The organism is Streptomyces sp. NPDC048636 (genome assembly GCF_040650655.1).
Taxonomy (GTDB): Bacteria; Actinomycetota; Actinomycetes; order Streptomycetales; family Streptomycetaceae; genus Streptomyces.
In genome coordinates, this window is sequence record NZ_JBEZHR010000009.1 from 57672 (window position 1) to 114424 (window position 56753).

49 protein-coding genes (2 of these 49 cut by a window edge) are annotated in these 56753 nt (G+C 73.4%); 23 read left to right on the plus strand and 26 right to left on the minus strand.

Features of this window, described 5'->3' with window-relative positions; genetic code table 11:
• A protein-coding gene (locus AB0C66_RS23765; protein WP_362442008.1) for a hypothetical protein crosses the window boundary here: on the plus strand, positions 1-112 show its 3' portion. 941 nt of this gene lie to the left of the window's left edge; 112 of the gene's 1053 nt are visible here — the last part of the coding sequence; its start codon lies beyond the left edge, outside the window; its stop codon occupies positions 110-112.
• 119 nt (positions 113-231) lie between these two features.
• Here AB0C66_RS23765 and AB0C66_RS23770 read toward each other — a convergent pair whose 3' ends face one another.
• From AB0C66_RS23770 to AB0C66_RS23790, 5 genes are all read right to left on the minus strand, one after another.
• On the minus strand, positions 232-2361 hold the full coding sequence (locus AB0C66_RS23770; RefSeq protein ID WP_362442011.1) for a 3-hydroxyacyl-CoA dehydrogenase NAD-binding domain-containing protein: 2130 nt from the start codon (positions 2359-2361) through the stop codon (positions 232-234).
• A complete protein-coding gene (locus tag AB0C66_RS23775) occupies positions 2358-3575 on the minus strand; it encodes an acetyl-CoA C-acyltransferase (RefSeq protein WP_362442014.1) in 1218 nt (405 codons plus the stop codon). The genes AB0C66_RS23770 and AB0C66_RS23775 overlap by 4 nt, the downstream gene beginning before the upstream one ends.
• Before the next feature lie 173 nt (positions 3576-3748).
• The gene (locus AB0C66_RS23780; protein ID WP_362442016.1) at positions 3749-5026 is read right to left on the minus strand and encodes a ribonuclease D; all 1278 of its coding nucleotides are present in this window, start codon (positions 5024-5026) and stop codon (positions 3749-3751) included.
• Positions 5027-5137: 111 nt separating this feature from the next.
• Positions 5138-5797, minus strand: a complete 660-nt coding sequence (locus tag AB0C66_RS23785; protein WP_020867870.1) for a response regulator transcription factor — start codon at positions 5795-5797, stop codon at positions 5138-5140.
• Between the two features lie 233 nt (positions 5798-6030).
• Positions 6031-6765: a DUF3000 domain-containing protein gene (locus tag AB0C66_RS23790; protein ID WP_362442019.1), complete on the minus strand. Its 735-nt coding sequence runs from the start codon at positions 6763-6765 to the stop codon at positions 6031-6033.
• 91 nt (positions 6766-6856) lie between these two features.
• Here AB0C66_RS23790 and hemE point away from each other — a divergent pair, with 91 nt between their 5' ends.
• Together hemE and AB0C66_RS23800 are read left to right on the plus strand one after the other, a co-directional pair.
• On the plus strand, positions 6857-7948 hold the full coding sequence (gene hemE, locus AB0C66_RS23795; RefSeq protein WP_362442021.1) for a uroporphyrinogen decarboxylase: 1092 nt from the start codon (positions 6857-6859) through the stop codon (positions 7946-7948).
• A 40-nt stretch (positions 7949-7988) separates the two neighbouring features.
• Positions 7989-9455, plus strand: coding sequence for a hypothetical protein (locus AB0C66_RS23800; protein WP_362442024.1), 1467 nt, complete (start codon positions 7989-7991; stop codon positions 9453-9455).
• Here AB0C66_RS23800 and AB0C66_RS23805 read toward each other — a convergent pair.
• Positions 9452-10840: an FAD-dependent oxidoreductase gene (locus AB0C66_RS23805; protein ID WP_362442027.1), complete on the minus strand. Its 1389-nt coding sequence runs from the start codon at positions 10838-10840 to the stop codon at positions 9452-9454. The two genes, AB0C66_RS23800 and AB0C66_RS23805, sit on opposite strands and share 4 nt — an antisense overlap.
• A gap of 223 nt (positions 10841-11063) precedes the next feature.
• On the minus strand, positions 11064-12260 hold the full coding sequence (locus AB0C66_RS23810; protein WP_362442030.1) for a 4-hydroxybenzoate 3-monooxygenase: 1197 nt from the start codon (positions 12258-12260) through the stop codon (positions 11064-11066).
• Positions 12261-12355: 95 nt separating this feature from the next.
• Between AB0C66_RS23810 and AB0C66_RS23815 the strand changes: the two genes are divergently transcribed.
• Genes AB0C66_RS23815 through hemQ form a run of 3 tightly spaced genes read left to right on the plus strand, consistent with a single transcriptional unit; the run spans position 12356 to position 16266 of the window.
• Positions 12356-14080, plus strand: a complete 1725-nt coding sequence (locus tag AB0C66_RS23815) for an IclR family transcriptional regulator C-terminal domain-containing protein (RefSeq protein ID WP_362442033.1) — start codon at positions 12356-12358, stop codon at positions 14078-14080.
• Positions 14081-14092: 12 nt separating this feature from the next.
• On the plus strand, positions 14093-15544 hold the full coding sequence (hemG, locus tag AB0C66_RS23820; RefSeq protein WP_362442036.1) for a protoporphyrinogen oxidase: 1452 nt from the start codon (positions 14093-14095) through the stop codon (positions 15542-15544).
• A gap of 5 nt (positions 15545-15549) precedes the next feature.
• The gene (gene hemQ / locus AB0C66_RS23825) at positions 15550-16266 is read left to right on the plus strand and encodes a hydrogen peroxide-dependent heme synthase (RefSeq protein WP_362442038.1); all 717 of its coding nucleotides are present in this window, start codon (positions 15550-15552) and stop codon (positions 16264-16266) included.
• A gap of 60 nt (positions 16267-16326) precedes the next feature.
• Here the strand turns inward: hemQ and AB0C66_RS23830 are convergent, their stop codons facing one another.
• The 4 genes from AB0C66_RS23830 to AB0C66_RS23845 form a co-directional block, all read right to left on the minus strand.
• A complete protein-coding gene (locus AB0C66_RS23830) occupies positions 16327-18159 on the minus strand; it encodes an alpha/beta hydrolase (protein ID WP_362442041.1) in 1833 nt (610 codons plus the stop codon).
• 100 nt (positions 18160-18259) lie between these two features.
• A complete protein-coding gene (locus AB0C66_RS23835; protein ID WP_362442044.1) occupies positions 18260-19072 on the minus strand; it encodes a TIGR04222 domain-containing membrane protein in 813 nt (270 codons plus the stop codon).
• Between the two features lie 114 nt (positions 19073-19186).
• Positions 19187-20242 (minus strand): TIGR04222 domain-containing membrane protein, encoded by a 1056-nt coding sequence (locus AB0C66_RS23840; RefSeq protein WP_362442046.1) that lies wholly within the window; start codon positions 20240-20242, stop codon positions 19187-19189.
• Between the two features lie 5 nt (positions 20243-20247).
• Positions 20248-21558: a DUF692 domain-containing protein gene (locus AB0C66_RS23845; RefSeq protein ID WP_362442048.1), complete on the minus strand. Its 1311-nt coding sequence runs from the start codon at positions 21556-21558 to the stop codon at positions 20248-20250.
• Positions 21559-22077: 519 nt separating this feature from the next.
• On the opposite strand from AB0C66_RS23845, the gene AB0C66_RS23850 reads away from it, so the two are divergent.
• Positions 22078-24057: a transglycosylase domain-containing protein gene (locus tag AB0C66_RS23850; RefSeq protein WP_362442050.1), complete on the plus strand. Its 1980-nt coding sequence runs from the start codon at positions 22078-22080 to the stop codon at positions 24055-24057.
• A gap of 137 nt (positions 24058-24194) precedes the next feature.
• Here the strand turns inward: AB0C66_RS23850 and AB0C66_RS23855 are convergent, their stop codons facing one another.
• On the minus strand, positions 24195-25493 hold the full coding sequence (locus tag AB0C66_RS23855; protein ID WP_362442052.1) for a hypothetical protein: 1299 nt from the start codon (positions 25491-25493) through the stop codon (positions 24195-24197).
• Between the two features lie 99 nt (positions 25494-25592).
• Positions 25593-26951 carry a hypothetical protein gene (locus AB0C66_RS23860; RefSeq protein WP_362442621.1) on the minus strand — a complete coding sequence of 453 codons (1359 nt, stop codon included), beginning with the start codon at positions 26949-26951 and terminating at the stop codon, positions 25593-25595.
• 248 nt (positions 26952-27199) lie between these two features.
• Here AB0C66_RS23860 and AB0C66_RS23865 point away from each other — a divergent pair, with 248 nt between their 5' ends.
• Together AB0C66_RS23865 and AB0C66_RS23870 are read left to right on the plus strand one after the other, a co-directional pair.
• The gene (locus AB0C66_RS23865; RefSeq protein WP_362442054.1) at positions 27200-28480 is read left to right on the plus strand and encodes a molybdopterin-dependent oxidoreductase; all 1281 of its coding nucleotides are present in this window, start codon (positions 27200-27202) and stop codon (positions 28478-28480) included.
• A complete protein-coding gene (locus AB0C66_RS23870; protein ID WP_362442057.1) occupies positions 28477-28935 on the plus strand; it encodes a hypothetical protein in 459 nt (152 codons plus the stop codon). The genes AB0C66_RS23865 and AB0C66_RS23870 overlap by 4 nt, the downstream gene beginning before the upstream one ends.
• Before the next feature lie 163 nt (positions 28936-29098).
• Here AB0C66_RS23870 and AB0C66_RS23875 read toward each other — a convergent pair whose 3' ends face one another.
• From AB0C66_RS23875 to AB0C66_RS23885, 3 genes are read right to left on the minus strand one after another with little or no spacing between them, the layout of a single operon-like run.
• Entirely contained in the window at positions 29099-29842 is a 744-nt protein-coding gene (locus AB0C66_RS23875; RefSeq protein WP_362442060.1) for a class I SAM-dependent methyltransferase, read from the minus strand.
• Positions 29839-30507, minus strand: coding sequence for a DUF2064 domain-containing protein (locus tag AB0C66_RS23880; RefSeq protein ID WP_362442063.1), 669 nt, complete (start codon positions 30505-30507; stop codon positions 29839-29841). Before AB0C66_RS23880 ends, AB0C66_RS23875 begins: the two co-directional genes overlap by 4 nt.
• Positions 30508-30512: 5 nt before the next feature.
• The gene (locus tag AB0C66_RS23885) at positions 30513-31247 is read right to left on the minus strand and encodes a glycosyltransferase family 2 protein (protein ID WP_362442067.1); all 735 of its coding nucleotides are present in this window, start codon (positions 31245-31247) and stop codon (positions 30513-30515) included.
• Between the two features lie 124 nt (positions 31248-31371).
• Between AB0C66_RS23885 and AB0C66_RS23890 the strand changes: the two genes are divergently transcribed.
• Both AB0C66_RS23890 and AB0C66_RS23895 read left to right on the plus strand, forming a co-directional pair.
• Complete coding sequence (locus tag AB0C66_RS23890) at positions 31372-32142, plus strand: response regulator transcription factor (RefSeq protein WP_362442070.1); 771 nt, start codon at positions 31372-31374, stop codon at positions 32140-32142.
• A gap of 5 nt (positions 32143-32147) precedes the next feature.
• Complete coding sequence (locus tag AB0C66_RS23895; protein ID WP_362442073.1) at positions 32148-33260, plus strand: HAMP domain-containing sensor histidine kinase; 1113 nt, start codon at positions 32148-32150, stop codon at positions 33258-33260.
• A gap of 498 nt (positions 33261-33758) precedes the next feature.
• On the opposite strand, the gene AB0C66_RS23900 is transcribed toward AB0C66_RS23895, so the two are convergent.
• Complete coding sequence (locus tag AB0C66_RS23900; protein WP_362442076.1) at positions 33759-34844, minus strand: NAD-dependent epimerase/dehydratase family protein; 1086 nt, start codon at positions 34842-34844, stop codon at positions 33759-33761.
• A gap of 160 nt (positions 34845-35004) precedes the next feature.
• Here AB0C66_RS23900 and AB0C66_RS23905 point away from each other — a divergent pair, with 160 nt between their 5' ends.
• On the plus strand, positions 35005-36129 hold the full coding sequence (locus AB0C66_RS23905; RefSeq protein WP_362442079.1) for a chemotaxis protein: 1125 nt from the start codon (positions 35005-35007) through the stop codon (positions 36127-36129).
• Between the two features lie 260 nt (positions 36130-36389).
• Positions 36390-37304, plus strand: coding sequence for a class I SAM-dependent methyltransferase (locus AB0C66_RS23910; RefSeq protein WP_362442082.1), 915 nt, complete (start codon positions 36390-36392; stop codon positions 37302-37304).
• A gap of 98 nt (positions 37305-37402) precedes the next feature.
• Here AB0C66_RS23910 and AB0C66_RS23915 read toward each other — a convergent pair whose 3' ends face one another.
• Positions 37403-38146, minus strand: a complete 744-nt coding sequence (locus AB0C66_RS23915; protein WP_362442085.1) for a peptidyl-tRNA hydrolase — start codon at positions 38144-38146, stop codon at positions 37403-37405.
• Positions 38147-38228: 82 nt separating this feature from the next.
• Between AB0C66_RS23915 and AB0C66_RS23920 the strand changes: the two genes are divergently transcribed.
• Genes AB0C66_RS23920 through AB0C66_RS23930 form a run of 3 tightly spaced genes read left to right on the plus strand, consistent with a single transcriptional unit; the run spans position 38229 to position 40617 of the window.
• Positions 38229-38909, plus strand: a complete 681-nt coding sequence (locus AB0C66_RS23920) for an AIM24 family protein (RefSeq protein ID WP_362442087.1) — start codon at positions 38229-38231, stop codon at positions 38907-38909.
• Positions 38910-38953: 44 nt separating this feature from the next.
• Positions 38954-39952, plus strand: a complete 999-nt coding sequence (locus AB0C66_RS23925; protein ID WP_362442089.1) for an ABC transporter ATP-binding protein — start codon at positions 38954-38956, stop codon at positions 39950-39952.
• Positions 39949-40617: an ABC transporter gene (locus AB0C66_RS23930; RefSeq protein ID WP_362442092.1), complete on the plus strand. Its 669-nt coding sequence runs from the start codon at positions 39949-39951 to the stop codon at positions 40615-40617. Before AB0C66_RS23925 ends, AB0C66_RS23930 begins: the two co-directional genes overlap by 4 nt.
• A gap of 60 nt (positions 40618-40677) precedes the next feature.
• On the opposite strand, the gene AB0C66_RS23935 is transcribed toward AB0C66_RS23930, so the two are convergent.
• Together AB0C66_RS23935 and zapE are read right to left on the minus strand one after the other, a co-directional pair.
• Positions 40678-42084: an alkaline phosphatase PhoX gene (locus tag AB0C66_RS23935; protein WP_362442095.1), complete on the minus strand. Its 1407-nt coding sequence runs from the start codon at positions 42082-42084 to the stop codon at positions 40678-40680.
• Between the two features lie 156 nt (positions 42085-42240).
• Positions 42241-43365 (minus strand): cell division protein ZapE, encoded by a 1125-nt coding sequence (gene zapE, locus AB0C66_RS23940; protein ID WP_362442099.1) that lies wholly within the window; start codon positions 43363-43365, stop codon positions 42241-42243.
• Between the two features lie 67 nt (positions 43366-43432).
• Here zapE and AB0C66_RS23945 point away from each other — a divergent pair, with 67 nt between their 5' ends.
• From AB0C66_RS23945 to AB0C66_RS23965, 5 genes are all read left to right on the plus strand, one after another.
• Positions 43433-44242 carry a pyrimidine reductase family protein gene (locus tag AB0C66_RS23945; RefSeq protein WP_362442102.1) on the plus strand — a complete coding sequence of 270 codons (810 nt, stop codon included), beginning with the start codon at positions 43433-43435 and terminating at the stop codon, positions 44240-44242.
• A 101-nt stretch (positions 44243-44343) separates the two neighbouring features.
• Positions 44344-44817, plus strand: a complete 474-nt coding sequence (locus AB0C66_RS23950) for an indole-3-glycerol phosphate synthase (protein ID WP_362442105.1) — start codon at positions 44344-44346, stop codon at positions 44815-44817.
• Positions 44818-44910: 93 nt separating this feature from the next.
• Positions 44911-46338 carry a UDP-N-acetylmuramate--L-alanine ligase gene (gene murC / locus AB0C66_RS23955; RefSeq protein ID WP_362442108.1) on the plus strand — a complete coding sequence of 476 codons (1428 nt, stop codon included), beginning with the start codon at positions 44911-44913 and terminating at the stop codon, positions 46336-46338.
• Between the two features lie 12 nt (positions 46339-46350).
• The gene (gene msrB, locus AB0C66_RS23960; RefSeq protein WP_362442111.1) at positions 46351-46758 is read left to right on the plus strand and encodes a peptide-methionine (R)-S-oxide reductase MsrB; all 408 of its coding nucleotides are present in this window, start codon (positions 46351-46353) and stop codon (positions 46756-46758) included.
• A 98-nt stretch (positions 46759-46856) separates the two neighbouring features.
• The gene (locus AB0C66_RS23965; RefSeq protein WP_362442114.1) at positions 46857-47525 is read left to right on the plus strand and encodes a LysE family translocator; all 669 of its coding nucleotides are present in this window, start codon (positions 46857-46859) and stop codon (positions 47523-47525) included.
• A gap of 84 nt (positions 47526-47609) precedes the next feature.
• Here AB0C66_RS23965 and treZ read toward each other — a convergent pair whose 3' ends face one another.
• The 4 genes from treZ to AB0C66_RS23985 all read right to left on the minus strand — a co-directional run bounded on the left by treZ (position 47610) and on the right by AB0C66_RS23985 (position 52775).
• Positions 47610-49400 (minus strand): malto-oligosyltrehalose trehalohydrolase, encoded by a 1791-nt coding sequence (gene treZ, locus AB0C66_RS23970; RefSeq protein WP_362442117.1) that lies wholly within the window; start codon positions 49398-49400, stop codon positions 47610-47612.
• A 134-nt stretch (positions 49401-49534) separates the two neighbouring features.
• Positions 49535-50443: a GNAT family N-acetyltransferase gene (locus AB0C66_RS23975; RefSeq protein ID WP_362442120.1), complete on the minus strand. Its 909-nt coding sequence runs from the start codon at positions 50441-50443 to the stop codon at positions 49535-49537.
• 221 nt (positions 50444-50664) lie between these two features.
• On the minus strand, positions 50665-51426 hold the full coding sequence (locus AB0C66_RS23980; RefSeq protein WP_362442122.1) for a response regulator transcription factor: 762 nt from the start codon (positions 51424-51426) through the stop codon (positions 50665-50667).
• Positions 51423-52775: a histidine kinase gene (locus AB0C66_RS23985; protein ID WP_362442125.1), complete on the minus strand. Its 1353-nt coding sequence runs from the start codon at positions 52773-52775 to the stop codon at positions 51423-51425. The genes AB0C66_RS23980 and AB0C66_RS23985 overlap by 4 nt, the downstream gene beginning before the upstream one ends.
• A gap of 124 nt (positions 52776-52899) precedes the next feature.
• Between AB0C66_RS23985 and AB0C66_RS23990 the strand changes: the two genes are divergently transcribed.
• The gene (locus AB0C66_RS23990; protein WP_362442128.1) at positions 52900-53184 is read left to right on the plus strand and encodes a hypothetical protein; all 285 of its coding nucleotides are present in this window, start codon (positions 52900-52902) and stop codon (positions 53182-53184) included.
• Here the strand turns inward: AB0C66_RS23990 and AB0C66_RS23995 are convergent.
• Positions 53150-54616 (minus strand): FAD-dependent oxidoreductase, encoded by a 1467-nt coding sequence (locus tag AB0C66_RS23995; protein ID WP_362442131.1) that lies wholly within the window; start codon positions 54614-54616, stop codon positions 53150-53152. The genes AB0C66_RS23990 and AB0C66_RS23995 overlap by 35 nt on opposite strands.
• A 104-nt stretch (positions 54617-54720) precedes the next feature.
• Here AB0C66_RS23995 and AB0C66_RS24000 point away from each other — a divergent pair, with 104 nt between their 5' ends.
• Complete coding sequence (locus tag AB0C66_RS24000; RefSeq protein WP_362442134.1) at positions 54721-55686, plus strand: LysR family transcriptional regulator; 966 nt, start codon at positions 54721-54723, stop codon at positions 55684-55686.
• Positions 55687-55978: 292 nt separating this feature from the next.
• Here the strand turns inward: AB0C66_RS24000 and treY are convergent, their stop codons facing one another.
• Positions 55979-56753, minus strand: the 3' portion of a protein-coding gene (gene treY / locus AB0C66_RS24005) for a malto-oligosyltrehalose synthase (RefSeq protein WP_362442137.1). Its footprint extends 1685 nt past the window's final position; 775 of the gene's 2460 nt are visible here — the last part of the coding sequence; the start codon falls outside the window, past its right edge; its stop codon occupies positions 55979-55981.

Sequence of the window (56753 nt, forward strand, 5' to 3'; positions counted from 1 at the left end):
CCGGGTGGTGCTGGCCGCCGTCTCGCTGGACGGCGCGCTGCTGGTGGCCCGTCAGAAGACCGACGAAGGCGGACTGGCCCTCCGGGCCTGGACCCGCGTCGGAGGCCGCTGAGCGGCCGCTGGAGGCCCGGGAGCCACCCGGAAAACGCCGACGGGCGCCGGACGGATCGTCAGGGATCCGTCCGGCGCCCGTGGATCGGGGCCGGGACACCGGCCGCCGGGTCCTCGGTACTACGCCGGGACGCTGGCCACGCCCGGGGCCAGGAACCTCTTCCCGTTCACCCGCTCCGAGACGCCCTCGCGGTCCAGGTACGGGGTGATGCCGCCCAGGTGGAAGGGCCAGCCCGCACCGGTGATCAGGCACAGGTCGATGTCCTGCGCCTCGGCGACGACGCCCTCGTCGAGCATCAGGCCGATCTCCTTCGCGACGGCGTCCAGCACCCGGTCGCGCACCTGCTCCTCGGTCAGGACGGTGTCGCCCTGCACCATCAGCGCGAGCACCTCCGGGTCCAGCTCCGGCTTACCGGAGTCATGGACGTAGAAGCCGCGCTTACCCGCCTCGACCACGCGCTTGAGGTTCTCCGAGACCGTGAAGCGGTCCGGGAACGCGCCGTGCAGGGTCTCGGAGACATGGAGACCGATGGCCGGGCCGACCAGCTCCAGCAGCACCAGCGGGGACATCGGCAGCCCGAGCGGCTCGATGGCCCGCTCCGCCACGTCGACCGGGGTGCCCTCGTCGATGACGTTCTGGATCTCGCCCATGAAGCGGGTCAGGATCCGGTTGACGACGAACGCCGGGGCGTCCTTGGTCAGTACGGCGGTCTTCTTCAGCTTCTTCGCCACACCGAAGGCGGTGGCCAGCGCCGCGTCATCGGTCCGCTCACCGCGGACGATCTCCAGCAGCGGCAGCACGGCGACCGGGTTGAAGAAGTGGAAGCCCACGACCCGCTCGGGGTGCCTGAGCTGGGAGGCCATCTCGGAGACCGACAGCGAGGAGGTGTTGGTGGCGAGGATGGCGTGCTCCGGCACGACCGCCTCGACCTCGGCGAACACCTTCTGCTTGACGCCCATCTCCTCGAAGACGGCCTCGATGACGAAGTCGGCGTCACCGAACGCGGCGGCCTTGTCCAGGGAGCCGCTGACCAGGGCCTTGAGGCGGTTGGCCTTGTCCTGGTTGACCCGGCCCTTGAGCAGCAGCTTGTCGATCTCGCCGTGGACATAGCTCACGCCCTTGTCCACACGCTCCTGGTCGATGTCGGTCAGCACGACCGGCACCTCCAGACGGCGGGCGAACAACATCGCCAGCTGCGAGGCCATCAGACCGGCGCCCACCACGCCCACCTTGGTGACCGGGCGGGCCAGCGACTTGTCCGGCGCACCGGCCGGGCGCTTGCCACGCTTCTGCACCAGGTTGAAGGCGTAGATACCGCTGCGCAGTTCACCGCCCATGATCAGGTCGGCCAGCGCCTTGTCCTCGGCGTCGAAGCCGCGGGCCAGGTCGCCGTTGCGGGAGGCGTCGATGATGTCCAGCGCGCGGTACGCGGCCGGGGCCGCCCCGTGCACCTTGCTGTCGGCGATGGCGCGGCCGCGTACGACCGCCTCGTGCCAGGCGTCGCCGCGGTCCACCTCGGGCCGGGCGATCTCGATCTCGCCCCTGAGGACGGCCGCGGTCCAGATCAGCGACTGCTCCAGGAAGTCCGCGCCCTCGAAGATCGCGTCCGCGATCCCGAGCTCGTAGACCTGCTGCCCCTTGAGCTGCTTGTTCTGGTTGAGCGAGTTCTCGATGATCACCGAGACCGCGCGGTCGGCGCCGATCAGGTTCGGCAGCAGTGCGCAGCCGCCCCAGCCGGGGACGAGGCCGAGGAAGACCTCGGGCAGCGAGAACGCGGGCAGCGCGGCCGAGACCGTGCGGTAGGTGCAGTGCAGCCCGACCTCGACACCGCCGCCCATCGCCGCGCCGTTGTAGTACGCGAAGGTGGGCACGGCCAGCGAGGACAGCCGCTTGAAGACCGCGTGGCCGCCCTTGCCGATGGCGAGCGCGTCCTCGTGGCTCGCCAGCAGCTCCACGCCCTTGAGGTCGGCGCCGACGGCGAAGATGAACGGCTTGCCGGTGAGGCCCACGCCGACGATCGTGCCGTCGGCCGCCTCCTTCTCGACCTGGTCGAGCGCCGCGTCGAGGTGGGCGAGCGAGGCCGGGCCGAAGGTGGTCGGCTTGGTGTGGTCCAGGCCGTTGTCCAGGGTGATGAGCGCGAAGCGGCCCGCGTTCTGGGGGAGGTCGAGGTGGCGGACGTGCGCCTGGGTCACGACCTCGTCCGGGAACAGCTCGGCGGCTCCCTTGAGAAGCTCTGCGGTGGTGGTCACTTGTTCCCCTCGAAGTGCGGGTTCTCCCAGATCACCGTGGCGCCCATGCCGAAGCCGACGCACATGGTGGTGATGCCGTAGCGGACCTCGGGCTGCTCCTCGAACTGCCGGGACAGCTGGGTCATCAGCCGGACGCCGGAGGAGGCGAGCGGGTGGCCGTAGGCGATCGCGCCGCCGTACTGGTTGACGCGCGGGTCGTCGTCGGCGATGCCGTAGTGGTCCAGGAAGGACAGCACCTGGACCGCGAACGCCTCGTTGACCTCGAACAGACCGATGTCGTCGATGGTCAGCCCCGCCTTGGCGAGGGCCTTCTTGGTGGACGGGACCGGGCCGTAGCCCATCACCTCGGGCTCCACGCCCACGAAGGCGTAGGAGACCAGCCGCATCTTCACCGGGAGCCCCAGCTCACGGGCGAAGTCCTCGGAGGCCAGCAGCGAGGCGGTGGCGCCGTCGTTGAGACCGGCGGAGTTGCCCGCGGTGACCCGGCCGTGCGGACGGAACGGGGTCTTCAGCGAGGCCAGGTTCTCCAGTGTGGTGCCCGGGCGCATCGGCTCGTCGGCGGTGGCCAGACCCCAGCCGGTCTCGCCGCCCTCCGGGCTGGTGCGGCGCACCGAGATGGGCACCAGGTCCTGCTGGATCTTGCCGTTGGCGTACGCCTTGGCGGCCTTCTCCTGGCTGCGCACCGCGTACTCGTCGGCCCGCTGCTTGCTCAGGTGCGGCAGCCGGTCGTGGAGGTTCTCCGCGGTCATGCCCATGAACAGGGCCGACTCGTCGACGAGCTTCTCCGAGACGAAGCGGGGGTTGGGGTCGACGCCCTCGCCCATCGGGTGGCGGCCCATGTGCTCGACACCGCCCGCGACCACCGCGTCGTAGGCGCCGAAGGCGATGGAACCGGCGGTGGCGGTGACGGCGGTCATCGCACCGGCACACATCCGGTCGATGGAGTAGCCGGGGACGGACTGGGGCAGCCCCGCGAGGATGCCCGCGGTACGGCCGAGGGTCAGGCCCTGGTCGCCGATCTGCGTCGTCGCGGCGATGGCCACCTCGTCGATGCGCTCCGGCGGCAGATCCGGGTTGCGGCGCAGCAGCTCCCGGATGCACTTGACGACCAGGTCGTCGGCGCGGGTCTCGTGGTAGATGCCCTTCGGGCCCGCCTTGCCGAATGGGGTGCGGACGCCGTCGACGAAGACGACGTCCCTAGCGGTACGAGGCACGTTGGCTCTCCTCCAGGTGCGGGATGGCACTGCTGCGGGGGCACGCCGGTGAGGGCGCGCGTCCACACCCTCATGCTACTTATGAGTAACCACGGTGCCCAGTCCCCGCCGCCGGAGCGTCGAACGTCACAGACCCGAGCGGCCGCACCCCTCGCCGATCGCCGCGCCGCACCTCAGTCCGGGGTCGCCTCCAGGGCGCCGGTGAGCACCTCCGCCACCTGGTCGATCTGCCAGGCGCGGGCGCCGTGACCGGCCAGCACGGTGGCGACGGCCGCCGTGCTCGGCTCCTCCGGGGGCTCCCAGCACAGCCGCCGCACGGTGTCCGGGGCGATCAGGTTCTCCTGGGGCAGATTCAGCTGTTCGGCCAGCGCGGTCACCGCGGCGCGGGCCGCGGCCAGCCGCGCCGCCGCGATCGGGTCCTTGTCGGCCCAGGCCCTCGGCGGCGGGGGGCCGGCCACCTGCTGGCCCGGCTGCGGGAGCTCCGCCTCCGGCAGCTCCCGCGCCCGGTCCACCGCGGCCTGCCACTGCTCGAGCTGGCGGCGGCTCATCCGGTGGCCGAAACCGTTGAGCGCGGACAGCGCCCGTACGCTGGTCGGCACCGTGAGCGCGGCCTCGACGATCGCCGCGTCCCCCAGCACCTTGCCCGGGGAGACGTCGCGGCGCTGGGCGATCTGGTCCCGGGCCGTCCACAGCTCGCGCACCACGGCCATCTGCCGACGCCGCCGGACCTTGTGCATCCCCGACGTACGCCGCCAGGGGTCCTTGCGCGGCGGGGCGGGCGGGGCCGCGGCGATGGCGGCGAACTCCTGGTGCGCCCAGTCCAGCTTCCCCTGGCGGGTCAGCTCCTCCTCCAGCGCGTCGCGCAGGTCCACCAGCAGCTCCACATCGAGCGCGGCGTAGTGCAGCCAGGGCTCGGGCAGCGGGCGGGTGGACCAGTCGACGGCGGAATGGCCCTTCTCCAGGGCGTAGCCGAGGATGTTCTCGACCATGGCGCCGAGCCCCACCCGGGCGAACCCGGCCAGCCGGCCCGCGAGTTCGGTGTCGAAGAGCCGGGCCGGGACCATGCCTATGTCGCGCAGACACGGCAGGTCCTGGGTCGCGGCGTGCAGTACCCACTCGGCGCCGGCGATGGCGTCCCCCAGCCCCGAGAGGTCGGGGCAGCCGACGGGGTCGATCAGTGCGGTCCCCGCTCCGGCCCGGCGCAGCTGGACCAGGTAGGCCCGCTGTCCGTAGCGGTAGCCGGAGGCACGCTCGGCGTCGACGGCCACCGGGCCGTGGCCCGCGGCGAAGGCCGCCACGATCTCGGCGAGCGCGTCCGCGTCCGCGGTGACGGGCGGGATGCCCTCGCGCGGCTCCAGCAAGGGGACCGGCGCCGGGGGGAGGTCGTCCGGAGGAGCGCCCCCGGTGGTTCGCAGTGTCGTCTCTGCTGCGGTCTCTTGGGCGTCGGTCACCTGTCAAGGGTAGCTGTGCACGCCGGGTACGCAGGGCGCCCGTCGACGGAACGTTCCGTCGACGGGCGCGGAGAGTGGCGGGGCGGTGGCGGCCGGGCGGGTGGATACGGCTCAGTGGATGATCCCGGTACGCAGCGCGACCGCGACCATTCCGGCCCGGTCGCCGGTGCCCAGCTTGCGGGCGATCCGGGCGAGGTGACTCTTGACGGTGAGGGCGGACAGGCCCATCGAGACGCCGATGGCCTTGTTGGACTGGCCCTCCGCAACCAGCCTCAGCACCTCGACCTCACGGCCCGACAGCTCCCGGTAGCCCCCGGGGTGGCCGGGCGTGCCCGGCGGGCGGCGGTGCATCCGGGCGGCGGCGCCGAGCGGCGCGGCGCCCGGACGGCCCGGGATGCCGAGGTTGGTGCGGGTGCCGGTGACGACGTAGCCCTTGACCCCTCCGGCCAAGGCGTTGCGCACGGCGCCGATGTCGTCGGCGGCGGAGAGGGCGAGGCCGTTCGGCCAGCCCGCGGCCCGGGTCTCGGACAGCAGGGTGAGGCCGGAGCCGTCGGGGAGGTGGACATCGGCGACGCAGATGTCCCGGGGGTTGCCGATTCGGGGACGGGCCTCCGCGATGGACGACGCCTCGATGACGTCGCGCACCCCTAGGGCCCACAGATGACGGGTGACGGTGGAACGAACGCGGGGGTCGGCGACGACGACCATGGCCGTCGGCTTGTTCGGGCGATAGGCGACCAGGCTGGACGGTTGCTCGAGGAGAACAGACACCAGGCCTCCTGGGAAGTGGTGGGACGGGTCACCACGTCCTTCGGCACCGATACCGTCGGGCTTTAGAGAATGATCACGATTTGGTGAGTAACAATTCGGGCAATTAGGACGGCTTTTCGATCAATGACGTTCTTTTTGGGGCCCGCTTCCCCTCCGGGGCGCCACAGTCCCGGCCGTGGTCGGCCCGAAGGGGCGCGACCCGGTCGAACGGGAGAGCGTGGCGGCCCCGGCGATCAGCGTGGCCGGGGGCCCCGGCGCTGGGGGAGCGAGACGATGCCCGCCTCGGTGGCCCCCGCCGGGGGCAGACCCGCGATCTGGCACAGCAGATCGCACCAGGCGGCCAGATGTGCCCCGGTGTCCGGTACGCCCGGCTCCGCCGCGTCCCCGCCCGCCCGCTCCTCCGGGCGCCGCTGCCCGGAGTCGGCCGGTTCGGGGGCCGGGTGCTCCGAGGGGGTCCACGAGGCGCGGATCTCGATCCGGGTGGACGGCTCCCGCTCGCTCATCGCGCCGAAGTAGTGCGAGCTGGCGCGTGTCACCGTGCCGCTGGGCTCGCCGTAGGACAGCCCGCGCGCCTCCAGCGCGCCGGTCAGCCAGGACCAGCACACCTCTGGCAGCAGCGGGTCGGCCGCGATCTCCGGCTCCAGATCCGCGTGGACCAGTGTGACCAGGCGGAACGCCCCCTGCCAGGCGTCGTGCCCGGCCGGGTCGTGCAGCAGGATCAGCCGCCCCTCGGCCAGCTCCTCGTCCTCGTCCGCGCCGTCCTCGGTGACCACCGCCTCCAGCGCGTACGCATAAGGGGCGAGCCGCCGCGGGGGAGGGGTCGGGTCGAGCTCCACCTCCGGCCGCACCCGCACGCCGCGCAGCCCCGAAACGGCACGCCGGAAGGCGAGGGGGGCGCCCTCCCCACCCGCGTCCGCGCCGTCAGCCCCGTCAGCACCGTTCGAGAGGTGTCCTTGAACCGCTGCCATGCCCGGAAGACTAGGCGCATCGAGGGCCTCAACCGGGGAGGAACACCCGGGTTGGCGGGTCACTCGTTCGGCCCGTGCGAAGATTTGGGACATGAGCGCCACAGAGCGGCCCTCGGGCCAGCAGCAGACCGGCCGCGCCGCGGTCCGTGCCACCGCCGATTCGGCATTTCTGCGCGCCTGCCGGAGGGAGCCGGTGCCGCACACCCCGGTGTGGTTCATGCGGCAGGCCGGGCGCTCGCTGCCGGAGTACCGCAAGGTCCGTGAGGGCACCGCCATGCTGGAGTCCTGCATGCGGCCCGACCTGGTCACCGAGATCACGCTCCAGCCGGTCCGCCGCCACCAGGTGGACGCGGCGATCTACTTCAGCGACATCGTGGTGCCGCTCAAGGCCATCGGTCTCGACCTCGACATCAAGCCCGGGGTCGGCCCCGTCGTGGAGCGGCCCATCCGCAGCCGCGCCGATCTGGAGCGGCTGCGTCCGCTCGAACCGGACGATGTGAAGTACGTCACGGAAGCCATCGGGATGCTCGTCGGCGAGCTCGGCTCCACCCCGCTCATCGGTTTCGCGGGCGCGCCGTTCACCCTCGCCAGCTATCTCGTGGAGGGCGGTCCCTCGCGCAACCACGAGCACACCAAGGCCCTGATGTACGGCGACCCGGAGCTGTGGGCCGAGCTGCTGGACCGGCTCGCGGACATCACCGCCGCCTTCCTGAAGGTCCAGATCGAGGCGGGCGCCTCGGCGGTCCAGCTCTTCGACTCCTGGGTCGGCGCCCTGGCCCCGGCCGACTACCGCCGCAGTGTGATGCCCGCCTCGGCGAAGGTCTTCGACGCCGTCGCCGGTTACGGCGTACCGCGTATCCACTTCGGCGTCGGCACCGGTGAGCTGCTCGGGCTGCTGGGCGAGGCCGGGGCGGATGTCGTCGGTGTCGACTGGCGGGTGCCGCTGGACGAGGCCGCCCGCCGGGTCGGACCGGGTACGGCGCTCCAGGGCAATCTCGACCCCGCGGTGCTCTTCGCCCCGCACGAGGCGGTGGAGACCAAGGCGGCCGAGGTGCTGGACGCGGCGCGGGGCCTGGAGGGGCATATCTTCAACCTCGGTCACGGGGTGCTGCCCACCACCGACCCGGACGCGCTGACCCGGCTCGTGGAGTACGTCCACACCCGTACCGCGCGCTCGGTCTGACGGCAGGAACCATCGTGGGACGCCGCGCGTCGTTCCGATCATGAACGACTTGGACGCCGCCGCCGTCGAGGAGCTCGCCGGCACCTGGGACGAGATCCGCGAGGACTACGACAACACCGGGGACGACAGCTACGACCGGGCGGTGCTGGACTGTGCCGACCGGCTCGCCGCCGACCCGGGCGGTCCCTCGGCGTACGTCTGGACCCTGGGCCTGGTGATGATGGCGCCGTATGTCGGCTATCGGCTGGGCGATGGGGTGGTCCCCCGGGTGATGGAGGCCCTCGTCGCCGTCGACGGCGCCCTGCGGGACCGGCCCTGTGACCACGCCTCGCATCCCTTCCGGACGCACTACGACGAGAATGACGAGGAACTGGCCGACGAACTGCGGCTGATAGCCGACGAGTCGGCGGCGGAGGAGCCGTCCGCGCCGCGCGAGGAGTGGCGCTGTCCGCGCAATGTCGCCGGATTCGCGCGGATCGCCCGGGACATCGTGGACCCCGGCTCGGTGGACGACGTCCCGCCCCGGCTGCCGCTGGAGGCCCGGCAGAGGATCCATGACCTGTCGGCGCTTCTGGAGGGCTATCCCGAGACCGATGTCGACGACGAGGCGGCGTCGGCGGGATGGGACCTCAGCCTCGCCGAGGATCCGCTGGACAGGGCCGGGTGCGTCATGGTCGTCCGGGCGGTGACCTGGTACGTCGCCTCCGGGATGATCCGCACCAGGTCGGTCCTGGACGACCTGGTCGACGGGCTGGAGAAGGTACTGCCCGGGATCGCCGACGCCGAGTGCGGACACGAGACGCATCCGGAGCTTTCCGACAGTGGGCCGGAGGCCGCCGAACTGGGCGTCATCCTGAGCAGCCCCCGCGGGCGGGCCGTCTTCGAGCACCAGTGGGGGAACCGGGGGGCGCTGGAGGTCATGCTGTGCCCGGCCTTCATCGCCGGGCTCGCCAAGGAGTCGCTCACGCTGCTGCGCACCTGCCGCGAAGAACTCTTCGGCCACCGCGACACCTCCGCTCTGGACGCCGAATACCTCGGCCCGGACGGACGGCTGGAGATCGCGAAGGTCGTGGAGCGGATCGACTACAAGCCCTGGAACGAGCGGTACTCCCTGGACCTGGGGGTGTGGGCGGCCCGCCGGTACGTCCGGGCCACCGACGAGCGCGAACGGACCGTGCTGTTGCTGACCGTCGGGCAGACGACGCTGATCGCCTACCCGGACCCGCCGGTCTCGGTGCTCCGCGAGGTCGTGCCGGTGCTGCGGAGCGCCGTCGCCGCCCGGCCCGCGGAGCGGTGCGCACATCCGGCCCATCCGCCACTGGCCGGTGGTGGGTGGCGCGGAGGTCTGGCGCATCTGTACGCCCCCGAGGAGCACCCGGCGCCCGAGGACGTCCTCGGGCCCGAGTCCTGGACATGCCCGTGGTCCCTGGCCGAGTACGCGGAGGGCAGGCTGGCGTCCATGGCGGAGCTGGTGGACGAGGCCGACCCGGACGGCGGGGCCGCCTAGGCGGACTCCGCCGCCCGTACCGCCGCCACCGCCTGACGCGCCGCCACCTGCACCGGGTCCCACACCGGTGAGAACGGCGGGGCGTAGCCCAGGTCCAGTGCGGCCACCTGATCCACCGTCATCCCGGCGGTCAGCGCCACCGCCGCGGTGTCCACGCGCTTGCCCGCGCCCTCCCGGCCCACGATCTGCGTGCCGAGCAGCCGTCCCGTGCGGCGCTCGGCGAGCATCTTCACGGTCATCGGGCGGGCGCCGGGGTAGTACCCGGCCCGGCTGGTCGATTCGGCCGTGACGGTCACGAACCGCAGCCCCACGGCGTTCGCCTCGGCCTCCAGCAGTCCGGTGCGGGCGATCTCCAGATCGCAGACCTTGTTGACCGCCGTGCCCACGACCCCGGGGAAGGTGGCGTAACCGCCGCCCACGTTGGTGCCGATGACCTGACCCTGCTTATTGGCGTGGGTGCCCAGGGGGATGTGCCGGGTGCGGCCGGAGACCAGGTGGAGCACCTCGACGCAGTCGCCGCCCGCCCAGATGTGCTCATGGCCGCGGACCCGCATCGCCAGATCGGTCAGCAGCCCGCCGGACTCGCCAAGCGGCAGCCCCGCCTCCCGGGCGAGCCCGGTCTCCGGGACCACTCCGAGCCCCAGCACCACCAGTTCGGCCGGGTACTCGCTGACCTTGGTGGCCACACCCCGCACCCGGCCGTCCTCGCCGGTCAGCACCTCGGTGACCTCCGCCCCGGTGACGGTGTCGATGCCGAGTCCGGTCATCGCCTCGCGCACCAGCCGCCCCATATCGGGGTCGAGCGTGGCCATCGGCTGCTCGCCCCGCTCCAGGACGGTGACCCGGCAGCCGCGCTGGATCAGCGCCTCGGCCATCTCCACCCCGATATAGCCCGCGCCGACCACCACCGCGTGTCCGACATCGGTGCCCTCGAGGGTGTCCAGCAGGGCCCGGCCGTCGTCCAGGGTCTGCACCCCGTGCACCCCGGGCGCGTCGATCCCCGGCATCGAGGGGCGGCGCGGCCGGGCGCCGGTGGCGATCACCAGATCGTCGTAGCCGTACCAGCGTTCGCCGTCGCCGCGCGGCGTGAGATCCCGGACCAGGACCCGCTGTCCGGCCGGGTCGATCTCGAGGGCCTCGGTGCGCAGCCGGACGTCGATACCGCGGCCGCGGTGGGTCTCGGGCGTCCGGGCGATCAGGGCGTCGGGGCCGTCCACCTGGCCGCCGACCCAGTAGGGGATGCCACAGGCCGAGTACGAGGTGAAGTGGCCGCGCTCGAAGGCGAGGATCTCCAGATCGCCTCGGCTGCCGACTCTGCGTGCCTGGGACGCGGCGGACATCCCCGCCGCGTCGCCCCCGATGACCACCATCCGCCGCGCCGCCATGGCCCCTGCCCCTCCGCCGCCGTGTCTCCTCGACTCTGCCGGGACCACGCTACGTGCGGGCGAGGGCCCTGTGGGCGTGGCCGGTCGACGGTGATGAGCCGTGTCCGGCTTCGTTCCCGGGTGAACGGGGTGCCGTGGTGGCAGTCATGACATCACCCGCACGGAGGGCGTGGTGAACGCGGCGCACCCGCGTCCGGGGAGGCGACCGGCAGGTGCGCGGCCGTCATGACAGCGGCAGGCCGACATAGTTCTCGGCCAGTTCGGCGGAGGCGGTGGCGGAGGTGGCGATCCGGTCCAGCCGCGCGACCTGGAGACGGCCTTCGAACGGGCTCTGGTCCGGCCGCGGATGCAGGGTGTCCGTCAGGAAGGACGAGAACCGCTCGGCCTGCCACACCCGGCGCAGACAGGTCGCGGAGTAGCCGTCCAGCAGCTCGGTGGAGCCCGTGCGGTGGTGGTGGATGAGCGCGCGGGCCAGGGTGAGGACGTCGGAGACGGCCAGATTGAGCCCCTTGGCGCCGGTGGGCGGCACGATATGCGCCGCGTCGCCCGCCAGGAAGAGGCTGCCGTGGCGCATCGGCTCCTGGACGAAGCTGCGCATCGGGGTGACCGACACGGCGGTGATCGGACCGCGCTCCAGCGTCCAGCTCCCGCCCCCGTCCGCATCGGGGTCCACGCCCAGCCGGAGGCTCAGCTCGTCCCAGATCCGCTCATGGGGCCAGGCGGCGGGATCGGTGCCGTTCGGCACCTGGAGGTAGAGCCGGGAGACCCGCGGGGAGCGCATGCTGTGCAGCGCGAAGCCGCGCGGGTGCCGGGCGTAGATCAACTCCTCGCAGGACGGCGGCACATCGGCCAGCACCCCCAGCCAGGAGTACGGATGGTCCCGCTCGAAGGTGCGCACCCGGTCCGCCGGGACCGCCCGCCGGGCGATGCCGTGGAAGCCGTCGCAGCCCGCCACGACCGCGCAGACCAGGGTCCGTTCGCGGCCCTCGTGGTGGAAGCGGATCTCCGGTGCGGCGGAGTCCGGCTTCTCCACGGCCAGCGCCCGCGCCCCGAACAGCAGCGGCGGTCCGTCCTCGTCGAGCTGGAGCGCGATCAGGTCCTTGACCATCTCGGTCTGGGCGTAGACGGTCACCGACCGGCCGCCGGTGGCCGAGGGGAAGTCGACGCGGTGCCGACGGCCCTCGAAACGCAGCTCGATGCCGTGGTGGACCAGCCCCTCCCGGCCCAGCCGCGCGCCCGCGCCGCACGCACGCAGCGCGTCCACCGTGCCCTGCTCCAGGATCCCGGCCCGCTGGCGCCGCTCGACGTACTCGCGGTCCCGGCTCTCCAGCACCACACAGTCGATCCCCGCCCGGTGCAGCAGCCGGGCGAGCAGCAGACCGGCAGGCCCCGCGCCGATGATGCCGACGGTCGTGCGCATCGCTACGTCCCTTCGTCCGGGCCGGTGAGAGGTGAGACGGCCGCGCTCGTTCGCCTTGTTCGCCCAGTGAAACTTTGTTCATAATTGACGGCGTGATGAGTCTCAGTCCGGCGCCGCCGCCTGTCAATGGCCCCGTCGGCCCGCTCGAGCGCGGCCTCGCCGTGCTGCGCGAGCTGACCCGACTGGCCGCGTACGAGGGCGGTGCCACGGTCCGGCCCGGCGATCTCGTCCGTGGCACCGGGCTCGCCCGGTCGGTGGTCGACCGGGTGGTGGCCACTCTCGGTGAGCTGGGATACGTGGCCCTCGACGGGCGCGACATCGGCCTCGCGGCCCGGCTGATGGAGCTGGGCAACGGCTATCTCGCGGCCAGCGGACTGCCCGAGGCGCTCGGGCCGTTCGCCGAACGGCTCGCGGACCGGTTCGACGAATCGGTCTCGGTGGCCGTGCCCGACGGCGACGGAGTGCACTTCGTCGTCCAGGCGACCCGCCGCCGCACCATGTCCCTCGCCTTCCGGATCGGCGAACGGCTCCCCGCCGAGCGCTGCGCTCCGGGCGCGCTCTTCGCGGCGGACTGGGACGGGCGGACCTGGGCCGCCTGGCGCGCCCGCCGCGCCGACGACCCGCTGAACACCGCCTTCCCGGCCGTTCCGCCCCGCCGGACACCGGACGCCGAGTTCGAGGCCCGCGCCGAGGCCGCCGCCCGCGACGGCTGGTCCCTCGACGACCAGCTGATCGAACCGGGTCTGGTGGCGGTCTCGGTCCCGGTGCGGGACGCGGCGGGCCGTATCGTCTGCGCGGTCAATGTGGTCAGCCACACCAGCCGCCACGACGCCCTCTCGCTGCGCGCCGCCGTCCTGGGCCCGCTGCGGGCCGAACTCCCCGCGATGGAAGCGGCGTCGACCGCACCACGGGACAGCGGCGGCGCTCAGCCGTCCGGCCCGCCGGGCGCCATGGGGGAGGACCCCGCGCGGAGGGCCAAACGGGAGCGGGGGGCCGGGTTCCTCCAGTCCCTCGCCCGGGGGCTCGCCGTGCTGCGGGCCCTGGGCGCCGCCGACGCCGCCACCGGCGGGCTCTCCCTGACCGCCGTCGCCGAGGCCACCGGGCTGCCCCGGGCCACCGCCCGCCGCTCGCTGCTGACCCTCGTCGAGCTGGGCTACGCCGCCGCCGACCGGGGCTTCCGGCCGCTGCCGAAGGTGCTGGAGCTCGGCTACGCGCCCCTGGCCGCTCTCACCCTCACCGACCTCGCCGCACCGCATCTGCGCGAACTGGTCCGCACCGTCCAGGAGTCGGCGTCCCTGGCCGTGCTCGACGGCGCCGACATCCGGTACATCGCCCGAGTCCCCACCGGCCGCGTCATGAGTGTCAACATCACCGTCGGCACCCGCTTCCCCGCCTACGCCACCTCCATGGGACGGGTGCTGCTCGCCGGGCTGGACGAGCGGGCCCGCGCCGCGTACCTGGCGTCAGCGGATCCCCGGCGGCTGACCCGGCACACCGTGACCTCCGTGGCCGAGCTGGCCCGGCTGCTGAAGCGGACGGCGGCCGACGGACACGCGCTCGTCGACGAGGAGCTGGAGGAGGGGCTGCGGTCGCTCGCCGTGCCCGTACGGGACGCGGACGGGCGGGTGACGGCCGCGCTCAACGTGGCGACCCACGCGGGCCGCGGCACCGTGGAGAGCGCCCGCCGCGCACTGCTCCCGGCACTGCTCGCCGCCGCCTCCCGGATCGAAGCCGATCTGGCCGTGGCCGCCGCGTACCGCCCGCTCGCGACGGGCTCCCCGGACGCCACCCGGCCGCCGCGGCGCGGGCAGAGGGTCTGAGACAGTGGGGGCATGAGCGCAGCGAGCACCCCCGGGGCGGGGCGTACCGGCCATGTGGTCGTCATCGGCGGTGGGATCTCCGGTCTGGCGGCGGCCCACCGGCTGCTGGAGGCCGGGGCGCGGGTGACCGTCCTGGAGGCGTCGGAGCGGCTCGGCGGAAAGCTGCGCACGGGGGAGATCGAGGGCGTTTCCGTGGACCTCGGCGCCGAGTCGATGCTCGCCCGGCGGCCCGAGGCGGTGGAGCTGGCCCGCGCGGTCGGCATCGGCGACCGGCTTCAGCCCCCCGCGACCGCGAGCGCCTCCCTGTGGACGCGCGGTGAGCTGCTGCCGCTGCCCAAGGGCCATGTGATGGGCGTACCCGGCGATCTGGCGCCACTGGCCGACTCCGGGGTGATCTCCGCGGAGGGGCTCGCGCGGATCGCCCGGGAGGAGACCCTGCCGCCCGCCGAGGTCGGCGAGGATGTGGCGCTCGGCGAGTTCATCGCGGCGCGGCTCGGCCGGGAGGTCGTCGACCGGCTCGTCGAGCCGCTGCTCGGCGGGGTGTACGCGGGCGATGTCTACCGCACCTCGATGCGCGCGTCGGTGCCCACCCTCTTCGAGGTGGCCCGCTCCGGACGCCCGCTGACCGAGGGCGTACGGGAGCTGGTCGCGCGGGCCGCGAGCCGCCGGGGCGGCCCGGTCTTCACGGGTATCGACGGCGGTGTCGGACGGCTGCCGCTCGCGGTGGCCGACGCGGTACGCGCGGCGGGCGGTGAGATCCGCACCCACACCCCGGTACGGGAGCTGCGGCGGTCCGCCGACGGCTGGACCGTCGCCACCGACGCGGGCGCGCTCATGGCCGACGCGGTGGTGCTGGCCGCCCCCGCGCCCGCCGCCGCGCGGCTGCTCGCCGCCGACTCCCCGGCCGCCGCCGCCGAACTGGGCAGCGTCGACTACGCCTCCATGGCGCTGATCACCATGGCCTTCCGCCGCGCGGACGTCGACGCCCTTCCCCAGGGCAGCGGCTTCCTGGTACCGCCGGTCGACGGTCACACGATCAAGGCGGCCACCTTCTCCAGCCGCAAATGGGGCTGGCTGCGGGACGCGGCCCCTGATCTGCTGGTGCTGCGTACCTCGATCGGGCGGTTTGAGGACGAGGATGATCTGAAGCGCGATGACGCCGATCTGGTAGGGCTGTCGCTCGCCGATCTCGGCGAGGCGGCCGGTCTCGCCGCGCGGCCCGTCGCGTCCCGCGTCGACCGCTGGGACGGCGGACTGCCGCAGTACCCCGTGGGCCATCTGGACCGGGTGGCCCGCATCCGCGCGGAGGTCGCCAAGCTCCCCGGGCTGCGGGTGTGCGGCGCGGTCTACGACGGGGTCGGCATCCCCGCCTGCGTCGCCAGCGCCCGCCGGGCGGCCGAGGAAGTGCTGGAGCACACCGGGGCCACCCTGGGGCCGGGCGCCGGAGGCCGGGAGCGAGAATAGGGAGCATGACTGCTGCTCCTGACAAGACTCCCCACGCCGGTAAGAAGGCCAAGGACCTCAATGAGGTCATCCGCTACACCCTGTGGTCGGTGTTCCGGCTGCGCGATGTGCTGCCGGAGGACCGCACCGGCTACGCCGACGAGGTCGAGGAGCTCTTCGCCCAGCTCGCCGCCAAGGACGTCACCGTGCGCGGCACCTATGACGTCTCCGGGCTGCGGGCCGACGCGGACGTCATGATCTGGTGGCACTCGGAGACCTCCGACGCCCTCCAGGAGGCGTACAACCTCTTCCGCCGCACCCGGCTGGGGCGGGCGCTCGAGCCGGTGTGGTCGAACATGGCGCTGCACCGCCCGGCGGAGTTCAACAAGTCGCACATCCCCGCCTTCCTCGCGGACGAGCGGGCGCGCGACTACGTCAGCGTCTACCCCTTCGTACGCTCCTACGACTGGTACCTGCTGCCCGACGAGGACCGTCGCCGGATGCTCGCCGACCACGGCAAGATGGCGCGCGGCTTCCCGGACGTGCGGGCCAACACCGTCCCCTCCTTCTCGCTCGGCGACTACGAGTGGATCCTCGCCTTCGAGGCGGATGAGCTGCACCGGATCGTCGACCTCATGCGTCATCTGCGCGGCTCCGAGGCACGCCGCCATGTGCGCGAGGAGGTGCCGTTCTACACCGGGCGGCGCAAGGCCGTCACCGAACTGGTCGCCGGGCTCGCCTGACGGCGACGACGGCACCGCGCCCGGCACCTCGGGGTGCCGGGCGGCCGGGTCGGCGGAGCCTCACGGCATCCCGGGAAGCGCGGCGGGCCCTCTGCCGGAGTCCGGCAGCGGGGCCGGTTCCGGCTGTACGTCCGGCTCCGCGCGGCCCGCGCAGTCGGCGCTCCGGCCGGGGGTCTTCCCGGTCAGCAGATAGGTGTCGACATAGCGGTTGACGCAGGTGTTGGGGCCGCCCCACAGCCCGTGCGTCCCCGCGTTCCGCTCGGTCACCAGGGAGGAGCCGGGCAGCCGCCGCCACAGCTCCTTCGCCCCGGCGTAGGGCGTGGCCGCGTCGCGCTCGGCCGACAGCAGCAGCACCGGCGGCAGGGCACCGCTGCCCGGTGCGGCCGCCTTGCCGGTGGCGGCGCGCGCGCCGGTGCCGACGCCGATGTCCAGCGGTTGCTGATGCCCCGTCGGCCAGAACGCGCACGGCAGGTTCATCGCGACGTTGTCCCAGGTCTCGAAGGGCGCCCGGCGGGCCAGCACGGTGTTGTCGCGGTCCCAGGTGGACCAGGTGCGCGGCCAGGCCGCGTCATTGCACTCCACGGCCGTGTAGACGGCGTTGCCGTTCTCGTCCTCGGCCGCCGTGGCGGGGTCCGGTGCGGCCAGGTCGTTCAGCGGGGCGGGGTCGCTGCGCAGATAGGCGGCCAGCGCCCGGGCGCTCGGATCCCAGTAGGCGTCGTTGTAGCCGGTGCGCAGGAACGCGTTCTGGAGCTGGGCGGTGCCCACCGCGCCCGCGGGCTCCCGCGTCAGCCGCGCCCGCGCCTTCTCGTACGAGGCGAGCACCCGCGCCGCGGTGGTGCCGAGGTGGTAGACGTCGTCATGGCGGGCGGCCCAGGTGCGCCAGTCCCGCCAGCGGCGTTCGAAGGCGAGCGACTGCTCCAGGTTGTTGCGGTACCAGATCTGCCAGGGGTCGGGGTTGACCACGCTGTCGAAGACCATCCGGCGCACATGGCCGGGGAAGAGCGTCGCGTACACCGCGCCGTAGTACGTGCCGTACGAGGCGCCCATGAAGGTCAGCCGCCGCTCGCCGAGGGCGGCGCGCAGGACGTCGAGGTCACGGGCGTTGTTGAGGGTGGTGTAGTGCGCGAGCGCCGAACCCGCGCGGCGGGCGCAGCCCTTGGCGTAGGCCCGCGCCCGGGTCACCATGCGCCGTTTGAACCCCGCCGACGGAACGGGCGGGGAACTGGTGGGCGCCTCGGCGAAGGCCGTGGGCGACTGGCAGGACAGCGGTGCGGAGCGGCCGACGCCCCGGGGCGCGTAGCCGACGAAGTCGTACGCCTTCGCCACCCGCCGGAACTCCTCCTCGGCCGCGTACGAGGGGAACGACATCCCGGAGGCGCCGGGTCCGCCCGGGTTGTAGACCAGCGCCCCCTGGCGCCGGGCCTTGGGGCCGGTGGCGCGTACCCGGCTGACGGTGAGCGAGATCCGCGGGCCGTCGGGCCGGGCGTAGTCCAGTGGCACGGAGACCGTGCCGCAGGTGAGGGGGGCGGTCAGCTCCTCGGCGCGGGGGCAGCGACCGAAGTCGATCCCGCGGGCGGCGGCCCGCCGGGCGGCGCGCGCCACGCCCTGGGCCTCGGCGGCACGGCCGAGGGGAGCGGCGGCCAGCGTGGGGGACGCGGGCGCGGCGGACCAGGCGGGCGCGGCGGCCAGGGGAGTGGCGGCGGAGCCGGGCCCGGCGGTCCGGGCCCGGAGGGCGGCGGTGGCGCCGGTGGTGGCCGTGGTGGCGGCGCCGGTGGTGTGCGGGGCGGCGGGCCCGGCCAGCGGACGGCCGGTGGCCGGAGTGGCGAGCAGCGCGGTCATCCCCAGCGACAGGGAGAGCGGTCCGAGGATGCCGTACAGCACTGCTGCTCTCACAAGCCATCCCTTTCCGCGGTGCGCGATCATGCGTGACGCGATAAAAGGCATATTTCGTGCGGTGGTTGGCTGTGTAAAGCACCGCGCGGCGGTGTCGGGGTCATTGACCCCAATGCGCCTTCAGCGCCGCGCGCAGCGCGGGGTCGGTGAGCGCGGCGGTGCCGTGCACCGCGACCGCGGTGAGCAGCTCGTCGGCACCCCCGTCGTCGGCCGCGCTCCCGCCGTGCCGGGCCGCGGTCCGCCGCGGGGGGACGTCGATCCGGCCCAGCAGCTGCTGTCCGGCCGGGGACGCCCAGCGCGAGTAGGGGTGCGCCTCGACCCGGGCGATCACCAGACAGCTCGCGGTCAGGACCAGCGGCAGCACGAACCACGCCGCCACCGGCCCGTGCCCCGGCGCGGGCGGCACCAGCAGCAGCGCACCCGCCGCCGACAGCAGGACCAGCACACACGCCGCCCCGACCTGCCGTACCGCGGCGGCCACATTCGTCCGGGCGGCGGCGGAGACCGCGAGCCCCGCGCCCACCAGCCGGTCGGCGAGCGCCCGTACGGGCTCGGCGGTGGCGAGCGCGGTCCGGACGGCCGGTACGGGCGACTGGCCGTCCGGACCTATCGCGGAGATCACCGAGCGCTCCAGATCGTCGCGGCCCTCGGGGTCCACCACCGTGACCCAGCCGGTGTGCGCGAGCAGCAGACGGCGCTCGCGGTACATCGTCACCAGCGCGAGGTCGCCGACCCGGCGCGGACCGCCCGCGAGGAAGGCCGTCTCGTACAGGCCGAGCGCCGCGCGGCCCGCGGCCGGGCCGGGGTCCGCCTCGGGGAGGGGGTGGGCGGCGGCGACCGCGGCCCGGCACAGCCGGGCGCAGCTGACCACCGCGACACCCCAGGCGACAAGCAGGAACGGGACCCACACCATGGCCGAGTTCTACTGGACCCGGCCCGTGCGCGCCACGGTTTTCACGATGTGGAACGGCACGGGCGGCCGGGGGCCGTCTCGCGGTGGTGTCCGCACCGCGCCGCTCCGGGTGGCTCAGCCGCCTCCCCCGCAGCCCCCACCGCCTCCGCAGCTGGAACCGCCCCCGCAGCTGGAACCACCGCCGCAGCTGGAACCACCGCCGCAGGAGGAGGCGCTGCCGCAGGAGGACCCGCCGCACCCCGAACCGCCTCCGCCGCACCATGAGCCGTCGGAGGAGTCCACCACGGAGAAGCTGACGTCCCCGCCGGGGCCGCCCGACGCGCCGACCGAGCTCCGGCCCGCCTCCAGCAGCTGGTCCCGCAGCACCTGGTCCTCGGCCAGGGCGAGCGCGCCGCCCAGCGCGACGGCGGCCGCCACGGCGGCCACGGCCTGGGTGTCGTACGGAGCGTGGCCATGGCCCGGCCCCGTGCCCGACGGCGCGAACTGCCCCGACCGGTCGTCCGGCACGGGGGTGGCCGTGGGAGCCGTCCTGGCCTCGGACGCGTACGACCGCAGCGCCCGCTTCCCGGCGCCGGTCACCCGGCGCTTGCCCACACCCGCGCAGATCGCTCCGCCCACGAAGCCCAGGAACAGCGCGGGCAGGACCTTGAAGATGAACGGCACCCGGTACGAGTCGAGGTCCTGCGCCAGCGTCACCCAGAAGCTTCCGAACAGCGCCAGCACACAGGCGACGAGCTGCCATACCGCCCAGCGCCGCCAGAAGCGGATGCGCTCGGGCCGCGCCATCAGCCCGCGCCGCGCCAGCTCGTCGCCGATCGCCTGCACCTCCGCCGTGCGCATCAGCTCCCGGCGCAGCAGGGCCAGTCCGCCGTGCGGGGAGCGGGCGCAGAGCGTCAGCAGCGCGTTCTCGACGGGGTGGCGGGCGACCGGCTGCCGTACCGAGACCAGCCCCGGACCACCGACGGCCAGCCGTCCGTCGCTGTGCATCGTGCTGATGACGGTGTCCGCCACCCGGCCGGGCCCGCCCGCCAGGAACGCCGCCTCCAGGACGTCCCGGGCCCGGGTGGACACCGGCCCCCCGGCCGAGTCGCGGGAGCGGACCGTGCCCACGATGAGGGTCGTCATGGAGACCGCGACCGCCACGTACACCAGGATCACTGCCGTCACCATGTCCCTCACCTTCCGCTCAGGGCGTGGCGTACGGCACGGGCGAAGCGCGCCGCGGGGTTCACCGGCAGCGGGGCGGGGCCCGACCGCTCCTTCCACCACTGGGTCAGCCGCCGCCGCGCCGCCGGGTCCCGGGGCAGGTCGTCGGCGAGCAGGTACTCGGCGAACGACAACGCGTCGCGGCGGTAGCCGCCGGCCATCGGGCGGCTGTCCGCGTACTCCAGGAACGCCGGGCGGAACCCGTCGCCCAGGATCTCCGGCAGCTCGGGCGCCACATGGGCGATCACCGAGGTCCGCTTGGCCGTCAGCGCCCTGCTCTGGACGCGCAGCCGCCGCCGGTCGAAACCCTCGGGGGCCGGAGTGCCCGCGACGAGCGCGGACAGCAGGGAGGTCTGGGTGAGCGCGAGCCGCTGCCGGGCGGCGTCGAGCGCGGTCCCGCCGGGCCCGTCCACCGCCGGGGCGTCGGAAGCCCGCGGGGCCGCGGGCCTCGGGGCGGTGCCCGCCGCCATGACCGCGCGGATCGCGTCGAGTTCGCCCGCCAGCTCCTCGGCAGCCGGGAAGTCCTCGTCGCGCTCCAGCAGCACACCGGGCGGTGCCGTGCGGGTGCACAGCTCGGCGAGGACGTCCAGCACGGGCTGGGTCACCGGATGGGCATGGCTGTCGTGCCACACCCCGTCCCGTTCCACCCCGCCCGCCACATGGACGTAGGCGATGGCCTCGGTCGGCAGCTCGTCCAGGGCCTTGGCCGGGTCCTCGCCCCGGTTGACGTGGTTGGTGTGCAGATTGGCGACGTCGATCAGCAGCCGTACCCCGGTCCGCTCCACCAACTCGGCCAGAAAACGCCCCTCCGTCATCTCCTCGCCGGGCCAGGAGATCAGCGCCGCGATGTTCTCCAGCGCGAGCGGCACCGGCAGGGCGTCCTGCGCGATCCGCACGTTCTCGCAGAGCACGTCGAGCGCGTCCCGGGTGCGGGGCACGGGCAGCAGATGCCCCGCCTCGATCACCGGCGACGCGGTCGTCGGACCCCCGGCCCGTACGAACGCGATGTGCTCGGTGACCAGCGGGGCGCCCAGCGCCTCCGCCCGCTCGCCGAGTGCCTCGAGCCGCTCGGGATCGGGCCGTTCGGCACCGCCCAGGCCCAGGGAGACGCCGTGCGGCACCACCGTGGTCCCGCGCTCCCGCAGCTGCTCCAGCGCGTCGGGCAGATGGCCGGGACAGATGTTCTCCGCGACCACCTCCACCCAGTCGATCCCGGGCAGTCCCGCGATCTCATCGGCGATTTCCGGTCGCCAGCCGATTCCGGTACCGAGGCGCACCATGCTCCCCCTCCTCGTTCCGTCCCGCGTCCCGCGCGGGTGTTCTCGCGTGCCGGGGTAATGACCCCACAGGGAGAGGACGAACCCCGGGCCCCTACGGTTCAGAGCTTCATTTGAGCTTTGGTGGTCCGCCCCGGGAAGCCCGCCGGAGGCCGGAGCGGGCCCGTCCGGACGCCCCGGCGGCCCGCCTCGCGCGGGTGCGGCGGGGGTGTCCGGGTGGGGCGAATGGTCACCTGGCGTCCCGAGTTGCGGAATTCGTCACTGTTACAAAATTTTGCGCCCCTGTGGCGACAGGTGTTCGGGGGGGAAAATAAGATCGGGGGGTTGTGGGGGATGGAAGATCACCTCTTTGTGCCGCGCCCGCGCGCGGAGTGAGCGTGGGGGAAAGAAGTGCAGGGCAGCAGCGACAGCAACGCGGCGGGGAGGCACCGGAAGCACCGCCGTGCCGCGCCGCCGAAGATCCGGCGCGGCCCGGCTTTCCCGGGGGGCCGCCGTCGTTTGTCGCCCGCGAGGCGCCGGCTCATGCGGCTGGCCCGCTGGGCGGCCGGGAGTGTCCGGCTGGACTATCCCCGGGCACGCCGGAAGGGCGTGTGGCGCTGGCTGCCGTCATGGCGTCAGACGTCCCTGCTCTTCCTCTTCTGCCTGGGAATCATGACCGGGCTGCTGAGCTTTCTCTACCTGCGGACCGACATACCCGAGGATCTGAACGACTTCGCCACCCAGCAGGACAATGTCTACTACTGGGCGGATGGCAGCGAGATGGCCCGCACCGGACCGGTCAACCGCCAGGAGGTCCCCCTGGAGAAGGTGCCGGAAAAGGTCCAGTGGGCCGTGCTGGCCGCCGAGAACGCCAGTTTCTACTCCGACAGCGGGGTTTCGCCCAGCGGGCTGATGCGCGCCGTGACGCGGATGGTGACCGGCGGGGAGACCCAGGGCGGCTCCACCATCACCCAGCAGTATGTGAAGAACGCCTATTTGAATCAGCGCCAGACATTTTCCCGCAAAGTCACCGAGATGTTCATGGCGATCAAGCTGGACGACCGCATGAGCAAGGAGGAGATTCTCCAGCGGTATCTGAACACCAGCTGGTTCGGCCGGGGCACCTACGGCATTCAGCGGGCCGCCTACGCGTACTACGGCAAGGACGTCTCGCAGCTGAACGCGAGTGAGGGGGCTTTTCTCGCCTCACTGCTCAAGGGCGCCGGGTCATTCGATCCCACGCTCGGTGAGAAGAACCGTCAGCGGGTGACGGAGCGCTGGAAGTGGGTGCTCGACCGGATGGTCGAGATCGGAAAGCTCTCCCGCGAGGAGCGCGCGAAGTACACCTCGTTCCCCGAGCCCAAGGCGCAGCCGAAGCCCGAGGGGCTGACCGGGCAGGTCGGATATCTGGTGGAGACCGCCCGGGCGTATGTGAGTTCCCATACGGAGATCTCCGACGCCGACTTCGACCTCGGCGGCTATCAGATCCACACCACCTTCGAGAAGCCGAAGGTGGACGCGCTGGCCGCATCGGTGAAGAAGGCGCGCGCCTCGTTCGACCCCAAGGAGAGGGCCGGCGACCGCCATGTGCGCATCGGTGCCGCCTCCGTGGCGCCGGACGGCAGGATCGCCGCGCTGTACGGCGGTCCCGGCTATCTGGAGCAGGGGTTCAACGACGCCAACGCCTCCAATGTGCCCGCCGGTACGGCCTTCACTCCGTTCGTCTACGCCGCCGCCCTGCGCGACGGTGTGCTGCACGACCGCGAGGGCCCCCGGAAGCCGGTGGCCCCCACGAGCCTGTACGACGGCGACAACAAGGTGGCCGTGCGCACGCCCGAGGGGCCGTACTGGGACCGCAGCGGGAAGATCGTGCGGGCGGCCAACGACGGCGACAGGTCCTACGGCCAGGTCAGTCTGCGCCAGGCCGTGGTGCAGTCGATCAACACCCCGATGATGCAGCTCGGCATGGACGTCGGCCTGGACCGGGTCCGGCGCGCCTCCATCGACGCGGGGATGCTGCCGAGCAGTTTCGGCGCCCGGGTGCCCGCCTTCTCGCTCGGCACGGCCACCCCCAGCTCCATCCGGATGGCCAGCGCCTATGGGACGTTCGCCGCCAAGGGCATGCACGCGCCGCCGTATTCGGTCACCGGGCTCACCCGCAACGGGGACAGGATCCGGCTGCTCAAGGACGGCTCCGAGCGGGCGTTCAGCGAGACGGTCGCGAACCAGGTGGACGACGCCCTGCGCGGCGCCGTCCAGAGCGCGTCGGGATCGGCGAAGGCGGCCGGTACGGCCGGATCCGATGTGGCGGGCAAGCGCGGTATGGCGCAGGACGACACCTCGGCCTGGTTCGTCGGCTACACCAAGAAGCTGTCCACGGCGGTGTCGCTGTCACGGGTGGACCCCAAGACCCAGGAGCTGCTGCCGCTCAAGGACTTGGGCGGCGCGGGCGCGGTCCCCTCGGTGGACAGCTATCCGCTGTCCATCTGGACGCGCTATATGACGGCGACCGCCGGGGAATGACGCCTCCGGCCGGCCCCGGCCGGCCCCGGCCGGCCCCGGTCGGCCCGGGTCGGCCCCGGTCGGCCCCGGCCGGGCGTAAAACGGGATCACCCCCGGGGCATTTCCCGGGGGTGAGAGAAGAGAAGGCGCCGGACCGGCTACTTCTTGGTGAAGGTCGGCCAGTCCGGGGATTCCGCCGGGTCCAGCATCCGCAGTTTCGCGAGCACTTCCGGGTCCTGGACATCCAGCCAGTCGGAGAGCTGCTTGAACGATACGCAGCGCACACCCTTACGAGGACAGACGTTCCGCATCACGTCCTCGATGGCCTGCATATAGATGCCGCCGTTCCAGGTCTCGAAGTGGTTTCCGATGAACAGCGGGGCGCGGCTGCCGTGGTAGACGCGCTCGAAACCGTTCAGATAGCCCTCGCGGGTCAGCCGCTCCCACTCCGTGTACTTCGAAGGATCGCCTTCGGTGCTGTCGCCGGACTGGTTGTAGAGGAAGTTGAAGTCCATCGACAGGACCTGCTTCTCGCTCTGCGGGTACGGCACCAGCTGAAGCGGGAAGTTCCAGATTCCATCGATCTTCGACGGCCACAGCTGGAAGTCACCGGGTGAACTGGCGTCATAGCGCCAGCCGAGCGACTTGATCACCGGGAGCAGATTCTTCTGTCCCTCCAGACACGGAGCGCGCCCGCCCACCGTTTCCACATCGACATCGAAGGGCAGGGGCTTGATGTCGGTGAAGCCGGTATTGGTCTTCCAGTTCTTCACAAACGAATAGGTCTGCTCGGTCTCGCTCTTCCACTCGTCGGTGGTCCAGTCCTCGCCGCCCTTGCTGCCGCAGAAATGGCCGTTGAAGTGGGAGCCGATCTCATTTCCCTCCCGCCAGGCGCCGCTGAGCTGTTGCAGCGTCTCCCGGATGTGCTCGTCGGTGGGGAAGGAGATCGCGGCCGACCCCCGCTTGTGCTGCGGCGGCTGGTAGAGATCGCTCTTCGACTTGGGCAGCAGATACATACCGCTCAGGAAGAACGTCATCGTGGCATTGCTCTCCTGGGCGACCCGGCGGAAACGCGAGAAGAGCCGGTCGTCGTTTTCCAGCGCGCCGTCCCAGGAGAACACCACGAACTGCGGTGGCTTCTCACCGGGTTTGAGCTTCTGTGGCTTCAACTGATGCGGCTGCGGGCCGGTATAGGAAGTGGAGCCGTCGCCGAGGACCTTGACCTTGCCGTCCCAGTCGGCGTACTTCTCCTTCTTCTTCGCCGCCTCCTTGGGCAGCAGGTTCGACTTCGGGGAGGTCGCGGCCGCCGAGACGTCTTCCCCCACCACGTCCCCCGCGCCGCCGCGCGAGGTCAGGGCTATGAGCAGAGCCACGACGACGGCCACGGCGGTGAGCGCGCCGAGGGGCCCCACCACTCCGTGAGCGCTCCGTGCGCTTAAAGCCTTCCACGTCTTCATGTTCTTCAGCGCCTTCAACGCGTCCGCCCTCAGCACCAGTACAGATGTACGTCCCCTTCAGTATCACAGAAGTATCACCCGCTCTTCACATCGGTCCCGTCACCATCCGGTCAGCAGCAGATGATTGATGAGAAGTGCCACCGTGGCCTGGACCATAAGCCAGCGACGCCGGTCCCGGACAGGGAGCAGTGCGGTTCCGGGCAACAGCCAGAGGAGGAACGGCAGCCAGATGCGCTCCGTCTCCGCCTTGCTCATACCGGACAGATCAGCGACGGCCAACGCGAGCAGCACGGCGAAGGTCAGCACCACCAGGGCGTCCGGCGCGCCCGCCCCGCCCCCGCGCAGCCGTCGCGCCGCAGGCGGGGCGGCCACGACCACCCGGCGCGCCCCGGCCACACAGGCCGGACCGGCGACGGCCCCCGCGACGGCGAGATTGGCCCATACCCAGTAGGCGTACGGCCGGTCCGAGGCCACGCCCTGGTAGTAGCGCTCCACCAGCAGGTCGTACCCCTCCCACCACGCGAACCCGGACAGCGTGAACACGCCCGCCACCACGGCCACTCCGGCCAGCGCCCAGGGCAGCGGTCTCGCCGTACGGGCCAGCACCAGCACGGCCAGCGCGGGCAGCGCCAGCAGGGTGAGCCCGTACGAGAGATACGCGGTGAGACCCAGCAGCAGCCCCGAGGCCAGCGCCACGGCTCCCGGCGCGCGCACCGTACGCCGCGCCGCGAGCGTCAGAAGCGCCAGACCCCACGCCGCCACGGCCGCGAAGTAGCCATCCGCCGAGGCCCCCACCCACACCGCCGTCGGGGCCAGCACCAGGAACGGCGCGGCGGTACGGGCCGCCCGCTCCTCGCCCAGCGCGCGCAGCGCCACCAGTACGGCCACCGCCGCCGAACTCCCCACCGTGACGCAGAACGCGCCCGCCCACGCCCCGCCGCCAAGACCCAGCCGGTCCAGCCCGACGAACGTGAGCACGGCGCCCGGCGGATGGCCCGCGATATGCGCCGGCCAGTTGTCCGGCTGGGTCAGCAGGATGTGATCGGTGAACCCGCGCAGCGCGGCGCCGATGTCGTCGAACCGGTCCACACCGCGCAGATACTCATGGCGCTGGGTCAGCCGTCCGGCCAGCCCCCGGCCCCAGCCGTCCACCAGCGCCAGCGACCACGTCCAGGCCATGGCCGTCCCCCACGCGGTCGCCAGCAGCCCGCGCCACGGCAGTCGCAGCGCGAGCCGCGGCCCGTAGCCGACGACGGCTGCGGCGACGGCCAGGGCGGCGGGCGTACCGGGCCCCACATGGGGCAGCCAGTCGGCGTACAGCGGCGCCCAGTCGACGTACAGGGAGTGGTCGGCGCGCTGGATCAGGGTGCCGACGACGGCGGCGACGGCGAAGAGGACGGCGCCCGCCAGCGCGGTCAGCACATCCGGGCGGCGGCCGGTCCGCCGCCCGCTGTCCACGGCGGTACCGGGCTCGCCGTCGGTGCGGAGCGGGAGCTTTACGGTGCGGAGGGGGAGTTTCACGGTGCGGAGAGGGAGCTTCACGGCCTCACGCTAAATCCCGGGAGCCGCCGCGGGGCCGACGCGCCGCGCGCCGTCACCGAACCGTCAGATCCTGCGCGTGTACTCCGCGCCCACCGCGCTGACGTCAGCGTTTCGTCATGTGTTCAAACCCCCGGAAGCCCCCGGACCGGCTCTACGGTCACACCATGAGCCCCCCTTCCCAACCCGGCCGCGAGCGCCGTGCTCTGTGGCGGAGCCCCCTGCGCGGTCCCTGGCTGACCTCCGTCCTCGGCCTGGTGCTGCTCCTCGGCATCCCCGTGCTCTTCGTGACCGGTCTGCTCTCGTACGCCGCCTACAACCCCGATCTGTCCCCGGTCAACGACAAGACACCGGACAAGGGGCTGCTCGGCTTCTACCTCTTCTCCTGGCCGACGCACCCCTCCTGGCTCTACCGCGTCACCCAGGGGGTCCATGTCACGCTCGGCGTCGTGCTCGTCCCCGTCCTGCTGGCGAAGCTCTGGTCGGTCGTCCCCAAGCTCTTCGAGCGGCCGCCGGTGCGGTCCCTGGGACACGGGCTGGAGCGGCTTTCGCTGCTGGCGCTGGTGGGCGGCGGGATCTTCGAGTTCGCCACCGGGGTGCTCAACGTCCAGCTGGACTACATCTTCCCCGGGTCCTTCTACCCCCTGCACTTCTACGGCGCGTGGATCTTCATGGGCGCCGTCGTCGTCCATGTGGCGCTGCGCTTCCCCCGGATGGTGCGCTCGCTGAAGGGCCGTGATCTGCGGGCCGAGCTGCGTACGCCGGTCTCCCGGACCCGGCCAGAACCGCTCGACGACTCCGGTCTGGTGAGCCCCGACCCGGCCCCGCCCACCATGTCGCGCCGCGGTGCGCTCGGCATGGTCGGCGCCGGTTCGGCCGCCTTGCTGGTGGTGACGGCGGGCCAGAGCATCGGCGGCCCGCTGCGCGAGACCGCCCTGCTCGCCCCGCACAACCGCGAACCCGGCCGGGGCCCCAACGGCTTCCAGATCAACAAGACCGCCGCGGCCGTCGGGATCAGCACCCGCGACACGGGCTCCGCCTGGCGGCTGGTGCTACGCGGCGGAGACCGCGAACTCGTCCTGACCCGGCAGCAGGTGCTGCGGCTGCCCCAGCACGGCGCGTCGCTCCCCATCGCCTGTGTGGAGGGCTGGTCCACCCCCGACCAGCGGTGGGAGGGGGTACGGCTGGCCGATCTCGCCGCACTCGTCGGCCACCACGACCAGCCCCCGGGCGTCCTGGTGGAGTCCGTACAGCGACACGGCTCCTTCCGCACCGTCGCCCTGCGCGACAACCAGGTCCGCGATCCGCGCTCACTGCTCGCCCTGAAGGTCAACGGCGCCGATCTGTCACCGGACCACGGCTACCCCGCGCGCATCATCGTCCCCGGCGCGCCGGGTGTGCAGAACACCAAATGGGTCGGACGGCTGAGCTTCGGGGAGACGGTATGAGGCGATGTGGCTTCCGGAGCGCCTACGGGGAGTCCCCGTGGCATCTGCTGTTGCTGCTGTGCTCCTTCGCGCTGACCGCGTACGCCGGTGTCCGGCTGCTGCACGGCGACTGGCTGGGCATCGTGCTCTGGATCGTGGGCGCGGCGGTCCTGCACGACCTGGTGCTGCTGCCGCTGTACGCGGTCGCCGACCGGGCGGTGAGCGCGCTGCTGCCCGCCCCCGCCTCCTGGATCAACCACATCCGGGTGCCCGCCTTCCTCTCCGGGCTGCTGCTGCTCGTCTGGTTCCCGCTGATCCTCGGTGAGCAGACACGGCGTTACGAACGCTCGACCGGGCTGTCGGCCGATGTCTTCCTGCGGCGCTGGCTGCTGATCAGTGCGGCGCTCTTCCTCGCGTCGGCCCTGTGGCTGGCCCTCCGGCTGTGGCGTGACCGCCCGGGAGCGGCCCGGGAGTGAGCCCGTCCGTCCCGGACGCGCTCCCGGCCGCCCGCACGACCGCCGTCACGGCGGCCGCGCGGGCGGCCGTGTGTGTGCTGTGCGTCCCGCGCAGACAGGCCGGCCGGCGGTGCGGGGTGGGATTCACCGCACCGCCGGCCGGGGTCGGGGGGCCGGACGGGCGTCAGCGCTCACCGGCCGTGCGCGGGCCGGGGGGTGACCGGCGCAGGGCCATGAACGCGCGGTCCAGCGCCGACCAGCTCTCGACGGCGGTCCAGCCCGCCGCACGGGCGTGGCGCAGCAGGGCCGGGGCGCCCAACCGGGCCCAGGGGAAGTCCGTGCCGACACCGCCCCGTCCGTCGTCGACCCGTACCCGTACCCGCACATCGATGTCCTCGGGTGCCACCTCGACCAGCAGCAGCCCGTCCGGGGCGAGGACCCGGCCGACCCGGGTGAGCAGGGTCCGCGGGTCACCGCCGATGCCGATGTTGCCGTCGATCAGCAGCGCCGTACCCCAGCGCCCCTCGCCCGGCAGCGGTTCGAACACCGAGCGGCACAGGGCCGGTCCGCCCGCGCCGACCGTGCGGGCGACCGCCGCGTGGCTCACGTCGATGCCCAGGATGGGACGGCCGAGGACGGCCAGCGCGACCACCAGCCGCCCGGGGCCGCAGCCGATGTCGAGGACCGGGCCGTGGCAGCGGGTCAGCACGGTGCGGTCGGCGGCGTCGGCGTCCGCGCACCAGCGTTCGACCTCCAGGGGCAGCGTCCAGCCGTCGGCGCCGCGCAGGAACAGCGGGCCGCGTCCGGCGCGCAGCGCCCGCGTATAGGGGTCGGCACGCCAGGAGGACGGCGTTCCGCGGCCGCCCGGCCGCTCGCGTACCGGAGCGTCCGGCGCGACCCCGTTCCGTATGGATCCCGCCGCGCTCATCGGGTGGCCGCCCGCACCGGCATCCGGGAGAGGGTGCGGGCGAACCGGCTGCCCGGGGCGGCCGCCGCCACCTTCAGCGCGTCGCTCGCGGTGTCGACGTCGCGCAGGGTCGGCAGGTCGTACACCCGCAGCCCGGCGTCGACGAGCCGACGGCGCTGTACGGCACCGGTGGTGGCGGTCGACATCGGCACGCCGCGCAGCAGCGCGGGGTCGGGATCGGCCAGGCCCAGGGCCCAGAAGCCACCGTCGACGGCCGGGCCGAACCAGGCGTCGCTTCCGGTCCAGCCGTGCGGGTCCAGCACCGGGGAGAGCAGGGCGGGGGTGATCTGCGGGGTGTCCATACCGAGCAGCAGCGTCGGTCCGTGGCAGTTCGCGAAGGCGTGCGCCAGCCGTTGGTCGAGACCGCCGCGGCATTGCGCGATGACCTCGAAGCCGAGCGGCAGCCACCTCCCCGGACGGCCGTCCAGCGCCAGCACCCGGCGGCGCGCGGGCAGTTCGGCCACGGTACGGAGGGTGTCGGTGAGGGCGGCCTCGGCGAGCGCGGCGGCCTGCACCGGGGTGTACGGGGGAGTGAGCCGGGTCTTCACCCGGCCCGCCACCGGCTCCTTGGCGATGACGAGCAGGGTGATCCCCGCCCGCGCGCCGCGCCGCGACGCGTTCCGCACGGGGCTCACCGGGCCGCCCTCGCGGGGCCGTTCACCGCGGCGGTGGGCGCCGGTGGTCGGTTGAGCACCGCCCGCATGTCCCGGACCGCGTGCCAGGTGCCCCGCCAGGTCCCGGTGACCTTCGACCTCCCGGCCCGCGGCAGATACGGCACATCGCGCTCCTCGACCCGCCAGCCCGCGTCGGCCCCCCGCACCACCATTTGCAGCGGGTAGCCGCTGCGCCGGTCGGTGAGGCCGAGGTCGAGCAGCGGCACCCGCCGCGCGGCCCGCAGCGGGCCGAGGTCATGGAGGCGCAGACCGGTCCTTCGGCGCAGCATCCGGGCGAGGGCGAGGTTGCCGGCCCGGGCGTGCAGCGGCCAGGCGCCGCGCGCCTGGGGGCGGCGGCGGCCCAGCACCAGATCCGCGCCGCCCTCCGCGAGGGTCGCGACGAAACCGGTCAGCAGCCCGGGGTCGAGCGTGGCGTCGCAGTCGCAGAAGCAGACGAACTCCGCCTGGGCGGCGAGCAGTCCGGCGTGGCAGGCCGCCCCGAAGCCGCGGCGGGGTTCGTTCACGACGGTCGCGCCGTGGGCGCGGGCGAGGGCGGCCGAGCCGTCCGTGGAGCCGTTGTCGACGACGATGGCGCGCCAGCCGTCGGGGATGCGTGCCAGCACCCAGGGCAGGGCGGCGGCTTCGTCCAGACACGGCAGGACGACATCGGCACGGGGAACGCCGTCGGAACGGGGGGTGATCGCATGTGTCACGCGCTCCACACTACGAAGAAGAAAGCCACATTTCGGGCTTCGGGTCCTTACGAAACACGGACGTCGCCCCGTCCCGGGCGATACCGGGGTGGGCCCCGGTCCGGCCTGGTGCGAGGCTGGGGGCATGCAGCAGACCCCTACCCCCGGCCGGGTCCTCGTGGTGGACGACGACCCGACCGTCGCCGAGGTCGTCGCCGGATACCTCGACCGCGCGGGCTATGACGTCGATCGGGCCGCCGACGGCCCCGAGGCGCTCGCCCGCGCCGCCGCCCGCTGGCCCGACCTCGTCGTCCTCGATCTGATGCTGCCGGGCATGGACGGGCTCCAGGTCTGCCGCGCCCTCCGCGACCAGGGGCCGGTGCCGGTCATCATGCTCACCGCGCGCGGTGACGAGGACGACCGGATCCTCGGTCTGGAGATCGGCGCGGACGACTATGTGACCAAGCCGTTCAGCCCGCGCGAACTGGTGCTGCGCGTGGAGTCCGTACTCCGCCGCAGCCGCACCGGCCCGCGGGTCGTCCCGCTCGGCGAGGCGCCCGGCGGCGCGGGCGGCGGCCCCGCCCCGCGGGACGGGGTGCTCCGGCACGCCGGGATCACCCTCGACCCGGCCGGCCGCCGCGCCACCCGGGACGGCCGGGAACTCGCCCTCACCCTCCGTGAGTTCGACCTGCTGGCCCATCTGCTGCGGAACCCCGGTGTGGCCTGTACCCGCGAGGAGCTGATGCGGGACGTCTGGGGCTGGGACTTCGGTGATCTGTCCACCGTCACCGTCCATGTGCGGCGGCTGCGCGGCAAGATCGAGGACGATCCGGGCGCGCCGCGCCTCATCCAGACCGTCTGGGGCGTCGGCTACCGCTTCGACGCCTCGTCCGAGACCGCGGACCACGAGGGCTGATCACCGTGCAAGACGTCCTTCTGATGGCCCTGTTCGCCTTCCTCGGCGCCGCCGCGGCCGGGCTGCTCGGCGCGCTGGCGCTGCGGCTGCTGCGCGGACGTTCGGTCGCCGTGTCCCTCACCGTGGTCGCCGCGGTCACGGTGACGGCGATGCTCGCGGGCACCCTCGCCGTCGCGTGGGCCATGTTCCTGTCCCCGCACGACCTCACGGTCGTCACCACCGTCTGTGCCATGGCCGCCGTGGTGTCGATGGCCACCGCGATGCTGCTGGGCCGCTGGGTGGTGGCGCGCAGCAACGCGCTGACGCAGGCCGCCCGTTCCTTCGGCGACGGCGGTGCCTTCGCCGCTCCCGACGGCCAGGCCACCGCCGAACTCGCCGCCCTCGGCCGCGCGCTGGCCGACACCAGCGCCAAACTCGCCGCCTCCCGCGAACGCGAACGGGCCCTGGAAGCCTCCCGCCGTGAGCTCGTCGCCTGGATCTCCCACGATCTGCGCACCCCGCTGGCCGGGCTGCGGGCGATGTCCGAGGCGCTCGAGGACGGGATGGTCCCGGACCCGGAGCGCTATCTGCGGCAGATCCGCACCGAGGTGGAACGGCTCAACGGCATGGTGGGCGACCTCTTCGAGCTCTCCCGCATCCACGCCGGGGCGCTGTCCCTCAGCCTCACCCGGATCTCCGTCTACGACCTGGTCGGCGACGCCCTCGCGGGCGCCGATCCGCTCGCCCGCGAGCTGGGCGTACGGCTGATCGGGAACTCCGTCGATCCCGTCCCCATCGAGGTCGACGGCAAGGAGATGACCCGCGTCCTGGGCAACCTCCTCATCAACGCCATCCGCCGCACCCCGGCCGACGGCACGGTCGCGGTCGCCGCCCAGCGCGAGGCCGACCATGTGGTGCTGTCGGTGACGGACGGCTGCGGCGGCATCCCCGAGGAGGACCTCCCGCGCGTCTTCGACACCGGCTGGCGCGGCAGCCACGCCCGCACACCCCCGGCGGGCGCGGGCCTGGGCCTCGCCATCGTCCGCGGCATCGTCGAGGCCCACGACGGCCACGCCGCGGTCCACAACGTCATCGGCGGCTGCCGCTTCGAAGTCCGCCTCCCGGCGGCCCGGATCTGACCCCTACGCGGGCCGGGGCGGCGGTCGCACCGCCATGCGGCCGGGGCCCCTCGCCTCGCGGCGGAGGGCGGTGCGCAGGCGCGCGCTGCGCGTAGACGAGGGAAGTTGGTGGCGGCGGCCCGGCGGTGGCGATTCCGCGCGCCCGTCCACGGATGCCGGACAGGGCGATTCGCGTCCGGGGGCCGTGTGCGTGAGCGGTGCGCGGCCCGGGGGTGGCGGGCGCGCCGCCGTGCGGTCGGGGACGGGGTGCGCGTTCGCGGAGGCGCGGGGAGCGGACTGGTGCGTGGGCGTCGTCGCCCACCGGACCGTTGCGCGTCCAGACCACGCCCACCGGACCGTGCGCGTGCGGGAGTCGGGCGCGGGCTGGAGCGGTGCGCGGCCCGGGGGTGGCGGTCGCGCCGTTGTGCGGCGGGCGGGGCCCGGGCGGGCTCGCACCGGGGCCTTGGGCGGATGGGGGTGTCCGCGGGCTCGGGGGAGGGGCGAGCCCGCGGACGCGGGCTAGGGGACCGGCTGGGGGCGGCGGGTGGTCGCGCGCTGCGGGGCGCGGGCGAACTCGGCCATGCCGTCCGCGAACGACACCGTCGCCCGCCAGCCCAGCCGCTCCCGGATCCGCCGCGACGAGGCGGTGATGTGGCGGACGTCCCCGAGCCGGTGGTCGCCGGTCACCACCGGCGCCGGGCCACCGTGGGCCGCCGCCAGCGCGGCGGCCATCTCGCCCACCGTGTGGGGATCGTCGCTTCCGGTGTTGTACGCGGTCAGCGCGCCCGCGCTCGCCCCCGCCCCGTCGCCCGCCGCCGCCTCCAGCGCCGCGACATTGGCCGTGGCCACATCGCGGACGTGGATGAAGTCGCGGCGCTGTCCGCCGTCCTCGAAGACGGTCGGCGCCTCGCCGCGTGCGAGGGCCGAGCGGAAGAAGGAGGCGACACCCGCGTACGGGGTGTCGCGCGGCATCCCCGGGCCGTAGACGTTGTGGTAGCGCAGCGACACCGCGCGGCCGTCCGTCGACCGGGCCCACGCGGCCGCCAGGTGCTCCTGCGCCAGCTTGGTCGTGGCGTAGACGTTGCGCGGATCGGCCGGGGCGTCCTCGTCGACGAGACCCGCCACCAGCGGGGTGCCGCACCGCGGGCAGGGCGGTTCGAACCGGCCCGCCACAAGATCGGCCTCCGCGCGCGGCCCGGGCCGCACCCACCCGTGCCGGGGGCAGTCGTAGCGCCCCTCGCCGTACACCACCATCGACCCGGCGAGCACCAGCGTCCGCACCCCGCTCGCGGCCATGGCCGCGAGCAGTACGGCCGTGCCCAGGTCATTGCAGCCGACGTAGTCCGGCGCGTCGGCGAAGTCCTTGCCGAGGCCGACCATGGCCGCCTGGTGGCAGACCGCGTCCACCCCGCGCAGCGCCGCGTCCACCGCACCGCGGTCCCGTACGTCGGCGTGGATCCACTCGGCGTCGGGCAGCGGCGGTGGCGCCGGGTGGGCGGCCGGGAGCAGGGCGTCGAGGACGACCGGCTCATGGCCGTGGGCGGTGAGAGCGGTGACGATGTGCGAGCCGATGAAGCCCGCGCCTCCGGTGACCAGTACACGCATGGTGGCGACGCTAGGCCGCGGCGGGCGGCATGGCCCGCGTACGCGCCGGGCCGTCACCGCTCCGTAAGGGTTCGCGGGGCGCCCCGGCCCCCTCCCCGCTCCGTGATGCGACCCCGCCGCTCCTGGGCGATCCTGTGATGACCAGCGTGGAGAGGCAACGATGCGCACCACAGGTCTGACATCCCGCACGCTGACCGCCCTTCGCGCCAAGAGGCCCTACCCGGCGGTCACCATCACCCTCCCGACCCACCGCCGCGAAACCGACAACGCCCAGGACTCGGTGCGGCTGCGCAACCTCGTCGCCGAGGCCAAACGGCGTCTGGAGACGGCCGCCGACGTCTCGCGCGAGGCCCGTATCGATATCAGCGGGCAGCTCGACCGCGCCGTGGCCGACACGGATCTGCGCTACGCCCTGGACTCGCTCGTGATCTTCGCGGCGAAGGGCGAGTACGAGGTCTGGTCACTGCCGAGGACGGTGCCCGAGCGCGTGGTCTTCAGCGACACCTTCCTCACCCGCAACCTGGTCGCGGCGCGCGAGCGGACCCGCCCGTACTGGGTGCTGGCCGTCGCCTCGGACCGCACCGCGCTCTGGGGCGGCTCCAACGGCTCGCTCCAGCAGGTGCGCGCGGCCGGATTCCCGATGGAGCCCGAGCCGGGCGACAACGTGGACGTGGAGCGCGAAGAGCGGATCGGCAACGCGCCCGGCATCTACGACAACGAGCACACCCGGCAGTATCTGCGGCAGGTCGACACCGGACTCGACGGTCTGCTCGCGAGCGATCCCCGCCCGCTCTACCTGGTCGGGCTGGCCCCCGCGCTGAGCCTGCTGGACGAGGTGGGCTCGGCGGCGAAGGCGGCCGTGAGCCGGGTGCCCAAGGGCGGCCTGGCCGGTGGCCCCGCCAAGGCGCTCGCCGAGGCGCTGCGCCCGGCGCTGGGCGAGCAGGCGGCCCGCCACGCCGAGCGCGTCATCCAGCGCACCGAGCAGGCTCAGGGGCGGCGGGCGTTCGCCGCCGGGCTGGAGGAGGTGTGGCAGGTGGTCCGGGAGGGCCGGATCGACCTGCTGGCCGTCGAGGAGAACTACCAGCGTCCGGTCCGCGTCACCGACGGGCATCTGATCCCGGTCGACACGGCGGAGATGAGCGCGGCGGAGCACGGTCCCGCCGTGCAGGAGGACATCGTGGACGAGATCATCGAGGCCGCGCTCGACACCGGCAGCGAGGTCGCCTTCGTCCCGGACGGCGCCCTGGCCGGTTGCGAGCGCATCGCGGCGGTCCTCCGCTTCTGATCCGCGTCCGATCCGCTACCGATCCGCCTCTCATCCGTTTCCGAACGAGGCCGCTTCGGGATGGGCGCCGGGCTTCCCGCAGTCTGCCTCCGCGTCTGATTCCGGCCATCCGGCGCCCCGCTCTGCCCGTGTTGGTGCCGGTATGCCCATCACGTCATCGCGCTCTTTCGGTCACACAACACACACAACAGGGACTCACCGGCGTTGCCTTCCGCTGTCAGCGTGGCGGCCACCCATGCCATCGAGGAACTGAGAGCAGCATGACGGCCACCACCGCGCCGACGGCGCAGCGTCCCCGCAGCCTCAACGACGTCAAGGGCTGGTTCCCCAGCCTTGACCAGGTGCTCTTCGACCGCTTCCTGACCCGCCAGGGGCGCCACGAGCAGCGCGGGGACCTCCTGGAGATGGGCGTCTACCTGGGCAAGAGCGCCATCTTCACCGCCGCCTATCTCCATGAGGGCGAGCGCTTCACGGTCTGCGACCTCTTCGACGCCGACGCCCCGGACGAGCGGAACGCGGCGGAGGCCCGCAAGTCGTACGCCACCCTCACCCGCACCGCCTTCGAGCAGAACTACCTCGCCTTCCACGACGAGCTGCCCCGTGTCATCCAGGGGCCGACCTCCGTGGTGCCGGGCCGGGTCGATCCGGACAGCTGCCGTTTCGTGCACGTGGACGCCTCGCATCTGTACGAGCATGTGGCGGGGGATATCGACACCGCGCGCACCGCGCTGGCCCCCGGCGGCCTGGTCGTCCTCGACGACTTCCGTTCCGAGCACACCCCGGGCGTGGCCGCCGCGGTCTGGGAGGCGGTGTTCAACCGCGGGCTGCGGCCGGTGTGCCTCAGCACCCAGAAGCTCTACGGCACCTGGGAGGACCCCGGGCCGTTGCAGGACGAGCTGCTCGCGGACGAGGCATGGCGGTCGGCGACGCATACGAGCGTGCAGGAGATCGCGGGGCGGCGGGTGCTGCGGTTCTCGGGCAAGCCGCCGCATCCGGCCGCGCCCCGCTCCCGCTACGCCGAGGGGCCGCGCGAGAGCTCCCCGGTCCCCGCCCCGTCGTCCGGCTCCGCCGCGCCGGGCCGCCCCGGGCCCTCCCCGGTCCGGCGGCTCGCCGCCGACGTCCTGCCGCCGGTCGTCACCCGGGCGATCCGCCGCAGGCGCCGCCCCACCGGCTGAGCCGGGCATCCAGGGAGCGTCCGGTCGCGGTGGCGATCAGCCGTGGACCGGGCCGCCCCGGCGCGGCGGACGGCGGATGCCGGCGGACGACGGATGTCCTACCCGGGATCGGTGGGCGACCGCCACTCGACCGCGACGGTCTTCCCGGGCGCGATCTCGGTGAAGCCCGCGTCCCGCACCACCGGCACCCCGCTCGCCGTCAGCTCCGCCCACCGCGCGGGCGACGCCGTGCGTACCGCCAGCGGGAAGCCCGCCGTCCGCCAGGCCGCCCGCGCCGGGCCGTCCAGCTGCCACCAGGCGAGCTGGGCGCCATGCCCGGCCTGGGCCATCGCCTTGCCCGCCGACATATCGATATGCGGATTGATCCACAGCACCGGTTGGGCCGGGCCGGGCGCGGCCGGAGGCTCCGGGTCGTCCAGATCGGTGCCGGACACCTGGAGCTTGACCAGCTCCTTGGGCCAGCCGTCCAGCGGTACCGGCGGGAAGACCCGCACCTCGGCCGCCGCCTGACCGCCCGCGGCCCGCCCCGTCAGCGTGATGCCCGTCAGCGTTCCGGCGCGCCGCCACTCCGCGCCGCGCGCCCGCCGTACGACCTTGCGGATCCGGGCGTCCTGCCAGGCCCGTACGGCCTCGGCCCACTCACCGTCCGCCGCGGTCGCCCGCTCGTCCGAGAGCAGCACCAGCACGGCGCGGGCCGCCGTCTCCAGGGCGTCGGTACGGGCCGGGGGCGCGGCCTTCTCGATCCGGACCACCAGCGGCAGGACGAACTGCGGCGCGGCGTCCCGGTCGGTCTCCGCGTGACGGAACGGGCTGGTCTCGGGGTGGGTTCCGGAGCTGGTCACGTGCCCCAGTCTGCCAGCAGGGCGCGCGCCCCGAGCGCGTCGGATATTGCGTACTGATCAGCGACCCCGCAACGATGTGCCCATGCAGAGCGATCTCTTCTCCCCGGAGTACATGGCCCAGTTCGCCACCGAGCCGGGGATGACCCTTCAGAACCCGAAGTCGATCAAGTACGCGGTGAACGGCGAGTGTTACGCCCGCCAGGGTGCCATGGTCGCCTTCCGCGGCGACCTCGCCTTCGAGAAGCACGGCCAGGGCGTCGGCACGTTCCTCAAGCGCGCGGTCACCGGTGAGGGCCTGGCGCTGATGGCCGTCCGGGGCCAGGGCGAGGCGTGGTTCGCGCATGAGGCGGCCAACTGCTTCCTGGTGGATCTGACCCCCGGTGACAGCATCACCATCAACGGACGCAACGTCCTGTGCTTCGACTCCTCCCTCTCCTACGAGATAGCGATGCTCAAGGGCGCGGGGATGACGGGCGGCGGTCTGTTCAACACCGTGTTCAGCGGCAGCGGACGGCTCGGTCTGCTCTGTGAGGGCAACCCCATCGTCATCCCGGTCACCCCGACCGCCCCGGTGTGCGTGGACACCGACGCCGTCGTCGGCTGGACGACGTCCCTGAGCACCTCGCTGCACCGCTCCCAGAGCTTCGGCTCGATGCTGCGCGGCGGTTCGGGCGAGGCCGTCCAACTCCGGCTGGACGGGGAGGGGTTCGTGATCGTCCGCCCGAGCGAGACCAAGCCCGAGAAGAAGGGCGGCGGCCACTGACCCACGACGGCGGCCGGTCCGCCCGTTGCCTATGCTCGACCGCCATGAGACTGCGAGGAGTCGGCCGCCGCTACGGCCTCGGCGGGCCATGGGTGCTGCGCGGCGTCGACCTCGAACTGGAGCCGGGTTCGCTGACCCGGGTGGAGGGGGCCAACGGCAGCGGGAAGTCCACCCTGCTGCGGCTGCTCGCCGGGATCGACGCGCCGAGCGCGGGCCGGATCTCCGGACGCCCGCGCACCGCGTACGTACCCGAGCGCTTCCCGGCCGAACTCCCGTTCTCGGCCCGTGACTACCTCACCCACCTCGGCCGGATCCACGGGCTGGGGCGGGCGGCGGCGGAGCGCGGGGCGGGGGAGTGGCTGGAACGGTTCGGCGCGGCCGAACACCTCGGCACCCCGCTCGCCGAGCTGTCCAAGGGCACCAGCCAGAAGGTGGCCGTGGCGCAGGCACTGCTGGGCGCCCCCGGGCTGCTGGTCCTCGACGAGGCATGGACCGGCCTCGACCAGGCGGCGCGCGGTGAGCTGGACGCCGCGGTGGCCGAACGGGTCGCCGGGGGCGGCGCGGTCGTCTTCGTCGACCACGACCCCCGTCGGCTGTCCGGCGCCGCCGACACGGTGTGCCGCGTCGCCGACGCGCGGTTGACGCCGGTGGCCGAGGTCCCCGCCGGGGCCCCGGGTACGCGACGCCCGCCGGTGACGGGACCGGACGACGACGAAGGCGTCCCGGGAGCCGACGCCGCGGGGGCGCGGGTGGCGGTCGTGGCCGAGGGCCCGCCGGGCGCCGACATCCCGCCGGACCTGCCCGGTGACCCGCGGTGCGAGCCCCGGACGCCAGGGCTCGCCGACGTACGCCCGTGTGCCGGGGGAAGCGCTGGACCGCCGCGCCGCGCGGGCGACGGGCCCCGCACCGTACGGCTGACCGTCGGCGCCGCGCACTCCGACGCGCTGCTGCGGGCGCTGCTCACCGCCCATCCGCCCTGGCACATCCACTCCGTGGCGGAGGTACCCGCCGTGGCGCCGACGACGAGGCCGGAGGGCTCATGACCGCATTGCTGCGCTATCAGGCCGCGTTGCTGGTCCGCTCCCAGCGCTGGCTGCCGCCGGTGCTGCTCTACGCCGCGTTCATGGGCATCACGGTGCAGGCCGGGGATCCGATCCTGGACTCCTTCGGCTACGCCGCCGCCGCGCTGCTCCCCGTGGCGGCCTGGTTGGTGCGGGTGTGCACCACCACCGAGCCCACCGCCGCCCGCGACTGCGTGGCCGCGGCGGCGGGCCCCGGCCGGGCGCACCTCGCCTCGGTGCTCACGGCGCTCGGCGCCTCGCTCGGACTCGGCACCGTGGGGGCCCTGTTCGTCGCCCTCATCAGCGATCCGCGCACCGCGGACCACCGGATCGGGATCCCGGTGGGGAGGGCGACCGCCGCCGGGCTGCTCGCCGCGGTCGCCTGCGCGCTGCTCGGTACGGCCGTCGGCACGCTGTGCAACCGGCCGTTGCTGCGCAGCCCGGGCTGGGCCATCTCCTCCTCCGTGGTCGCCGCGCTGCTGGTGCTGGTGGCCGGTGCCTCGCCCGCGAACGCCGCGGTGTCGGGGCTGGTCGAGGGGTCGCACAGCGGTGCCGTACCGCTGCCCCTGCTGCCACTGGCGGTGACCTGCGTGGCCGCCGCCGGGGCGACCGCCCTGGCCTGCGCCCTCAGCTCCCGCCGCACGTAGCGAAACCCGGCCCCGCCGCGCACCGCCCGCGGACGGTGCGCGGCGGGGCCGGGTTGGGGCCTAGTGCTGCCAGGGGCCGGTCACGGCGAACGTGGTCCCCGGGGTATAGCAGTTGACGTACATCGTCCGGCGGTCCGGGGCGAAGGTGACACCCGCGAACTCACCCCACGCCGGTTCCTCCGGGGTGCCGATGTTCTGCTGTCCGCGCGCCATCGGATAGACCTCGCCGCGCCGGGTCAGCCCGAAGACATGCTGGGCGCCCTCGCCGTCCTCGCAGACCATCAGGCCGCCGCTGGGCGCCAGCGTGATGTTGTCCGGGGACTCGCCGGGCAGTTGGAGGTCGGTGTCCGGCCCGAAGACGATCACCAGGGTGAGCCGCCGCCGCTGCGGGTCGTAGCGCCAGACCTGGCCGTAGTGGTCGGCCGCCGAACCGTCCGCGCTCTTGGCGAAGCTGGAGACGAAGTAGACCGAGGAACCGCCCCAGTAGCAGCCCTCCAGCTTCTGGGCGTGGGTGATGCCGCCCGGGCCGAAGTCCTGGAAGCGGATGGGGGTTTCCCTGGCGAGCGGATCGGGGACCGTCACCCACTCGATATGGTCGAAGGTGGTACCGGTCTCCTGGACCGTGGACAGGTCGCGGACGCCCGGGACCCGCATCGCCTGGAGTTCACCGCCCGCGCGCAGCGAGCCGATTCCGCCGAGCGGTTTCTTCGGCCGGAACCGGTAGAAGAGCCCGAACGGCTTCTCGAAGGCGTCCTCGGTCTCGTAGACGATGCCGTTGCCCGGGTCGACCGCGATGGCCTCGTGCTGGAAGCGGCCCATGGTGGTGAGCGGCACGGCGCCGGTGCGGCGCGGGTCGTAGGGGTCGACCTCGAAGATGAAGCCGTGGTCCTTGGTGTACCCGTTGGTCCCGGCCCTGTCCTCGGTCTCCTCACAGGTCAGCCAGGTGTGCCAGGGGGTGGGGCCGCCCGCGCAGTTGACCGCGGTGCCCGCGATCGCGACACGCTCGGACAGGACGTGGTTGCGGGAGTCGAGCTCCAGGGCGGTACAGCCGCCCAGGCCCTCGGGGTCGTAGGTGAGGCCCTTGACGGCGGGCACCCGGATCGCCGCGTCCACCCGGTTCTCGTGGTTGCGCACCAGATGGGTGCGGCTGTGCGCACCGCTGGACCGGCCGGGGAAGGCGGCCATGCCGTCGCAGTGGCTGGGGACCTTGCCCTCGCCGGAGCGCAGGGGGTCGCCCTCCCGGGACAGCACCCGGTAGCGGAACCCCTCGGGGAGGTCGAGCAGACCGTCGGGGTCGGGGACGAGCGGGCCGTAGCCGCCGTGGGCGGCCTCCGCCGCTCCGGCGGCGGAATCGGTTCCGGCGGCCGCGGCCGTACCGGTGAAGAGCTCCGGGATGGTTCCGGTGAAGGCGATGGAGGCGCCCAGTGCACCGGTGCGTCCCAGGATCTGACGTCGTGTCGCTGACATGCGATAACTCCCTGCTGGCGGACAGGAAATAGACCGCACGTGTGTATCACGCGCATGCGCGTGCGGGAACCATCTGGCCGGTGTCGGCTGTACGCGTCTCTTCCAAAGACCGCCGGAGGCTCCCGGAGACCGCCGGTGTCCGGGCGGTCCGGCGGCTCAGCGCCCGGCGTGCGCCTCGGCGAGTCCCTTCGCGTCCCGGGCCAGCGCGGTGAGCCGGGATATCGCCCGGAAGTACTTCTTCCGGTACCCGCCGCCCAGCATCTCCTCGCTGAACAGCCGGTCGAACGGGACGCCGGAGGCCAGCACCGGCACCTCACGGTCGTAGAGCCGGTCCGCCAGCACCACCAGCCGCAGCGCGGTCGACTGGTCCGGCACCGGGCCGACCCCGGTCAGACACACGGTCTGTATGCCGTCGCACATGGCGCCGTAGCGGCTCGGGTGCACCTGGGAGAGGTGCTCCAGCAGGGAGGGGAAGTCGTCGAGCGAGGCACCGGGGGTGCCGTACGCCGCACGCGTCACCGTGTCGTCGGAGTGCGGGGCCGGGGCCTCGGGCAGCCCGCGGTGGCGGTAGTCCTCGCCATCGATGCGCAGGGGGTGGAAGTGGGCGGACAGCCCCTGGATCTCGCGCAGGAAGTCGGCGGCGGCGAACCGGCCCTCGCCCAGCTTGCCGGGGAGCGTGTTGGAGGTCGCGGCGAGCGCCACGCCCGCGTCGACCAGCTTGCCCAGCAGGGTGGAGACCAGCACGGTGTCGCCCGGGTCGTCCAGCTCGAACTCGTCTATGCACAGCAGCCGGTGGCCGCTCAGGGTCCGCACGGTCTGCTGGAAGCCGAGCGCCCCGACGAGGTTCGTCAGCTCCACGAAGGTGCCGAACGCCTTGTGCTCGGCGGCTGCCGGGGTGGCGTGCCACAGGGAGGCCAGCAGATGGGTCTTGCCGACGCCGTACCCGCCGTCCAGATACATCCCGCGCGGGCCGCTCGCGGCGGCGGGCCTGGCCTCCCGCCGGAACCAGTGCCGGCGGCGGCCGTCCTTGGCGCCCGCTCCGCCGTCGAGCCCCTCGGCGAAGCCGCTGAGCGTCTTGACGGCCTCGGCCTGGCTGGGCTGATCCCGGTCCGGGATGTAGTTGTCGAAGCTGACCGTGGCGAACCGGGGCGGCGGCACCATCTCGGCGACCAGGCGCTCGGCGGCGACCTGCGGAGCGCGGGCACTGAGGGCTACCGGGGCTTCGGCGGCTATCGGGCCTGCCGAGCCGGAAGGGCCGGAAGAGGTGCTTGGTGCAGACACGGAAGTCCAGGGTAGTCGCATTTCCAGGGCCGACCGACCGAGAGGGAGGCATGTCACACTGCGCCGTATGCGACGCCTGTTCCCGTTGTCCGCCGAACCGACCACCGGATCCGCCGCGCCACCCGGCGCCGAGGACCGCGAATGGGGGCTGGACGAGCTCGCCGACGCCTATGCCTACCCGGACCGGCCGCCGGGTCCCACGGGAGCCGTACTCCGGGCCAACATGGTCTCCTCGCTCGACGGCGCCGCCCATCACGACGGCCGCTCGCAGCCGCTGTCGTCCGCCGCCGATATGCGGATCTTCGGGGTGCTGCGCGGACTGGCCGACGCCGTGGTCGTCGGCGCCGAGACCGTACGCAGGGAGGGCTATCGCCCGGCGCGCGCCCGGGACGCGTTCGCCGAGCGGCGGGCGGCGCTCGGCCAGCCACCCGCGCCCGCCGTCGCCGTGGTCAGCGCCGGTCTGGACCTCGACTTCTCGCTGCCGCTGTTCACCGAGCCGGTGGTGCCCACCCTGGTGATCACCGGCGGAGGGGCGCCCGGGGAGCGGATCGCCGCCGCGCGCGCGGCCGGGGCCGAGGTGGTGCTCGCCGGGGACGCGGAGTCGGGCCTGGTGGACGCCACCGCGATGGTGACCGCCCTGGCCGAGCGCGGCCACACCCGGCTGCTGACGGAGGGCGGCCCGAAACTCCTGGGACTGTTTACCGCAGCCGGGGTACTCGATGAGCTGTGTCTGTCAGTGGCGCCCATGCTGGCCGCGGGGGATGCGGCGCGCATCGTCAACGGTTCCGCTCTGGTGGAACCGGAACGGTTCGCTCTCGCTTCGGTCCTGGAGGAAGCCGGTTTCCTTTTCACCCGCTACCGTCGGATTTACCAATAATGTTGCAGTAAGCGCATAAGCGACGAGATTCCTGGATTTCTGGATTCCGGTATTGGATCCGTGAATGGAGAAGGGCGCCTGCCGTGTTCACGAGCATTTTGATGATCGAGAAGCCCCTGACCCCTGCCGACGTGGAGTTCGTCACCACCCTGCACGGCGATGATCCGGTGTCCTTCATCGTGTTGATGCAGCCCCGGGGCAGCAAGGACCGGCTGCTGCGTGCCATCGACGACATCGCGCTGGGCGAGCTGGAGCAGGCCGCCCAGGAGGGGGAGGAGCCGGAGGGGAGCGAGGCGCTGGAGCCCGCCGAGCGCGCCCTCGCCCACTCGGTGGCGGCCCTGCGGAAGGCCGGCCGCGAGGCCAGGGGCCATGTTGTCCAGCGCCGCCCGCTGGAGGTGCTGCGCGGCGTCGTCGAGGAGACCGGCGCCGACGAGGTGATCGTGCTGACCGCCCCGCACTTCGTGGAGGAGTTCTTCCACCGGGACTGGGCCTCCCGGGCCCGCCACACCGTAGGCGTTCCGGTGCTCAAGCTGTTCTCCCACGCCGTCGACGAGGAGCAGCCGACGGGAGGCTGAGCCGGGCGGTCCCGGCCTTGCGCGGGGCCGGGCGGTCCGAGGTGCGAGAATCGGGCCGACAGCGAGAACACCGCGAACCAGGGAGACCCGTACATGGCACCGGCCGGCACCGCCTCCGACGCGCTGGATCGACCGCATTTCATCGGCATCGGCGGCGCCGGGATGTCGGGCGTCGCCAAGGTGCTCGCCCAGCGCGGCGCACAGGTCGCGGGCAGTGACACCAAGGACTCCCCGACCGTCGCCGCGCTGCGCGAGGCGGGCGCCACCGTGCATATCGGCCACGCCGCCGGGCACATCGCGTCCGACGCCACCAGCGTCGTGATCTCCAGCGCCATCCGCGCCGACAATCTGGAGCTGGTCACCGCCGTCGAGCGCGGCATCCCGGTGGTGCACCGCTCCGACGCGCTCGCCGCGCTCATGGAGGGCGCCCGGCCGATCGCGGTCGCGGGCACCCACGGCAAGACCACCACGACGTCGATGCTCGCCGTCTCCCTCGGCAGCCTCGGCCTCGACCCCACCTACGTCATCGGCGGCGACCTGGACGCGCCCGGCTCCAGCGCCCGCCACGGCGCCGGTGAGATCTTCGTCGCCGAGGCCGACGAGAGCGACCGCAGCTTCCACAAGTACGCCCCCGAGGTCGCCATCGTCCTCAACGTGGAGCTGGACCACCACGCCAACTACGCCTCGATGGACGAGATCTACGAGTCCTTCGAGACCTTCGTGGGCCGGATCCGGCCGGGCGGCGCGCTCGTCGTCTCCGCCGACCAGGACGGCGCCCGTGAGCTGACCGCCCGGGTGAAGGGCCGCGAGGGGCTGCGGGTCCTGACCTACGGCGAGGACGAGGGCGCGGACGTCCGGGTGCTCGCCATCGTCCAGCACGGTCTGACCAGCCAGGTCACCGTGCGGCTCGCCGAGGTCCTGGGCGGGCGGGAGATCACGTTCGCCGTCTCCGTCCCCGGCCGCCACTACGCGCTCAACGCGGTGGCCGCGCTCACCGCCGGTGCCGCCCTGGGCGTCCCCGCCGCCGAGCTCGCCCCCGCCATCGCCGCGTACACCGGCGTCAAGCGGCGGCTCCAGCTCAAGGGCACCGCGGCCGGAGTGCAGGTCATCGACTCCTACGCACACCACCCCACCGAGATCGCCGCCGACCTGGAGGCGATCCGCGGCGGCGCCGGTGCCGGGCGGGTCCTGGTGGTCTTCCAGCCGCACCTGTTCAGCCGCACCCAGGAGCTGGGTACCGAGATGGGCGAGGCCCTGACACTCGCCGACGCCTCCGTCGTCCTGGACATCTACCCGGCCCGCGAGGACCCGGTCCCGGGCATCACCAGCGCCCTGGTCATCGACGCCGCCGCGGGCCGGGGCGGCGAGGTGACCGCCGAGCACGACCGGGCCGCGGTGCCCGAACTGATCGCCGGAATGGCCAAGCCCGGTGACCTTGTTCTCACCATGGGCGCGGGCGATGTCACGGACCTCGGTCCGGAGATCCTCGCCCGTCTCCAGAGCCCCGAGAGCCAGAGCTGAGGAGGTCCGCCGATGGCGTACGAGATCGACAAGCCGGACGAGCAGTGGCGCGCGGAGCTGAGCCCGGAGGAATACCAAGTCCTGCGCGAGGCCGGTACCGAGCGTGCCTTCACCGGTGAGTACACCGACACCAAGACGACCGGCGTGTACTCCTGCCGGGCCTGCGGGGCCGAACTGTTCCGCTCCGACACCAAGTTCGAGAGCCACTGCGGCTGGCCGTCCTTCTACGACCCGGCGGACTCCTCCGCCGTCGAGCTGATCGAGGACCGCTCGGCCGGCATGGTCCGCATGGAGGTGCGCTGCAACCGGTGCGGCTCCCACCTGGGACACGTCTTCGCGGGTGAGGGCTATCCGACCCCGACCGACCAGCGGTACTGCATCAACTCCATCTCGCTGCGGCTGACGCCCCGGGAGAGCTGAGACCACCGGCCGGGTGCGCCCGGGCGACACCTACGGGTGCGTCCGGGCACGGCGAAAACGGGTGGCGCGAGCGGTGCGGCGCGGCCGACGATGGCCCAATGCTGAGCACTCTCTTCGCCTTCCTCGGCGCCTGCACACTGATCGCCGCCTCACCCGGCCCGAGCACCGTCCTGATCATCCGGCAGTCGCTCGCCAGCAGACGGGCGGGGCTGCTGACGGTCCTCGGCAATGAGACCGGGATCTTCATCTGGGGCCTGGTCGCCGCCTTCGGCCTCACCGGGCTGCTCGCCGCCTCCGAGGTGGCGTACAACGTCATGCGGATCACCGGTGCGGTGGTGCTGGTGGGCTTCGGCCTCCAGACGCTGCGCTCGGCCCGGCGAGAGGGGCGGGAGGCCAAGGAGCGGGCGGCCGGGGAGGAACGGGAGGCCGCGGAGGCGTTCGCCGCCCCGGCGCCGGGCGAACGCCACGACTCCGGATGGCGCTCCTACCGCGTGGGCCTGGTGGTCAACCTGGCCAACCCCAAGGCGGCCGTCTTCGCGCTCTCCTTCCTGCCGCAGTTCGTACCGTCCGGTGCGCCCGAGCTGCCCACGATGGTGGCGCTGGCCGCCGTATGGGCGGTCTACGAGGTCGGCTACTACTCGGTTTACGTCTGGTGCGTGGGCCGATTGAAGGGTCTGCTGAGCCGGGGGGCGGTGCGCCGGGGGATGGAGCGGGTCTCCGGCGGAGTCCTGGTGGCCCTGGGCGTACGCATGGCCATCGAGGGCTGAGACCGCGGCGTTTGAGGTCTTTGCGGCTTCGGGATCGGGCCGTCGTCACGGCCTGGGGGCCAGCTCGTCGCCACGGCTTCGGGGTCAGCCCGGCGCATGGCGCAGGACGGCGGCCGACTCGGGCGGCAACCGCAGTACGCCATCGGCGCCCGGGAGTTCGACGGGCCGCCAGGCGGCCACCACCTCGGTGACCTCGCCGGGCCCGGCTCCGAGCGGGATCCTGGCCGGGCGGTCCCGCGGATTGACGAGGACGTGGAGCGGGCCGCGCCGGAAGCCCAACCAGCCGTCCTCCGCCGCGACCGTCGGCCAGCCCGGATCGGTGAGGGCCGGTTCCGCGCGGCGCAGCGCGATCAGCCGCCGGTGCCAGTCGAGCAGTCCGGCATGCGGTGCGCGCTCCGGCTCCGACCAGTCGAGACAGGACCGCAGCCGGGTGGCCGGATCCTGTGGGTCGGGGATCTCCGCCTCGGCCCAGCCGTGCGCGGCGAACTCCCGGCGGCGGCCCCGCCGTACCGCCTCGGCCAGCTCCGGGTCCTGATGGTCGGTGAAGTACTGCCAGGGCGTACCGGCGCCCCACTCCTCGCCCATGAACAGCATCGGTGTGAACGGCGCGCACAGCACCAGGGCCGCCGCACAGGCCAGCAGACCGGGGGAGAGCCCGGCGGAGAGCCGGTCGCCGAGGGCGCGGTTGCCGATCTGGTCATGGGTCTGGGCATAGCCGAGCAGCCGGTGGGCGGGGGTGGTGAGCGTGTTCAGCGGACTGCCGTGCGCCCGGCCCCGGAAGGCCGAGTGGCCGCCGTCGTGGAAGAAGCCGCCCGTGAGCGTTTTGGCCAGGGCACCGGCGCCCGCGGCGGCGAAGTCGGCGTAGTAGCCCTGGCGCTCACCGGTGAGCAGGGTGTGCAGGGCGTGATGGAAGTCGTCGTTCCACTGCGCGTGCAGCCCATGGCCGCCGGACTCGCGCGGTGCGGTGGTGCGCGGATCGTTCAGATCGGACTCGCCGATGAGGAACAGCGGGCGGCCGGTCCGGGCGGCCAGCGCGTCCACGGCGGCGGACAGTTCGGCGAGGAAGTGCGGCTCCCGCGTGTCGTGCAGCGCGTGCACGGCGTCCAGCCGCAGCCCGTCGAGCCGGAAGTCGCGCAGCCAGGCGAGCGCGCTGCCGATGAAGTACGCGCGGACCTCGTCGGAACCGGGGGCGTCGAGGTTGACCGCGGCGCCCCAGGGGGTGTGGTGGGTGTCGGTGAAGTACGGGCCGTAGGCGGGGAGATGGTTACCGGAGGGGCCCAGATGGTTGTGGACCACGTCCAGGATCACACCGAGGCCATGGCCGTGGGCGGCGTCGACGAAGCGGGCCAGCCCCTGCGGCCCGCCGTACGGCTCGTGCACGGCCCAGGGGGCCACACCGTCGTACCCCCAGCCGTGGGTCCCGGGGAACGGGCAGACCGGCATCAGCTCCACATGGCTGATGCCCAACCCGGCCAGCCGCGGCAGCCGTTCGGCCGCCGCGTCGAAGGTGCCCTCGCGGGTGAAGGTGCCGATATGCAGCTCATAGAGGACGGCGCCGGGCAGCGGCCGCCCGGACCACTCCCGCTCCCAGGGGAAGCGGGAGTGGTCGACGACGGCGCTGAGGCCCTCGGGGCCGTCCGGCTGGCGGCGCGAGCGCGGATCGGGCAGCGGCGGGCCGCCGTCGAGCGTGAAGCCGTAGCGCGTCCCGTGCCCGGCCGCCGCCTCGGCCCGCCACCACCCCTCCCGGGCGGGGTCGCGCTCCATGGGACGCGTCACGTCCTCGACGGGACGCGCTACGCCCTCGACGGGACGCGTGACGTCCTCCCTATGGAGCCCGACCCGGCCGGCGTACGGCGCCCACACCTCGAACAGCACTGGCGTCTCCCATCTCGCGGCCGCTCACCTCGTGGTCTGGCCCGAGGCTCCCGACCATGCTGGGGGACGCGGTGCCGGGCGCGCAGCAGGACAACACCGGTCAACCGGCCGGACACACCGGCCGGGTCAGCCCGTCACACCAGGTTGATGACCTCCTGGGTGACCGGATAGCCCGCCCTGGCGAAGTGGGCGGCCATGGGCGCGTTGCCCTGGTCGGTCGCCGCGGCGATCGTGGTGGCGCCCCGTTCCACCAGGTCGTGGGTGCACTCCACCAACAGGTCGTACGCATAGCCGTGGCCGCGGTGCTCTTCGACGACGCCGATATAGCCGACGCAGGGACCGCTGGGATTGTGCGCGGGGACCTGTATGCCGACGACCTCCCCATCGGGCGTCACCGCCAGCCGCCACCACTCACGCGGCGAGGGACACCAGGCGAGAAACTCCATCAGCTCCCGGACCGCGGCCTCGGCACCGCCCTCGGCCATGGCCTTACGGTCATGCGCGTCGAGGCTGCCGGGCATGATCCGGCGCAGCACCTCGGCCATCGCCGCGTCGTCGGGCTCCGGCCGGAACTCCAGCCGCCCCGGGCGCTCCGGCAGTCCGTGGTCGGGCGTCCACTCATAGCGGAAGCGCTCTACCAGCGGGGTGAATCCGCCCGCCACGGCGGCGTCGACGCGGGCCTGCGCCGCGGTCCGCTCCTCGGGCCGGTCGCGCCAGCCGGGCGGGACCATCAGGGTGTACTCGGCGTGATGGGGTGCGGTGCGCAGCAGTTCGACGGCGGCCTCGTCCTCGCCGTCGGCGAAGTCGAACCAGTCCAGGGCGATGGGCTCGGTGGAGCCGGGCGCGCCCCACCAGGCGGCTCGGGCCACGACGCGCTCGTCGCGCAACGCCACCCACGTCCACTCGGGGCGGTACTCCCCGCCGTTGCCGACGGTGGCGTAGCTGCGGCCGAACCGGCCGCGGCCGACGAGCTCGGGGTCGTTCAGGGTGTGGAACAGATGTGCGTCGCTCTCGGTGAGCGCGCGGATGACCAGATCGGTCACGGAAATCCTTCCGGAGAAGCGATGCGCTCCCGGGTCGGATACCTGATCAGACGCGGATACGCCCTGCGAACGGGGGGCGGGAGCGCGGAATGGTCGTCATGGTGTCCATGGCTCTCGCCTCCTTCCTGATCAAGGGCGTGCCCGCACTCTAGAAGCCGTGGCGGGCCAGCGTCCACATATTTTCGCGCGGCCCTGTGGTGTGCGGCTGTGGTGTGTGCGGGTCAGGGGTCGAGGAGGCCCGCGTCATGGGTCAACAGGGCGATCTGGACGCGGTTGTTGAGGTCGAGCTTGGTCAGGACCCGCGACACATGGGTTTTGACGGTGGGGACGCTCAGGAACAGCGCGGCGGCGATCTCCGCGTTGGACTTGCCCTGGCCGACGGCGACCGCCACCTCCCGCTCCCGGTCGTTCAGCCGGGTCAGCCGCTCCTGTGCCCGGCCCCGGCGGGCATCCGCCCCGGCCCCCGCCACATGCTCGATGAGCTGCTGGGTCACGGCCGGGGAGAGCACCGGATCGCCCTCCGCGACCCGCAGTACGGCGGCCACCAGGTCGGCGGGCGGGGTGTCCTTGAGGACGAAGCCCGCCGCCCCGGCGCGCAGGGCACGCAGCACATGCTCATCCGCGTGGAAGGTGGTCAGGATGATGACCTCCGGGGGCTGTTGGCGCCGCCGCAGCTCCTCGGTGGCGGCCAGACCGTCCACGGTGGGCATCCGGATGTCCATCAGCACGACGTCCGGGGCGTACCTGTCCACCAGGGCGGCGACCTGCGAGCCGTCGGACGCCTCGGCCACGATCTCGATTCCGCGGGCGCCGCCCAGCATCAGCCGCAGCCCGGCACGGACGAGCGCGTCGTCGTCGACGAGCAAGACCCGGACCGCGCGGGCGGGGGCGGACCCGGGCCCGCGGCCCGCGGCGCCGGAGGGTGCGGGCGCGGTCGTGGAAGCCGGGGTGGGCGCGGGCGAGTCCGGCGCGGAAGCACTCATGCGGGCCACGGTAGCCATGCGTAGAGCCGGAAGTCGCCACCTTGCGACGGGCCGCTCTCCAGCCGCCCGCCGGTCAGCTCCGCACGCTCGGCGAGGCCGATGAGTCCCCGGCCCGCGCCGGGGATCGCCGAGGGAGCGGAGCCGGGGCCGGAAGCGGCAGGACGGAGGGCGGCGGGGGCGGAGGTGGTCACGGAGGTGGTCACGGGGGCGGCCGGCGCGGCCGTCGGCGCGTCGACTCCCCGCTCGCCGGCGGGCACGGGCGCACGCACCGCATCCGTACGGTCCACCGGTGGTGGGGCGGTGCGGTGCAGCGGATTGCGGATCTCCACGGTCAGCCCGGTGCCCCTCGCCCCCGCCGTCACCACCGTCACCTCGGCGTACGGGGCGTGCTTACGGGCGTTGGTCAGCCCCTCCTGGACGATGCGGTACGCCGTACGGCCCGTGGCGCCCGGCACCCCGTCCGCCCCCGCCGCACCACCGATCCCATCCCGCAGCGTGACCCGCATCCCGGCCTGCCGCGACTCCTCGACCAGCCGTGGCAGATCGGTGAGCGCGGGCTGCGGCCGGTCAGGCGGAGACGGGTCCCCGGGATCGCTGTCCGGGGCCCGCAGCACCCCGATCACCTCCCGCAGATCCTGGAGCGCCTGATGGGCGCTGCTGCGGATCACCCCGGCGGCGTGGGCGACTTCGTCGGGGGAGGCGTCCGGGCGGTACTCCAGCGCGCCCGCGTGCACGCTCAGCAGGGAGAGCCGGTGTGCCAGCACGTCGTGCATCTCCCGGGCGATCCGCTCACGGGTCAGCCGCTGGCTCCGCTCGGCGCGCAGCGCCGCCTCGGACTCCGCGCGCAGCGCGCGCTCGCGCAGCGATTCGAGCAACTGGCGGCGTGAGCGCACGAACATGCCCCAGCCGATGACCCCGCCGAACAGCACCGTGCTCAGCAGCACCGACTCGAGGTACCCCAGCTCCGGATCGGGGCGCAGGGCAGGACCGGTCAGCAGGTGTGCCACGGCTGCCGCGCCGACCAGCGCGAGAGTGCGCAGCGGGCGGTGGACGGCGACGGTGAACAGCGCCACCAGCAACGGCACCGCCACGTAGAACGAGACGGTGCCGACGGCCAGCAGCGTCAGCGCGAGACCCACCGGCCACCGGCGCCGCTGCCACAGCGCGAGGCAGGCCAGCGCACCGGCGCTCACGTCGGCCAACAGCACGCCGTCCGGCACCGACGGATCCTCGGCCACCGACGCGGAGGCGAGGAGCGAGAGGAACCCCGCCAGCACGATGACGCCGGGGTCGACGCACCAGTCGCGCCGGGTGCGGCGCGGCGGTCGCACGGTCGATGAACTGCTCATACCCACGAAGGTAGCGACGGCCGTGGACGGAGTCGCGGCCGTCAGCCGGGGAAGCGACCAAAGTCGGGCGGGCCGATACTTTCGGCCGATCCGCCGCCCCGGGTCCGCTGCCTAGCCTCGAAGCATGAAGAAGGTACTGGAGGGGGCGGGGTCGCTCCTCGTGTTCTGGGGCCTCGCCGGTCTGGTGCACGAGCTCGTGGGCTGGTTCCGGTTCTGGGGTGTGCTGGGCCGTCTGCCTTTCACCGACGGTCATGAGTGGATCGCGAGCGGGGTGATCCTGGTGCTCGGCGTCGTCCTCGTGATGGTCGCCGAGGGAATGGCCGGCCGCTCCCAGGGCCCGGAGATATCCGGGGCGGCGGGGGCCGGGGCCTCGGTCAGTGCTGGTGGAGACCGCGCCCGGCCAGAGTGAGGTAGGTCTCGCCGACGGCCTCGGAGAGGGTGGGGTGCGGGTGGATGTGCTGGGCCACATCGGCGGGTTCGGCGTCCCAGCCCACGATCAGCTGACTCTCCGCGATCATCTCCGAGACATGCGGGCCCACGAGATGAACGCCGAGGATCCGCCCGGCCGTTGCCGCCGGTGGCTCCGTGGATCCGGATGCGGATATCCGCTCGGCGACGACCTTCACCATGCCGCCCTGTCCGTGCACCATGCCCTTGGCCACGGCGGTCAGCGGCATGGTGTTGACCACCACCGCGTCGTCGCCCGCACGGGCCCGGGCGGCGGTCTCCGAGAGGCCGACGGAGGCGGTCTGCGGACTGGAGTAGGTCACGCGGGGCACGGCGTCGTAGTCCACGGGGCGCGGGGTGCGGCCCGCCAGGGTCTCGGCCACCAGCAGACCCTCCGCGAAAGAGGCATGGGCCAGTCCGAGAGAAGGGGGAGGCAGCAGATCACCGACGATATGGATGCCCGGCACCGCGGTCTCCAGGCGCGACCAGTCGGCCGGGGCGAGGAAACCGCGCTCGTCGGTGGTGAGTCCGGCGGCGGCGAGGTCCAGCCCATCGGTGACCGGTGCCCGGCCGACGGCCATGAGGAGCCGCTCGACGTCCAGCGTGTGCGCCTCGCCGCGGGAGGTGCGGACGGTGGCGTGCACCCCGGCCTCGTGGGGTTCGGCCGTCTCCAGCCGGGCGCCCGTCAGCACCTCGATACCGCGCCGCTTCAGCCCGCGGGTGAGATGGCGGCCGACATCGGCGTCCTCCAGGGGCAGCAGCCGGTCCGCCGCCTCGACCAGGGTGACCCGCGCGCCCATGGAGCGGTGCAGTGAGGCGTATTCGACGCCGATGGCGCCACCGCCCAGCACCAGGACGGAGGCGGGCAGACCGGGGGCGAAGAGGGCGTCATCGCTGGTGACGATGTGTCGGCCGTCCGGTGTCAGCCCCGGGAGGGTGCGCGGCCGGGAGCCGGTGGCCACCACGATGCCGCGGCGCGCGGTCCAGTCAACCGGCGCCCCCTGCGCGGCGGTCGCGGCGGTGACACGGACCGAGCGGGGGCCGGTCAGGGCGGCGGTGCCGCGCACCACCCGGACACCCGCCCGGGCGAGGGCGCCCGCCACCCCGCGGTGGTTGCGATCCACGATGTCATCGCGGGTCGCGGTCAGGGCGGACCAGTCCACCGCGTCCAGGGACGCCTTGACGCCCCAGCGCTCCCGAGCCTCCGCGATCCCGTCGACCAGTTCGGCGGCGTGCAGCATGGCCTTGCTGGGGATACAGCCGCGGTGCAGACAGGTGCCGCCGATCAGATCGCGTTCGGCGAGCACCACTTCCAGGCCCAGGGCGGCGGCGCGCAGTGCGGTGCTGTAGCCGCCGGTGCCGCCTCCGATGACGATGACGTCGGTCTCATCCATGGGCGTAACCCTCCGCCCGGGGTAGGCCATGAGTCCAAGGCATAGTTTTTATGAGAGCGATGGATTCTCTGCATGACACAGTCTGCGTGACACAGGGGGAGCGGATGAGTCTGCGACAGATGGAGTATCTGGTCACGGTGGTCGAGGAGGACTCCTTCACCGCCGCCGCCGAACTGCTGGGGGTCAGTCAGCCGACGCTGTCGCACCAGGTCAAGGCCCTGGAGGCGGAGGTCGGCGGAGCGCTGCTCGAGCGGCTGCCGCGCGGGGTGCGGCTGACGGCCATGGGACGCGCCTTTCTGCCCCATGCCGAGCGGGCGGTGCGCAGCGCCCGGCAGGCGCGGCGCGCGGCACGGGCCGCCTCCGGGTCCGAAGGTGGCGAACTGCACATCGCCACCCTGCACGCCCTCGCCGTCGGGGCCCTGCCCGAGGTCTTCGCCCACTGGCGGCGTGCACACCCGGGTGTGCGGCTGGTGGTGCGCGAGTACGCCACCGGCGAGGAGCTCTGCGAGCGGATGGAGCGCGGGGTCGCCGACCTCGCCGTCGGTCACCATCCGAAGGACTGGCCGGGTCCTGTTGTCCCCCTGGGCCGCGAGGAGATCGTGGTGGTCGTCCCGGACGGGGACCCGATGGCCGGGCGGGAGTCCATCCGGCTGGAGGAGCTGGCGGACCGCGACTGGGTGCGCTGTGCGCTGGAGCCGGTGGTCGACGGGCGCCGCTTTGTGGATCTGGCCTGTGAGCGGGCGGGGTTCGCCCCGCGCGACGGGGTCCACACCGAGCACTCCTCGACGGCCGTGCGGATGGCGTCCGCCGGTGCGGGCATCGTGATCACCCCCGCCCATGTCGCCGCCGGGCACGGCTGCGCGGTGGTGACCCTCGACCCTCCGTGGTCCCGCGAAGTGGTCGCGTTCTCGCGCGTGGCCCTGACGGGAGCGGCCGCCGCCTTCGTCGACCTCCTCGGCCGCACCGCCCGCCTGGGCCGGACGGAGGCGTCCGAGGGCGAGGCGTGGGGGCAGGGGTCGGTTGAGACCTCGGCCGAGGACGAGGCGGGGTCGGTGCGGACCATGGTGTAGAGCCCGGGCGGGCGCGCCGGATGAGGGGTGCGAAGCGCCGGGCGACGTCGGCCTCGGGGGCCGTGACCGATGTCGTCCACGGTGAGTTCGACGGCGGCGTCGCGCAAGGGGACGGTGGCGCACGCGGTGGTGTAAGGGGCCCGCCCGCACCGCGGTGGGGCCTCGGCCCGGGGGCCGACGCCGGTGGCCGGTCCCGTCGGCCGGACGGTCCTCTCGACACGCGGTCCGCCACGCCGTTACCGCCGCCCGCCCGGCGTCGTCTCCGCCTGGTAGGTGCCACGCCCCCACCCCGTCATGCGCGCATCAGCAGGGCCACCGGGAGGCGGGACAGGAGGTCGGCCAGTGGGCAGGGGCCGTCGATCGTGCGGCCGGTCAGCAGGTCGCGCCATGGGCCGGGCGGCAGGGGGAGGCGGGTGGGGCCCCAGCCGCCCGTCGTGGACAGGCGCCGTGACAGCCGGGTGACCACGGTGATCGCCCCGCCGGGCGCCCGGCGGGCGTCGTCCTCGGTCCCGCCGGGGGTGCGGGCGAAGGCGACGCAGTGGGCGGCGGCCGGGCCGTCCGCCCGCAGGGGGAGATAGCCGCTGTCCGCGCCGAACCACTCCGGACGCTCTCGGCGCAGCCGTAGGGCCGCCGAGGTCAGCAGCAGTTTCTCGGCGGACAGCCCGTCCGGCTCCCGCCCCGCGTCCAGGGCGGTCAGCGCCTCGGGGCGCGGTTCGGGCGGGCGGCGGTTGTCCGGGTCGACCAGGGCACGGTAGGCGTGCTCGGTGCCCATATAGAGGTCGGGGACGCCCGGCATGGTCAGCTGGACCAGCGCGGCGCCCAGCGCGATGGCCCGGGCCGGGGCGTCGAGTTCGGCGGTGATCTCCGCCCACACCGGCGACCCGGGGTCGCCCGGCCCGCCCGCCGACTCCAGGAGGGCGGCCACCGCCTCCTCGTAGGCCGCGTTCTGCTCCGTCCAGGTGGTGCGCAGCCCGGCCTCGCGTACGCCCTTGAGCACCGCCGGGACCAGCCGGGCGCCGTCCGCGTGGCCCAGGCCGAGCGCGGTCTGCCACACCGTCCACAGCCCG

What these genes read in the sequence shown, in the direction of transcription:
- AB0C66_RS23790 (WP_362442019.1), bottom strand. Translation starts at nt 6,765, where the DNA reads ATGGCAGCGGTTCAAGGACACCTCTCGAACGGTGCTGACGGGGCTGAC.
- hemE (WP_362442021.1), top strand. Translation starts at nt 6,857, where the DNA reads ATGAGCGCCACAGAGCGGCCCTCGGGCCAGCAGCAGACCGGCCGCGCC.
- AB0C66_RS23800 (WP_362442024.1), top strand. Translation starts at nt 7,989, where the DNA reads ATGAACGACTTGGACGCCGCCGCCGTCGAGGAGCTCGCCGGCACCTGG.
- AB0C66_RS23805 (WP_362442027.1), bottom strand. Translation starts at nt 10,840, where the DNA reads ATGGCGGCGCGGCGGATGGTGGTCATCGGGGGCGACGCGGCGGGGATG.
- AB0C66_RS23810 (WP_362442030.1), bottom strand. Translation starts at nt 12,260, where the DNA reads ATGCGCACGACCGTCGGCATCATCGGCGCGGGGCCTGCCGGTCTGCTG.
- AB0C66_RS23815 (WP_362442033.1), top strand. Translation starts at nt 12,356, where the DNA reads ATGAGTCTCAGTCCGGCGCCGCCGCCTGTCAATGGCCCCGTCGGCCCG.
- hemG (WP_362442036.1), top strand. Translation starts at nt 14,093, where the DNA reads ATGAGCGCAGCGAGCACCCCCGGGGCGGGGCGTACCGGCCATGTGGTC.
- hemQ (WP_362442038.1), top strand. Translation starts at nt 15,550, where the DNA reads ATGACTGCTGCTCCTGACAAGACTCCCCACGCCGGTAAGAAGGCCAAG.
- AB0C66_RS23835 (WP_362442044.1), bottom strand. Translation starts at nt 19,072, where the DNA reads ATGGTGTGGGTCCCGTTCCTGCTTGTCGCCTGGGGTGTCGCGGTGGTC.
- AB0C66_RS23840 (WP_362442046.1), bottom strand. Translation starts at nt 20,242, where the DNA reads ATGGTGACGGCAGTGATCCTGGTGTACGTGGCGGTCGCGGTCTCCATG.
- AB0C66_RS23845 (WP_362442048.1), bottom strand. Translation starts at nt 21,558, where the DNA reads ATGGTGCGCCTCGGTACCGGAATCGGCTGGCGACCGGAAATCGCCGAT.
- AB0C66_RS23850 (WP_362442050.1), top strand. Translation starts at nt 22,078, where the DNA reads ATGCGGCTGGCCCGCTGGGCGGCCGGGAGTGTCCGGCTGGACTATCCC.
- AB0C66_RS23855 (WP_362442052.1), bottom strand. Translation starts at nt 25,493, where the DNA reads ATGAAGACGTGGAAGGCTTTAAGCGCACGGAGCGCTCACGGAGTGGTG.
- AB0C66_RS23865 (WP_362442054.1), top strand. Translation starts at nt 27,200, where the DNA reads ATGAGCCCCCCTTCCCAACCCGGCCGCGAGCGCCGTGCTCTGTGGCGG.
- AB0C66_RS23870 (WP_362442057.1), top strand. Translation starts at nt 28,477, where the DNA reads ATGAGGCGATGTGGCTTCCGGAGCGCCTACGGGGAGTCCCCGTGGCAT.
- AB0C66_RS23875 (WP_362442060.1), bottom strand. Translation starts at nt 29,842, where the DNA reads ATGAGCGCGGCGGGATCCATACGGAACGGGGTCGCGCCGGACGCTCCG.
- AB0C66_RS23890 (WP_362442070.1), top strand. Translation starts at nt 31,372, where the DNA reads ATGCAGCAGACCCCTACCCCCGGCCGGGTCCTCGTGGTGGACGACGAC.
- AB0C66_RS23900 (WP_362442076.1), bottom strand. Translation starts at nt 34,844, where the DNA reads ATGCGTGTACTGGTCACCGGAGGCGCGGGCTTCATCGGCTCGCACATC.
- AB0C66_RS23905 (WP_362442079.1), top strand. Translation starts at nt 35,005, where the DNA reads ATGCGCACCACAGGTCTGACATCCCGCACGCTGACCGCCCTTCGCGCC.
- AB0C66_RS23910 (WP_362442082.1), top strand. Translation starts at nt 36,390, where the DNA reads ATGACGGCCACCACCGCGCCGACGGCGCAGCGTCCCCGCAGCCTCAAC.
- AB0C66_RS23920 (WP_362442087.1), top strand. Translation starts at nt 38,229, where the DNA reads ATGCAGAGCGATCTCTTCTCCCCGGAGTACATGGCCCAGTTCGCCACC.
- AB0C66_RS23925 (WP_362442089.1), top strand. Translation starts at nt 38,954, where the DNA reads ATGAGACTGCGAGGAGTCGGCCGCCGCTACGGCCTCGGCGGGCCATGG.
- AB0C66_RS23930 (WP_362442092.1), top strand. Translation starts at nt 39,949, where the DNA reads ATGACCGCATTGCTGCGCTATCAGGCCGCGTTGCTGGTCCGCTCCCAG.
- AB0C66_RS23935 (WP_362442095.1), bottom strand. Translation starts at nt 42,084, where the DNA reads ATGTCAGCGACACGACGTCAGATCCTGGGACGCACCGGTGCACTGGGC.
- AB0C66_RS23945 (WP_362442102.1), top strand. Translation starts at nt 43,433, where the DNA reads ATGCGACGCCTGTTCCCGTTGTCCGCCGAACCGACCACCGGATCCGCC.
- AB0C66_RS23950 (WP_362442105.1), top strand. Translation starts at nt 44,344, where the DNA reads ATGATCGAGAAGCCCCTGACCCCTGCCGACGTGGAGTTCGTCACCACC.
- murC (WP_362442108.1), top strand. Translation starts at nt 44,911, where the DNA reads ATGGCACCGGCCGGCACCGCCTCCGACGCGCTGGATCGACCGCATTTC.
- msrB (WP_362442111.1), top strand. Translation starts at nt 46,351, where the DNA reads ATGGCGTACGAGATCGACAAGCCGGACGAGCAGTGGCGCGCGGAGCTG.
- AB0C66_RS23965 (WP_362442114.1), top strand. Translation starts at nt 46,857, where the DNA reads ATGCTGAGCACTCTCTTCGCCTTCCTCGGCGCCTGCACACTGATCGCC.
- AB0C66_RS23980 (WP_362442122.1), bottom strand. Translation starts at nt 51,426, where the DNA reads ATGAGTGCTTCCGCGCCGGACTCGCCCGCGCCCACCCCGGCTTCCACG.
- AB0C66_RS23985 (WP_362442125.1), bottom strand. Translation starts at nt 52,775, where the DNA reads ATGAGCAGTTCATCGACCGTGCGACCGCCGCGCCGCACCCGGCGCGAC.
- AB0C66_RS23990 (WP_362442128.1), top strand. Translation starts at nt 52,900, where the DNA reads ATGAAGAAGGTACTGGAGGGGGCGGGGTCGCTCCTCGTGTTCTGGGGC.
- AB0C66_RS23995 (WP_362442131.1), bottom strand. Translation starts at nt 54,616, where the DNA reads ATGGATGAGACCGACGTCATCGTCATCGGAGGCGGCACCGGCGGCTAC.
- AB0C66_RS24000 (WP_362442134.1), top strand. Translation starts at nt 54,721, where the DNA reads ATGAGTCTGCGACAGATGGAGTATCTGGTCACGGTGGTCGAGGAGGAC.